At 68.2% G+C, this 49,378-nt stretch carries 41 protein-coding genes (1 of these 41 running past the window's edge); 27 read left to right on the top strand and 14 right to left on the bottom strand.

Annotation, left to right across the window (positions count from 1 at the left end):
• The 20 genes from rseP to EBB59_RS08405 form a co-directional block, all read left to right on the top strand.
• Positions 1–1,042 carry the 3' portion of an RIP metalloprotease RseP gene (rseP, locus tag EBB59_RS08310; RefSeq protein ID WP_122101692.1) on the top strand. The gene continues 311 nt to the left of window position 1, outside the view, so 1,042 of the gene's 1,353 nt are visible here — the last part of the coding sequence; the start codon falls outside the window, past its left edge; the stop codon is at positions 1,040–1,042.
• A gap of 44 nt (positions 1,043–1,086) precedes the next feature.
• The gene (gene bamA / locus EBB59_RS08315) at positions 1,087–3,588 is read left to right on the top strand and encodes an outer membrane protein assembly factor BamA (RefSeq protein WP_122101693.1); all 2,502 of its coding nucleotides are present in this window, start codon (positions 1,087–1,089) and stop codon (positions 3,586–3,588) included.
• A gap of 7 nt (positions 3,589–3,595) precedes the next feature.
• Complete coding sequence (lpxD, locus tag EBB59_RS08320; RefSeq protein WP_122101694.1) at positions 3,596–4,633, top strand: UDP-3-O-(3-hydroxymyristoyl)glucosamine N-acyltransferase; 1,038 nt, start codon at positions 3,596–3,598, stop codon at positions 4,631–4,633.
• Positions 4,630–5,088, top strand: coding sequence for a 3-hydroxyacyl-ACP dehydratase FabZ (gene fabZ / locus EBB59_RS08325; protein WP_122101695.1), 459 nt, complete (start codon positions 4,630–4,632; stop codon positions 5,086–5,088). Before lpxD ends, fabZ begins: the two co-directional genes overlap by 4 nt.
• Positions 5,081–5,869, top strand: a complete 789-nt coding sequence (lpxA, locus tag EBB59_RS08330; RefSeq protein ID WP_122101696.1) for an acyl-ACP--UDP-N-acetylglucosamine O-acyltransferase — start codon at positions 5,081–5,083, stop codon at positions 5,867–5,869. Before fabZ ends, lpxA begins: the two co-directional genes overlap by 8 nt.
• The gene (gene lpxB / locus EBB59_RS08335) at positions 5,866–7,029 is read left to right on the top strand and encodes a lipid-A-disaccharide synthase (RefSeq protein WP_122101697.1); all 1,164 of its coding nucleotides are present in this window, start codon (positions 5,866–5,868) and stop codon (positions 7,027–7,029) included. Before lpxA ends, lpxB begins: the two co-directional genes overlap by 4 nt.
• A gap of 117 nt (positions 7,030–7,146) precedes the next feature.
• Positions 7,147–7,764 carry a ribonuclease HII gene (gene rnhB, locus EBB59_RS08340; RefSeq protein ID WP_211327717.1) on the top strand — a complete coding sequence of 206 codons (618 nt, stop codon included), beginning with the start codon at positions 7,147–7,149 and terminating at the stop codon, positions 7,762–7,764.
• Between the two features lie 80 nt (positions 7,765–7,844).
• Entirely contained in the window at positions 7,845–11,381 is a 3,537-nt protein-coding gene (gene dnaE, locus EBB59_RS08345) for a DNA polymerase III subunit alpha (RefSeq protein ID WP_122101699.1), read from the top strand.
• A 63-nt stretch (positions 11,382–11,444) separates the two neighbouring features.
• Positions 11,445–12,086 carry a YjfI family protein gene (locus tag EBB59_RS08350; RefSeq protein ID WP_122101700.1) on the top strand — a complete coding sequence of 214 codons (642 nt, stop codon included), beginning with the start codon at positions 11,445–11,447 and terminating at the stop codon, positions 12,084–12,086.
• Complete coding sequence (locus tag EBB59_RS08355) at positions 12,083–12,757, top strand: PspA/IM30 family protein (protein ID WP_158601751.1); 675 nt, start codon at positions 12,083–12,085, stop codon at positions 12,755–12,757. The genes EBB59_RS08350 and EBB59_RS08355 overlap by 4 nt, the downstream gene beginning before the upstream one ends.
• Positions 12,754–13,368 carry an OB-fold-containig protein gene (locus EBB59_RS08360; protein ID WP_122101702.1) on the top strand — a complete coding sequence of 205 codons (615 nt, stop codon included), beginning with the start codon at positions 12,754–12,756 and terminating at the stop codon, positions 13,366–13,368. The genes EBB59_RS08355 and EBB59_RS08360 overlap by 4 nt, the downstream gene beginning before the upstream one ends.
• A gap of 58 nt (positions 13,369–13,426) precedes the next feature.
• Positions 13,427–15,370 (top strand): flotillin family protein, encoded by a 1,944-nt coding sequence (locus EBB59_RS08365; protein WP_122101703.1) that lies wholly within the window; start codon positions 13,427–13,429, stop codon positions 15,368–15,370.
• A 72-nt stretch (positions 15,371–15,442) separates the two neighbouring features.
• Positions 15,443–20,725 (top strand): DNA repair ATPase, encoded by a 5,283-nt coding sequence (locus EBB59_RS08370; protein WP_122101704.1) that lies wholly within the window; start codon positions 15,443–15,445, stop codon positions 20,723–20,725.
• Positions 20,722–21,360, top strand: a complete 639-nt coding sequence (locus EBB59_RS08375) for a hypothetical protein (RefSeq protein ID WP_122101705.1) — start codon at positions 20,722–20,724, stop codon at positions 21,358–21,360. The genes EBB59_RS08370 and EBB59_RS08375 overlap by 4 nt, the downstream gene beginning before the upstream one ends.
• Positions 21,357–22,442, top strand: coding sequence for a toxic anion resistance protein (locus EBB59_RS08380; RefSeq protein ID WP_122101706.1), 1,086 nt, complete (start codon positions 21,357–21,359; stop codon positions 22,440–22,442). The genes EBB59_RS08375 and EBB59_RS08380 overlap by 4 nt, the downstream gene beginning before the upstream one ends.
• A 111-nt stretch (positions 22,443–22,553) precedes the next feature.
• Positions 22,554–23,507: an acetyl-CoA carboxylase carboxyltransferase subunit alpha gene (locus EBB59_RS08385; RefSeq protein ID WP_122101707.1), complete on the top strand. Its 954-nt coding sequence runs from the start codon at positions 22,554–22,556 to the stop codon at positions 23,505–23,507.
• A gap of 7 nt (positions 23,508–23,514) precedes the next feature.
• Entirely contained in the window at positions 23,515–24,255 is a 741-nt protein-coding gene (locus EBB59_RS08390; RefSeq protein WP_122101708.1) for a tetratricopeptide repeat protein, read from the top strand.
• 32 nt (positions 24,256–24,287) lie between these two features.
• Positions 24,288–25,553: a tRNA lysidine(34) synthetase TilS gene (gene tilS, locus EBB59_RS08395; protein WP_122101732.1), complete on the top strand. Its 1,266-nt coding sequence runs from the start codon at positions 24,288–24,290 to the stop codon at positions 25,551–25,553.
• A gap of 31 nt (positions 25,554–25,584) precedes the next feature.
• Positions 25,585–25,845 carry an exodeoxyribonuclease VII small subunit gene (locus EBB59_RS08400; protein ID WP_122101709.1) on the top strand — a complete coding sequence of 87 codons (261 nt, stop codon included), beginning with the start codon at positions 25,585–25,587 and terminating at the stop codon, positions 25,843–25,845.
• On the top strand, positions 25,838–26,728 hold the full coding sequence (locus EBB59_RS08405; protein ID WP_122101710.1) for a polyprenyl synthetase family protein: 891 nt from the start codon (positions 25,838–25,840) through the stop codon (positions 26,726–26,728). The genes EBB59_RS08400 and EBB59_RS08405 overlap by 8 nt, the downstream gene beginning before the upstream one ends.
• A gap of 15 nt (positions 26,729–26,743) precedes the next feature.
• Here EBB59_RS08405 and EBB59_RS08410 read toward each other — a convergent pair whose 3' ends face one another.
• The 3 genes from EBB59_RS08410 to pmbA form a co-directional block, all read right to left on the bottom strand.
• Positions 26,744–27,196 carry a DUF4870 domain-containing protein gene (locus tag EBB59_RS08410; RefSeq protein WP_158601752.1) on the bottom strand — a complete coding sequence of 151 codons (453 nt, stop codon included), beginning with the start codon at positions 27,194–27,196 and terminating at the stop codon, positions 26,744–26,746.
• Positions 27,197–27,328: 132 nt separating this feature from the next.
• Positions 27,329–27,694 carry a DUF4870 domain-containing protein gene (locus EBB59_RS08415; protein ID WP_122101712.1) on the bottom strand — a complete coding sequence of 122 codons (366 nt, stop codon included), beginning with the start codon at positions 27,692–27,694 and terminating at the stop codon, positions 27,329–27,331.
• 318 nt (positions 27,695–28,012) lie between these two features.
• Positions 28,013–29,374 (bottom strand): metalloprotease PmbA, encoded by a 1,362-nt coding sequence (gene pmbA / locus EBB59_RS08420; protein ID WP_122101713.1) that lies wholly within the window; start codon positions 29,372–29,374, stop codon positions 28,013–28,015.
• Positions 29,375–29,412: 38 nt separating this feature from the next.
• On the opposite strand from pmbA, the gene yjgA reads away from it, so the two are divergent.
• On the top strand, positions 29,413–29,973 hold the full coding sequence (gene yjgA / locus EBB59_RS08425) for a ribosome biogenesis factor YjgA (RefSeq protein WP_122101714.1): 561 nt from the start codon (positions 29,413–29,415) through the stop codon (positions 29,971–29,973).
• Between the two features lie 106 nt (positions 29,974–30,079).
• Here yjgA and tldD read toward each other — a convergent pair whose 3' ends face one another.
• The 4 genes from tldD to EBB59_RS08445 all read right to left on the bottom strand — a co-directional run bounded on the left by tldD (position 30,080) and on the right by EBB59_RS08445 (position 37,514).
• A complete protein-coding gene (tldD, locus tag EBB59_RS08430) occupies positions 30,080–31,522 on the bottom strand; it encodes a metalloprotease TldD (RefSeq protein WP_122101715.1) in 1,443 nt (480 codons plus the stop codon).
• Between the two features lie 76 nt (positions 31,523–31,598).
• A complete protein-coding gene (locus tag EBB59_RS08435; protein WP_122101716.1) occupies positions 31,599–35,417 on the bottom strand; it encodes a YhdP family protein in 3,819 nt (1,272 codons plus the stop codon).
• Positions 35,418–35,430: 13 nt separating this feature from the next.
• On the bottom strand, positions 35,431–36,948 hold the full coding sequence (gene rng, locus EBB59_RS08440) for a ribonuclease G (protein WP_122101717.1): 1,518 nt from the start codon (positions 36,946–36,948) through the stop codon (positions 35,431–35,433).
• Positions 36,945–37,514: a Maf family protein gene (locus EBB59_RS08445; protein WP_122101718.1), complete on the bottom strand. Its 570-nt coding sequence runs from the start codon at positions 37,512–37,514 to the stop codon at positions 36,945–36,947. Before EBB59_RS08445 ends, rng begins: the two co-directional genes overlap by 4 nt.
• 207 nt (positions 37,515–37,721) lie before the next feature.
• On the opposite strand from EBB59_RS08445, the gene EBB59_RS08450 reads away from it, so the two are divergent.
• Entirely contained in the window at positions 37,722–38,408 is a 687-nt protein-coding gene (locus tag EBB59_RS08450; protein WP_122101733.1) for an SIMPL domain-containing protein, read from the top strand.
• Between the two features lie 316 nt (positions 38,409–38,724).
• Positions 38,725–39,435: an energy transducer TonB gene (locus EBB59_RS08455; protein WP_122101734.1), complete on the top strand. Its 711-nt coding sequence runs from the start codon at positions 38,725–38,727 to the stop codon at positions 39,433–39,435.
• A gap of 142 nt (positions 39,436–39,577) precedes the next feature.
• Here the strand turns inward: EBB59_RS08455 and rlmH are convergent, their stop codons facing one another.
• The 7 genes from rlmH to EBB59_RS08490 form a co-directional block, all read right to left on the bottom strand.
• Entirely contained in the window at positions 39,578–40,048 is a 471-nt protein-coding gene (gene rlmH, locus EBB59_RS08460; RefSeq protein WP_122101719.1) for a 23S rRNA (pseudouridine(1915)-N(3))-methyltransferase RlmH, read from the bottom strand.
• A 75-nt stretch (positions 40,049–40,123) separates the two neighbouring features.
• Positions 40,124–40,519: a ribosome silencing factor gene (gene rsfS, locus EBB59_RS08465; protein ID WP_122101720.1), complete on the bottom strand. Its 396-nt coding sequence runs from the start codon at positions 40,517–40,519 to the stop codon at positions 40,124–40,126.
• A 31-nt stretch (positions 40,520–40,550) separates the two neighbouring features.
• On the bottom strand, positions 40,551–41,228 hold the full coding sequence (nadD, locus tag EBB59_RS08470; protein WP_122101721.1) for a nicotinate-nucleotide adenylyltransferase: 678 nt from the start codon (positions 41,226–41,228) through the stop codon (positions 40,551–40,553).
• The gene (gene holA, locus EBB59_RS08475; RefSeq protein ID WP_122101722.1) at positions 41,225–42,256 is read right to left on the bottom strand and encodes a DNA polymerase III subunit delta; all 1,032 of its coding nucleotides are present in this window, start codon (positions 42,254–42,256) and stop codon (positions 41,225–41,227) included. Before holA ends, nadD begins: the two co-directional genes overlap by 4 nt.
• A gap of 9 nt (positions 42,257–42,265) precedes the next feature.
• On the bottom strand, positions 42,266–42,802 hold the full coding sequence (locus tag EBB59_RS08480) for an LPS-assembly lipoprotein LptE (protein WP_122101723.1): 537 nt from the start codon (positions 42,800–42,802) through the stop codon (positions 42,266–42,268).
• Between the two features lie 72 nt (positions 42,803–42,874).
• Entirely contained in the window at positions 42,875–45,628 is a 2,754-nt protein-coding gene (leuS, locus tag EBB59_RS08485; RefSeq protein ID WP_122101724.1) for a leucine--tRNA ligase, read from the bottom strand.
• Positions 45,629–45,677: 49 nt separating this feature from the next.
• Positions 45,678–46,250, bottom strand: coding sequence for a DUF998 domain-containing protein (locus tag EBB59_RS08490; protein ID WP_122101725.1), 573 nt, complete (start codon positions 46,248–46,250; stop codon positions 45,678–45,680).
• A 77-nt stretch (positions 46,251–46,327) separates the two neighbouring features.
• Here EBB59_RS08490 and trxA point away from each other — a divergent pair, with 77 nt between their 5' ends.
• The 4 genes from trxA to EBB59_RS08510 form a co-directional block, all read left to right on the top strand.
• Positions 46,328–47,212, top strand: a complete 885-nt coding sequence (trxA, locus tag EBB59_RS08495; protein WP_425451816.1) for a thioredoxin — start codon at positions 46,328–46,330, stop codon at positions 47,210–47,212.
• A gap of 111 nt (positions 47,213–47,323) precedes the next feature.
• The gene (locus tag EBB59_RS08500; RefSeq protein WP_122101726.1) at positions 47,324–47,803 is read left to right on the top strand and encodes a DUF4442 domain-containing protein; all 480 of its coding nucleotides are present in this window, start codon (positions 47,324–47,326) and stop codon (positions 47,801–47,803) included.
• Positions 47,804–48,176: 373 nt separating this feature from the next.
• The gene (locus EBB59_RS08505; protein ID WP_122101727.1) at positions 48,177–48,866 is read left to right on the top strand and encodes a DUF502 domain-containing protein; all 690 of its coding nucleotides are present in this window, start codon (positions 48,177–48,179) and stop codon (positions 48,864–48,866) included.
• Positions 48,867–48,972: 106 nt separating this feature from the next.
• A partial coding sequence (locus tag EBB59_RS08510) for a helicase-related protein (RefSeq protein ID WP_245979186.1) occupies positions 48,973–49,378 on the top strand: 406 nt, incomplete at its 3' end.

Here is a 49,378-nt window from a genome sequence, read left to right on the forward strand (position 1 = left end):
CCCGCTGGCCAACCTAGCGCTGTGCGTGACCTTGCTATGGGCGATGTTCGTGGTCGGACGCCCGGATTACGCGCCGGACATCGGCCGCGCACAGGCGCTGGCGGCGGAATCGGGCTTCCGGCCCGGCGAGCGCATCCTATCCATCGACGATCAGCCCACCCCGACCTGGAGCGAAGCCGGCTTCGCCCTGATCGCCTCGGCGCTGGACCGCCAACCGGTGACGGTGCGGGTGCGCGATGCCAGCGGTATCGAGCGCGAACGCACCCTGCACCTGGAACGTCTTCCCGAGGGTGTGCGCGAACGCCAGGCGCTGGCCGCGGTCGGCATCCTCCCGGTGCATGCGCTGGTGCCGGCGGTGGTCGGCGAAGTCGCCGCCGATGGCCCCGCGGCCAGCGTGCTGCGCGCGGGCGAGCGCATCCTCGCCATCGATGGCCGCCCGGTCGATGGCTTCGACGCCCTGCGCGCGCCGATCGGGGCCGCCGGCGAGGCCGGGCGGCCGCTGCGGCTGCGGGTCGAACGCGATGGCGTCAGCCGCACCGTCGAACTGACTCCCGTGCGCATGCGCCACCCCGAGGCCGGCGAATACTGGGGCATCGGCATCGCCGCGGCCGACGTCCAGGCCCCGCGCAGCGCCCTGCTGCGCCACGGCCCGCTGGCGGCCGTGCCGGCGGCATTCGGGGAAACCTGGCGGCTGACCCGCGACTCGCTGGCGATGATGGGCCGGATGCTGCGCGGCGCGGCCTCGATCGAAAACGTCTCCGGGCCGATCACCATCGCCCGCGTCGCCGACCACTCGGCCGGGATGGGAGCGGCCTGGTTCCTGAGCTTCCTGGCCCTGGTCTCACTCAGCCTGGCCATCATCAACCTGCTGCCGATCCCGATCCTGGATGGCGGCCACCTGCTGTATTACCTTATCGAACTGGTCAAAGGCAGCCCGCCGAGCGAGCGCGCCATGATCATCGGCCAGTACTTCGGGCTGGCCATGCTCGCGGGCCTCATGGGGCTGGCGTTCTACAATGACATTCACGGGCTGCTGCGATGACTCTTCGCCGCCGCCCTTCTTTTAGGCAAAACCGGACCTCCGTAATGACGCGAACCCCCCACCGTCGCCGCCTGCTGGCCCTGGCGCTCGCTTCCGCCCTTGCCATGCCCGCCCTGGCGCAGTCGATCGAACCGTTCACCGTCAACGACATCCGCGTCGATGGCCTGCAACGCATCTCGGCCGGCACCGTCTTCACCTACCTGCCGGTGGAGCGTGGCGACCGTCTCGACCATGCCAAGGCCGCCGAGGCGATCCGCGCCCTGTACAAGACCGGCTTCTTCGAGGACATCCGCCTCGACCGCCAGGACGGCATTCTGGTACTCACCGTGAAGGAACGCCCGGCCATCAACAAGCTCAGCGTCAGCGGCAACAAAGACCTGCAAACCGAGCAATTGATGAAGAGTCTGAAGGACATCGGCCTGTCCGAGGGCGAGACTTACGACCGCATGAGCCTGGACCGCGTGCAGCAGGAACTGACCCGCGCCTATCAGAATCGCGGCAAGTACAACGTCGAGATCAAGCCCCAGGTCACTCGGCTCGACCGCAACCGCGTCGACATCGCCATCGAGATCAAGGAGGGCAAGGCGGCCAAGATTCGCCACGTCAACGTGATCGGCAACGCGCTGTTCGCCGACAAGCAACTGCTGGACAACTGGGAATCGCGCCCCACCAACTGGCTCAGCTGGTACCGCCGCGACGACCAGTACTCGAAGGAAAAGCTCTCCGGCGACCTGGAGAAGCTCCAGTCCTACTATCTGGATCGCGGGTACATCGACGCCGCGGTCGGGCCGGACAACACCCAGGTCTCGATCAGCCCCGACAAGCGCGATGTCTACATCACCGCCGGCATCAGCGAGGGCGAGCAGTACAAGATTTCCAGCGTGGCCGTCGGCGGCGACACCGTGCTGCCGAAGGACGAGGTGGAAAAGCGAGTGGCGCTGTTCGTCCAGCCCGATCAGGTCTTCTCGCGCGCGCGCCTTGAAGCGGCGACCGAGAGCATCACCGCTTCGCTCAGCAACATCGGCTACGCCTTCGCCCAGGTCAACCCGGTTCCCGACGTGGACCGCGAGAAGCGTACCGTCGGCATCACCATGCAGGTCGTCCCCGGCCCGCGCGTCAGCGTGCGCCGGATCGTGTTCAAGGACAACAACCGCACTCGCGACGAAGTGCTACGCCGCGAAATGCGCCAGTTCGAAGGGGCCTGGTATTCACAGGCGGCGATCGACCGCTCCAAGATCCGCCTGCAACAACTGGGCTATTTCGAAGCCGTGGACATCGAAAGCGCGCCGGTGCCGGGCAGCAACGATCAGGTCGATCTGGAAGTGAAGGTCAAGGAGACCAACTCCGGCCAGGTCATGCTGTCGCTGGGCTATTCGCAGCTCTCGGGCGTGCAGATCAGCGGCCAGCTCTCGGAAAACAACTTCCTCGGCAGCGGCAACCGGGTCTCGGTGGCGGCGCTGCGCTCCTACTACCAGAAGCGCTACGAATTCTCCTTCCTCAACCCCTACTTCACCGACAGTGGCGTCTCGCTGGGCTACAACCTGTGGTGGAGCGAGTTCAATTTCTCGAACTTCAACGTGGCCCAGTATTCGACCAATGCCGGCGCGGCCCAGGCATTCTTCGGCGTGCCGATCACCGAATACGACACCGTGAGCCTGATGCTCGGCATCGACAGCAAGAAGGTGACAGCGATCAGCGGCTCGACGCCGGAAGTGATCATCGACTACATCAATGCCGTCGGCAATCGTACCTTCCATTCCTGGCGCACCCAGCTGGCCTATGCGCGCGATACCCGCAACGACGCCCTGCGCCCCTCGGCCGGCACCTACCAGCGTGTGTCGCTGGAGGCCACCCTGCCCGGCTCCACCGTGCAGTACTACAAGCTGGACTACCAGTTCTCCAAGTACTGGCCGCTGAGTCCATCGTTCGTGCTCAACACCGGCTTCAACGTGGGTTACGGCGACTCCTACGGACAAAACCTGGAGCGTAACCTCTGCTATACCCCGCCGACGCCGCCTACCACGGCCAATCCCACTCCCCCGCCCCCGCGGCCACCCAGCAACCCCTGCATGATCAACTCCGCGGACTACGTGAAGACCGTGCGCGCCGGCGGCCTGCCGTTCTTCGAGAACTTCTACGCCGGCGGCGTGTCGTCCGCGGGCCGGGTGCGCGGCTTCATGGACAACACCCTCGGCCCGCGCGTGCCTAGCCCCTTTGGCGGCTACATGCAGCCGATCGGCGGCTCGGTGAAGACCATCGGCACGCTGGAGATGTTCTTCCCGAAACTGATCAACAGCCCGGCCGCGCGGGTCTCGGCCTTCGTCGATTTCGGCAATGTGTTCACCGACTGGAAGAGCTGGGACGCCAAGGAACTGCGAGCCTCCACTGGCCTCTCGCTGATGTGGCGCTCTCCGATGGGACCGATCTCGATCAGCTACGCGCTGCCGTTGCGCAAGAAGGACGCCACCTTCGGCCCCAACGGCGCGATGATCGACCCGGGCGACCGCATCGAGCGCTTGCAGTTCACCTTCGCCGGCGCGTTCTGACCACGACATGACGGCTGGCTTCAACGCGGCGGAACTGGCGGAACGTTTCGGGCTGACCCTACGGGGCGATGGCGGCGCCCGGGTGACGGGTGTCGCCACGCTGGCGCGGGCGGACTCGACGCAACTGGCCTTTCTCGCCAATCCACGCTACCGCGCGCAACTGGCCGAGAGCGGCGCCGGCGTCGTGGTCATGCGCGAGGCCGACGCGGAAGGCGCGCCGATGACCGCGCTCGTCGCCCGCGACCCCTACGCCGCCTTCGCCCGCATCGCCGCGCTGTTCGAACCCGCGCCGACGTATCCGCCGGGCATCCACCCGAGCGCGGCGGTCGCGCCGGAGGCGGTGGTCGATCCTTCCGCGCACATCGGCCCGTTCGTCAGCATCGGGGCGCGTTCGCACATCGGCGCCGGCGCGGCGATAGGCCCTGGCTGCGTGATCGGCGAGGATTGCGTGGTCGGCGCCGGCTGCGAGCTGATCGCGCAAGTCACGCTGGTGACGCGCGTCAGGCTGGGCCGGCGCGTGCGCATCCACCCGGGCGCGGTGCTCGGCGCCGACGGTTTCGGCCTGGCGATGGAGCATGGCGGCGAAAGCGGCGGCCGTTGGCTCAAGGTGCCGCAACTCGGCGGCGTGACGGTCGGCGACGATTGCGAGATCGGCGCCAATACCTGCATCGACCGCGGCGCGCTCGACGATACCGTGCTCGAAGACGATGTGCGCCTGGACAATCTGATCCAGATCGGCCACAACGTCCAGATCGGCGCGCACACCGCGATGGCTGGGTGTTCGGCGGTGGCCGGCAGCGCGAAGATCGGTCGCTATTGCCTGATCGGCGGGGCCGCAGGTGTGCTGGGACACCTCGAAATCTGCGATCAAGCCATGATCACCGCGATGAGCCTGGTGACTCACTCCATTCGCGAACCGGGCGAGTATTCTTCCGGCACGCCATTGATGGACAATCGTGCCTGGCGCAAGAGCGCCGCGCGTTTCAAGCAACTCGACAAGCTGTTCCGCGAAGTACGCGACGGCGACGACAAAGGGAAACAATGAGCCAGACCGTGCAACTGCCGCTGGACGTGGAAGCCATCCGCCAACTGCTGCCGCACCGCTATCCGTTCCTGCTGGTCGACCGCGTGGTCGAACTGGACCCCGGCCAGCGCCTGCGCGCCTGGAAGAACGTCAGCGTCAACGAGCCGTTCTTCAACGGCCACTTTCCCGGCCATGCGGTGATGCCGGGCGTGCTGGTGATCGAGGCGATGGCGCAAGCCGGCGGCCTGTTGAGCCACCTCTCGCGCGGCACCCCCGAGGCGGCCGGCAAGCTCTCGTATCTGGTCAAGGTCGATGGCGCCAAGTTCAGCCGCATGGTCGTGCCCGGCGACCGCCTGGAAATGGACGTGTCGATCAAGCGCGAGATTCGCAACATGACGCTCTACGCCGGCACCGCCTGGGTAGACGGCCAGCAGGTGGCCTGCGCGGAGATCCTCTGCGCCGAGGTGGATGGCTGAAGTGGCCCACGTCCATCCCAGCGCCGTGGTCGATCCCGCCGCACGGCTGGCGGAGGATGTCGAAGTCGGCGCTTTCACTTTCATCGGCGCGGAAGTCGAGATCGGCGCCGGCACGGTCATCGGCCCGCATTGCGGCATCCACGGCCCCACCCGCATCGGCGCGCGCAACCGCATCCACGGCCATGCCGCCATCGGCGGCGACCCGCAGGACAAGAAATACTCCGGCGAGCGCGTCACCCTCGACATCGGCGACGACAACACCATCCGCGAATTCGTCACCATCAACCGCGGCACCGGCGATGGCGGCGGCATCACCCGCATCGGCCACGACAACTGGCTGCTGGCCTACGTGCACGTGGCGCACGACTGCATCGTCGGCAACCACTGCGTGTTTTCCAACAACGCCACGCTCGCCGGCCACGTCACGGTGGAAGACCAGGTGATCCTGTCCGGCTTCGCCGGCATCCACCAGTTCTGCCGGATCGGCGCGCACGCCTTCATCGGCATGGGCGCCTTCGTCAATGGCGACGTGCCGCCCTATCTGATGGTGGCGCAGGACAAATACGCGCGCCCGCGCGGCATCAACGCCGAGGGCCTGAAGCGCCGGGGCTTCGACGCCAGCCGCATCGCCGCGATCAAGCGCGCCTACCGCGCGCTGTACATGGGCGACGCCAAGCTCGATGAAGCCAAGGCCGAAATCGCCGAGATCGCCGCCGGCAGCGACGACGTACGCGCCCTCCTCGACTTCATCGAGGCCGGCGAACGCCCGCTGCTGCGATGACCCCGCGCCGGCCCCGGATCGCCCTGTGCGCCGGCGAAGCCTCCGGCGACCTGCTCGGCGCGGGGCTCATCGAACAACTGCGGGCGCGCTTCCCCGACGCGGAGTTCGCCGGCATCGGTGGGCCCGGGATGCGCGCCGCCGGTCTCGACGCCTGGCACGACGCGCGGGAACTGGCGGTGATGGGCCTGGCCGAGGTGCTGGCGCACTTGCCGCGCCTTTTGAAACTGCGCACGGACTTCCGGCGACGCGCGCTGAACTGGCAACCGGACGTGTTCATCGGCATCGATGCGCCGGATTTCAATCTCGGCGTGGAGAAATGGCTGAAGCGGCGCGGCATCCGCACCGTGCATTACGTCAGCCCCAGCGTCTGGGCCTGGCGCGAATCGCGCGCGGCGAAGATCGGCCAATCCGCCGACCGCGTGCTTTGCCTGTTTCCCATGGAGCCGCCGATCTACGCCGGCTACGGTGTCGATGCGGTCTTCGTCGGCCACCCGATGGCCGATGCGATCGCATTGCGGCCCGACCGCACCGCCGCGCGCCAAGCGCTTGGCCTCCCCGACACGGCGTCGGTGCTGGCCGTCCTGCCCGGCTCGCGTCAGGGCGAGATCGAACGGATGCTGCCGGCCTTTCTCGACGCCGCGCGGCAGGTGCGCGAACGCATCCCCTCACTGCGCCTGCTGGTGCCCGCCGCCAACCCCGAGGCGCGCGAACGGATCGAAACGATGCTGGCCGGGCAATCCTTCCCCGCCGATGCCATCCGCCTGCTCGACGGCCGGGCGCAGACGGCGATGATCGCCGCCGACGGCGTGCTGCTCGCTTCCGGCACCGCCGCGCTCGAAGCCATGCTATGCAAGCGGCCGATGGTCGTCGGCCATCGCGTCTCGGCGCTGACGCATCGCATCGTCAAGACCTTCGGCCTGCTGAAGTCCGCCCACGTCAGCCTGCCGAACGTCCTGGCCGGTGAAGCGCTGGTACCAGAACTGTTGCAAGACGAATGCACCCCCGGGAATCTCGCCAGCGCCGTACTGCATGGGTTCGAGAACGCCGCCGCCCGCCAGGCGTTGATCCCGCGCTTCGAAGCGATCCACCGCCAACTGCGCCAGGATGCCTCGCGCCGCGCCGCCGATGCCGTGGCGGAGCTGCTCGCGCCCCGGCCCTGACCGCCATCGCGGGCGGCGCTTCTCCCCTCGCGCATCCGGCCCGGGCAAGGCCGCGGTTGCCAGCGCCCCTGGCAGGATGAAACGATGGCCACCCATGTTCGCCGCCCCCATTCCTCAATGCTGACCAAGGCCGACGACCTGTTCGCCAACGCCGCGCGAAGCGGCCTGGTCGCCGGCGTGGACGAAGCCGGGCGCGGCCCGCTGGCCGGGCCGGTGGCGGTGGCGGCGGTGATCCTCGACCCGATGCGCCCGATCGCCGGGCTTGACGACTCCAAGAAACTGACCGAAGCCCGCCGCGAGGCGTTGGCGCCGCTGATCCGCGAGCGCGCGCTGGCGTGGCGCGTGGAATTCGTCGAAGCCGCCGAGATCGACGCCCTCAACATCCTGCAAGCCACCCTGACCGGCATGGCGCGCGCCCTGGCCGGGCTGTCGCCGGCGCCCGGCTTCGCCCGCATCGACGGCAACCGCTTGCCGGCCGAGCTGTGCTGCCCGGCCGAGGCGCTGATCGGCGGCGATGCCATCGACCCGGCGATCATGGCCGCCTCGATCCTGGCCAAGACCGCCCGCGACGCCCGCCTGCGCGCACTCGACCTCGAATTTCCGCACTACGGCTTCGCCCGGCACAAAGGCTATCCCAGCCCCGCGCACCTGGCCGCGCTGCACGCGCACGGCCCCTGCCCGGCGCATCGGCGCAACTTCGCGCCGGTACGTCGGGCACTGGAAAAACACCGCTGAGCCGCAAGTCAAGCCTTGCCCCCACCGCTCCCCATCCCTACCCTGACGCCCTGTCCCGCGCACCGCGCCCACGGGAACGCATGTCCGCCCGCTTCGCCCATCTGCAACTGCACAGCGAATACTCGCTCGCCGACTCCACCGTCCGCATCAAGGAAGTGGTGGGCGCGGCGGCGAAGCGCGACATCCCCGCGCTGGCGATCACCGATCGCAACAACCTGTTCGCGCTGGTCAAGTTCTTCAAGGCCGCCGAGAGCGCCGGCGTCAAGCCGATCGCCGGCGCCGATCTCGCCGTCGGCCTGCCCGGCGAACCGGCCAGTTGGCTGACCCTGCTCTGCCGCGACAACGCCGGCTACAAGGCGCTGTCGCGGTTGATCTCGCGGGCCTGGATGGAAGGTCATCGCAACGAGGGCGTGGCCATCCACCCGCACTGGCTGGACGAGGAAAACCTCGACGGGCTGATCGCCATCGCCGGACGCGCCTCCGAAGCCGGCCAGCTCGCGGCGATGAACCGCCACGATCATGCCGAAGCCCACCTGCGCGACCTGCTGGCGCGCTTCGGCGACCGCCTCAACCTTTCGGTCTCGCGCACCGGCCGCGAGGGCGAGGAAGCCTTCAACGGCTTCGCCATGGCGATGTCCTCGCGCCTCGGCATTCCCCTGGTCGCCGGCAACGACGTGCGCTTCCTCGACAGCGACGGCTTCGACGCCCACGAGGCGCGCGTGTGCATCGCCTCCGGCCGCGTGCTCGACGACCCCAAGCGCCCGCGCGACTACACCGACCAGCAATACCTGAAATCCGCCGGGGAAATGGCCGCCGCGTTCGCCGATGCGCCCGATGCCATCGATAACAGCCTGCGGCTGGCCGAACGCTGCAACGTCAGCCTCAACCTCGGCACCTATTACCTGCCGGATTTCCCAGTACCCGACGAGCACACGCTGGAAACCTGGATCCGCCGGCAGGCGGCCGACGGCTTGCGGACGCGGCTGGAAAAACAGCCGCTCGCCCCCGGCAAGACCCGCGCCGACTACGACGAACGCCTGACCCGCGAGCTGGACGTCATCGTCAAGATGGGCTTTCCCGGCTACTTCCTGATCGTGGCCGACTTCATCAACTGGGGCAAACAGCACGGCATTCCGGTCGGGCCGGGACGCGGCTCCGGCGCCGGCTCGCTGGTGGCCTGGGCACTCGGCATCACCGACCTCGACCCGCTGCCCTACGACCTCCTGTTCGAGCGCTTCCTCAACCCCGAGCGCGTGTCGATGCCGGACTTCGACATCGACTTCTGCATGGATCGCCGCGACGAGGTGATCGACTACGTCGCCCGAAAATACGGCCGCGAGCGCGTCAGCCAGATCATCACCTACGGCACGATGGCGGCGAAGGCGGTGGTGCGCGATACCGGCCGCGTGCTGGGCCACCCCTATGGCCTGGTCGACGGGGTGGCGAAACTCGTCCCGATGACGCTCGGCATCGGCCTAGAGGACGCGCTCGGCCGCACCGAGAAATCGCGGACGGACGATGCCTGGCGCAGCGACGAACTGATCGCCCGCTACAACGAGGACGAAGACGTCCGCGACCTGCTCGACCTCGCCCTGCGGCTGGAAGACCTCACCCGCAACGCCGGCAAGCACGCCGGCGGCGTGGTGATCGCGCCCGAGCCGCTGGCCGAGTTCTGCCCGCTGTTCGCCGAACACGACGCCGAGGGACGCGGCAAGAACCCGGTGACGCAGTTCGACAAGGACGACGTGGAAGCGATCGGCCTGGTCAAGTTCGACTTCCTCGGCCTGCGCACGCTGACCATCATCGACTGGGCGGTGAAGGCCATCAACGCGCGCCGCCGCCGCGGCGGCGCGGCGGCGGACGAAAACGAACCGCTCGACATCGCCGCCCTGCCGCTGGACGACGCCCCAACCTACGAACTCTTCGCCCGCGGCGATACCGTGGCGGTGTTCCAGTTCGAATCACGCGGCATGCGCGAGCTGCTGAAGCGGGCGATGCCCGACCGCTTCGAAGACCTCATCGCCCTGGTCTCGCTCTACCGCCCCGGCCCGATGGACCTGATCCCCGACTTCATCGAGCGCAAACACGGCCGCGCCGAAGTGGTCTATCCGCATGCGCTGCTGGAGCCGGTGCTCTCGCCCACCTACGGCGTGGTGGTGTACCAGGAACAGGTGATGCAGACCGCGCAGATCCTGGCCGGCTACTCGCTGGGCGGCGCCGACCTGCTGCGCCGCGCGATGGGCAAGAAGAAAGTCGAGGAAATGGCAAAGGAACGCGCCAAGTTCGAAGCCGGCGCGCTGGAGACGCACGCCATCGCGCCGAAAATCTCCGGCCCGATCTTCGACCTGCTGGAAAAATTCGCCGGCTACGGCTTCAACAAATCGCACGCCGCCGCCTATGCCCTGGTGAGCTACCAGACCGCCTGGCTGAAGGCGCACTATCCGGCCGAGTTCATGGCCGCGGTGCTGTCCTCGGACATGGACAACACCGACAAGGTGGTCGGCTTCCTCGACGAAGCGCGGGCGATGACGCTGACCGTGCTGCCACCCGACGTCAACGCCTCGGCCTACATGTTCGAGGCGGTCGATCCCAAGACCCTGCGCTACGGACTCGGCGCGGTGAAGGGCGTCGGACGTGGCGCCTGCGAAGCGGTGATCGAAGCGCGCGAACGCGACGGCGTGTTCACCGACCTGCTGGATTTCTGCCAGCGGGTGGAATCGAACAAGCTCAACCGGCGCACGCTGGAGGCATTGATCCATGCCGGGGCGCTGGACGCGCTGGGCGTGAATCGCCCCTCGCTGCTCAAGCAGGTGCCCGAAGCGATGAAAGCCTGCGAGCAGATGGCGCGCGAACGCGATGCCGGCCAGGTCTCGCTGTTTGGCACGGTGGAGTCGAGCACCCCCGCACTCGCCATCGAACTGCCGGAAACCCACGACTGGCCGCTGGCCGAAAAGCTCAAACACGAGCGCGACACGCTGGGCTTCTACCTCTCCGGCCACCCGATGGATCCCTACCGCGACGACCTGCGCGAAATGGTCGGCTTCCACCTCGGCGAACTGGAGCGGGTCTGGAGCGAACGGCCGGACGACAAGAAAGGCGGCTGGCGCAGCGAAAAAACCGTGGTGCTGGCCGGGCAGATCACCGGGCTTCGGCGCAAGGGCGAATCGCAAGCCTTCGTGCAGCTCGAAGACGGGCGCGGCCGTATCGAATGCGCTTTCTTCGCCGAGACCTTCGACGAGTACGCCGCCCTCCTCGCACGCGAACGCATCCTGATCATCGAAGGCGGCCTGCGCGAGGACGAGTTCTCCGGCGGCTTCAGCCTGCGCGCGCGGCGCTGCTGGGACTGGGCCCAGGTCTGCGCCACCCTGGCGCAACGCCTCGCCCTGCGCCTCGACCTGCGCGTACCCGGCGCGCTGGAGGCGGTCGACGCCCTGCTCGACGCCCACCGCCCCGGCCCCACCCCGATCCGCTTCGAATTGCTGCGCGAAGGCGCCGCCGGCCAGCTCGACCTCAACGGCGCGCGCGGCGTGCGCATCGGCCAGGATCTCGCCGCCAGCCTGCGCGCCACGCCCGGCGTGCGCACCGTCAGGCTGGCGCTGGGCAAGCCCTGGGCCTGACCCGCCCCGGATGCCGCCCACCCACGCTTGACACCCTTTCATGTAAGCCATAACTTCGCTTACATGAAAGCCTCCCGGACCCCCAGCCCCTCCACCCTGCACCAGCGCGCCTACCGCGAGCGGATGCGCCAGGCCGGGCTGGTGAAGAAGGATGTCTGGATCCGCCCGGAATACGCCGGGGAACTCACGGCCATCGAAAAACGCATGCGCGAATCCGGCCCCGAGACCGCCGCGCCCGGCCCGTGGACGGACGACGGCAACCGCTGGAGCCTTTCATCGATCCACCATGCCCTCGGCCAGACCAGCGCCGCCGGCGATGGCCTGATCGGGCTGGAATGGGTCGCGGGCCTCGACCCCGGCCTGCATCTCACCCTGCACGAATACGGCGGCCTGTCGATGTTCATCGCCATCGGCGGCGAACAAGTGATCGCCGAATGCTGGCTGTGGCCGCTCTCGGCGGTGGCCGATCCGGCCGCCTTCAATGCCCACGTCCTGGCCACCCACAAACTACTGCCACTATCGGCCGTCGGCATCGAGACCGTCGGAGGCGTGGCCGGCTACACCATGTTCGGCGCACTGGACGTGCGTTCCAGCCTGGCCAGCCTGATGTTCGAAATCGAAGCGCTGGCCGGCAACGTGATCGAGGCGAGCGAAGCCTGGCTCGGCTACCTGAAACCCGAACATGCCGCCGGGGACGCATCGTGAGCCCGCTGCGCGAGTTGTTCGAACGCTTGCAGGCCGAAGTCGACCAGATCGAGAAAACCCTGCGCGGCCAGGCCGCCGAACGCATGCTGGACGAGGAAATCCGCGAAATCGACACAGCCCTGCGCGACTGGCGAAACGAAGCCGCGGCCACCAAGGCGCGCATCCTCACCACCGCCGAACGCGAGAAATCGCTATCGGCCGAGATCCGCGTGCTGGAGAGCGAGGCGATCGCCGCACTGCAAGCGCGACGCAAGCGCGACGCCACCGAAATCGCCGGCGACATCGCCCGGCGCGAAGCCGCCCGCGACGACGAGCGGCAGGCGCTCAGGCAACTGCGCCAGCACCAGCGCGCCATGCTGCGCGTCATCGAACAGGGCGAACACAAGCAGCGCCGGCTGAAACATCAATTCGATACCCTGCGCGCCAGCGAAATCCTGCAACGCGCGCAAGCTGCGGTGGCGCGCCGCCAGCCCGGTGACGCGCCGCACCCGGAAAGCGCGGTAGCCTCGGTCAAACGCGCCCGCGCGGCCAAGCAAGAGGGGACGAAAACGCCACGCAAGCCCGCCACGACACACACCAGCGCCGCCGACGCCGTGCTGGCGCGCCTACGCGCCCGCGCCGACGCCGCCCCCGCAAGCCCCGCCCGCAAGCCCACCGGGAAACACCCATGAACGCCTTTCTACAAACCACGCTGACCTTCCCCACCGTGCTGTGGAGCGTGCTGTTCGCGTTCTGCGCGATCTACTGGCTGCTGGCCGCCTTCGGCATCCTCGACCTGGATTTCGGCGATGCCGAACCGCCCGATTCCACCGCCGCCACCGGCGTGCTGGCGCGCTTCGGGCTGGGCGGCGTGCCGCTGATGGTGGCACTGGCGCTGGTGACGTTCTTCGGCTGGATCATCAGTTACTTCGTGCAACTGCTGCTGCTCGGCCAGTTGTCCGGCGCGCTGCGGCTGGCCGGCGGCATCGTCACCGCCGTACTGGCCCTGGCCCCGGCGGTACTGGCAAGCTCGCTACTGCTGCGCCCGCTGCGAAAATTCATCGCCCGGCTGCGTCCCGCCGTCCCGCCCTCGCTGCTTGGCCGCGTCGGCACCGTCACCACCCCGCGAGTGGACGAAAAAGACGGCATGGCCAAGTTCGACGACGGCGGCGCCGGCCTGCGCCTGCAAGTACGCGCCAGGGCGCCCGACACGTTCAAGCGCGGAGACCGCGTGGTGCTGCTGGAATACCGCGACGCCGACAACACCTGGCGGGTGATTTCCGAGGCCCGCTTCAACCGCTGACCGATTCGTTCCTCCCCCTCACCGGATGCCCCGCATCCGCCTTCAAGGAGTTGTGCAAATGACACTGGAAATGATCCTTCCGTTCCTGGTCGGGCTTGGCGTCCTGATCATCCTGATATTCGGCCTGATCGTCATCTTCAAGGCGTTCTATCTCAAGGTCGAGCAAGGCACCGCGCTGATCGTCAACGACATGAGCGCCAAGCCCAAGGTGCATTTCACCGGCGCGCTGATCATCCCGGTGCTCTACAAGGCCGAAGTGATGCGGATCAGCCTCATCACCCTCCAGGTCGACCGCCGCGGCAAGGAGGGCCTGATCTGCCGCGACAACATGCGCGCCGATATCACCGTGGCCTATTACCTGCGCGTCAACGAAACCACCGAGGACGTGCTGAAGGTGGCCAAGGCCGTCGGCGTCGACCGCGCCTCCGACCGCCATGCGGTGGACGAACTCTTCAACGCCAAGTTCTCCGAAGCGCTGAAAACCGTCGGCAAGAAGTTCGAGTTCATCGAACTGTTCGAGAAACGCGACGAATTCCGCGACGAGATCGTCAAGGTCATCGGCAAGGACCTGAACGGCTACGTGCTGGAGGATGTCGCCATCGACTACCTGGAACAGACGCCGAAGAACCTGCTCGACCCGAGCAACATCCTCGATGCCGAAGGCATCCGCAAGATCACCGAGCTGACCGCGACGCAGAACATCATCACCAACGAACTGGCGCAGAACGAACGCCTGGCGATCACCAAGAAGAACGTCGAGACCCGCGAAGCCACCCTGGCGCTGGAACGCCAGCAGGCCGAGGCCGAAGCACGCCAGAAACGCGAGATCGAAACCATCCAGGCCCGCGAGTCCGCCGAAACCGAGAAGGTCAAGGAAGAACAGCGGCTGTTGGCCGAACAGGCGCGACTCGAAGCCGAGGAGAAGATCCAGATCCGCGACCAGGAGCTGCAACGCCAGGTGGAAGTGGCCGAGCAGAACCGCCGCCGCGCGGTGGGTATCGAAGCCGAGCGCGTCACCCGCGCGACCAAAATGGAAGCCGTCACCACCGACCGCGAAGTCAAGTTGCAGGAAGTCGAACGCGACAAGGCGGTCGAGCAGGGCGTGATGGACGTGGCCAACATCACCCGCGAGCGCATCGCCATCGACAAGACCGTGGCGATGGAGGAAGAGCGCATCAACGAAGTGCGCGAAGTCTCCGCCGCCGACCGCGCCAAACAAGTGCGCGTGCTGGAAGCCGAAGCCTCCGCGCAGGAAGCGCTGGTGCGCGAGATCAAGGCCGCCGAGGCCGGCGAAACCGCCGCCAAGCACCGCGCGGTGGAAATGACCACGCTGGCGCAGGCCGAATTCGACGCCGCCACCCGCCAGGCCGACGCCAAGAAAGCGCTGGCCGAGGGCGTCAAGGCCGAGCGGGCCGCGCCGGGCCTGGCCGAAGCATTGGTCAAGGAAGCCGGCGCCACCGCCATCGAGAAGGTCGGCGCGGCCGAGGCGCGTGTGATCGAGGCCAAGGCCGAGGCCCAATACAAGCAAGGCAACGCCGATGCCCGCGTGCTGGCCGAGCGCATGGCCGCCGAGGCCGAGGGCGCCTCGAAGATGGGCGATGCCCAGGCGCACGCCACCGCGCGCAAGATGGCGGCGGAGGCCGAAGGGCTGGTCGCCAAGTTCGAAGCGATGGGCAAGATGAGCGACGAGGCGCGCAGCCACGAGGAATACCGCATGGCGCTGCAAACCAGCCTGGAGCAGGCGCTGGCGCAGATCGAGGCCGGCAAGGAAATCTCGCGAGAGAACGCCGAGGTCATCGCCACCGCGCTGCGCAACGCGCGCATCGACCTGGTGGGTGGCGAGGGCGGCATGTTCGACTCGCTCTCGCGCGCCATCTCGCTGGGCAAGTCGGTGGAAGGCTTCGCCGCCAAAAGCCCGCTGGTGCAAGAGCTGATGCAGCGCTACCTCGGCGTCAGGCACGACGCCGAGTCCGCGCCGCTGGCGATGGCGCGGAAGGAATAAATCGCGCCCCCGGCCCGTCCCCCGCACGGTGGACGGGCCACCCATCCAAGCCAGCACACACAGGCCAAGCCGATGACCGATTTCCCCGCCGAACACGCGCCAACCCCCACCGTCGATCAGGCCGTCGCCGAGGGCGGCGCCTACGAGGTGCTGAAAAAACGCCTCGAAACCCAGGGCGAACGCCTGCGGCAGACCGCGGAAACGCTCAACCAGGAGCGTCTGGCCGAGTTCGGTGACAGCCGCATGGCGCTAGCCGGGCGCTTCCGCATCCGCAGCGAGAACAACTGCGTGGGCCGCGACATCGTGCAGGTCGGCGACCTGCTGCTGTTCGGCTTCAACGTCTTCATCGGCCTCAAGACCGCCACCACGCTGCACGACGTTTTCGGCCTCTACCGGCTGGTGGACACCGACCAGGGCCACGACGTCGAACCGGTGGATTTCGCCGGCACCTTCCTCTCCGAGCCGACCTTCGTCCGCGATTTCGACGAGTTGTACGCCTACTACAAACACGCCCGCCTGCTGCAACTGGTGGTGCGCGAAGGCAAGCTCCTGGCCGCCTTCCAGATCGGCGAGCGCAGCACCGACATGCGGGTGTTCCGCTGGTCGATCGCCGCCAGCGGCGAGGTGAGCTACATCGACGCGCGCGGCGAGCGCGACATCGCCCTGCCCGCGCCGTTCGATTTCGAGTGGCGGCGCGCCGGCCGCGAGATGGAGGTCAGCGGGCGCTTCCCGCACCTCAACATCCTCGACACGCTGTTCGTCGACACCACCGGCGGCGACCTCACCATCAAGATCGAGAACAACACCGAAACCGGCAAGGGCATCTTCGCCGAGCCGGTGGAGGACACCACCCAATCGATCGACGACGCCCGCATCGAGTTCGCCCACGTCGGCTCGCTGATCCTGCTGAAGGTGCTGCCATACCGCGAAAGCGAATGGCGCGGGCTGGTCTACAACACCCTGACCCGCAAGGTGACGCGCATCGACGCCATCGTGCAAGCCTGCGTACAGTTGCCCGAAGACCACGGCATCATCTTCCCCGGCGGCTCCTACCTGCAAAACGGCGAATACAAGGCGTTCGACGCCACCATGCGCGGCATGCAGTTCAAGCGCGCGATCCGCTCGCCCAACGGCGAGGACGTGCTCTATGTCTTCTACGAACGCGAAAGCGGACTGGCCGCGCTGTTCGTCTACAACCTGATCCAGCGCGGCCTGCAAAACCCGGTCTTCGCCCACGGCTACGCGCGGCTGCCCGATGGCCGCATGGTGCTGTTCCACGCCGAGAACAACGAGCCGACCCGCGTCCACCAGATGCAGCTCTGGCTGACGCCCTTCGCCAGCGACGAATACGCCGCCGCCACGCCCCCCGGCAACAGCTTCATGGGCCGGCTCGGCAATGCCGAACTGGTGCGCGGCATCTCCAACCTCTACGACCTGGCCCGCGCCATCGATGCCCCCGAGGTCTCCGCCCAGCGCTACCTGCTGCTGACCGAACAGACCCGGCGGCTGTTCGACCAACACCACTGGATCGACGACACTCACTGCCACGGCCTGTCCAGCCTGCTGCACGAGATCAGCGCGACCGGCGAATCGGTGCTGGACGAATTCGAGAAAGTCGAATCGATCCGCGCCCAGTCCGATGCGGCGATGAGCGAAGCGCACGCCGAACAGCGCCGGCTGCTGGGCCGCTTGCAGCCGGACTCGTGGAGCCGCGTCGAGGAATTCGTCGAAGCGCTGAATGCGATCACCACCCAGCGCGGCCACCTGCTCACCATCCGCGAATACCGCTACATCGATACCGCCGCCATCGACCGGATGGCCGGCGAATTGCGCGAGGCGCATGCCCGCATCGGCACGGCCACCGGCGAATTCCTCGCCGGCGACAAAGCCCTGGCCCCGCTCAACGACCGCCTCCAGCAGCTCGACGCCGCCGCGCAAAAGGCCGACACCGCGCGCCTGCTCGGCGAGGAAGTGCAGGCGATGAACGCGATGTCCACCGATCTCAACATGCTCTCCGAGCTGATGGCGAGCCTCAAGGTGGATGACGCCAACCAACGCGCCCGCGTGGTAGAGGCGATCTCCGGCCTCTATGCCCGGCTCAACCAGGCCCGCGCGCGCGCCGAACAAAAACACCGCACGCTCGGCGCCAGCGAGGCGGTCGCGCAATTCGGCGCGCAATTCGCGCTGTTCGGCCAATCCATCGCCAGCGCGCTCGGCATGGCCAACTCCCCGGAACGCGCCGACGAACAGCTCTCGCGGCTCATGGTGCAGTTGGAGGAACTGGAAGGCCAGTTCGGCGAACACGAGCAGTTTCTCGGTGACATCCTCGCCAAGCGCGAGGAATTGCTGGAAACCTTCGAGACGCACAAACAGGCCCTGCTGGACGAACGCCAACGCAAGGCGCAATCGGTGCTGGACGCCGCCAACCGCATCCTCGACGGGCTGGCCAAACGCACCGAACGCTTCGACGCCCCGGACGCGCTCAACGCCTTTTTCGCCACCGACCCGCTGGTGCTGAAGCTGCGCGAGCTATCCGAGCGCCTGCGCGAATTAAAAGACCCGGTCAAGGCCGATGACGTTGAAGCCCGGCTCAAGTCCACCCGCGACCAAGCGGTACGCGTACTGCGCGACCGCAACGACCTGTTCGAGGACGGCGGCAACGTCATCCGCATGGGCCGCCACCGTTTCAACGTCAACCCCCAGCCGCTCGACCTCACCGTGCTGCCGCGCGGCGAGCACCTCGCCGTACACCTCACCGGCACCGATTACATGCAGCCGCTTGAGGACGATGCGCTCGACGCGCTCCGCCCGTTCTGGCACGTCACGCTGGATTCGGAATCGCCCGAGGTCTATCGCGGCGAATACCTGGCCGCCGAGATCATGGCGGCGGCCCGCGCGGGCCGCGATGGCCTGGATGACGAACGCCTGCTGCAAGCCGCCGCCGCCCCGGACGAACTCGCCGCCCTGGTGCGCGAATTCGCCGCGCCACGCTACCGGGAAGGCTACGAAAAGGGCATCCACGACCACGATGCCGCACGCATCCTCGGCGCCCTGCTGCCCCTTGAGCGCGGCGCGGGCACACTGATCCACCCGCCGCTGGCGCGTGCGTTGGGCGCCTTGTTCTGGCACCACATCGGCGGCGGCCAGCAGCTCTGGCGCGAGCGCATCGTCAATGCGGCGGCGATGCGCCGATTGTTCGGCCGCGATGACGGCTTCAACGAAGCCATCGACCAGTTGGCCGGCGAAATCGCCGCATTCCTCGACGACCACGGCATCGAACACCAGACAGGCAGCACCCGCCAGAGCGCCGGCTGGCTGGCCGACGAACTGGCCGATGGCGAAACCCACCTCGGCTTCAGCCGGCAGTCCGAACAACTCGCGCGGGCATTGACCGCACGCTTGGACAACGCCGGCTCGCTGGCCGCCTTCCGCCAATCGCTGGCCACACTGGAGAACCCGGGCGAACGCTGGCGGCTGATGCTGCACTGGCTGAACGCCCTCGCCGCGCAGGACGAACACGCCACGCTGGCGCGCTTCGCACCGGAAGCCGCCGCGCTGAAACTGATCGGCGAGAGCGTGCCCCACCGTATCCACGACGCCGCACTGGAAGCCGAGATCGACGGCCTGCTCGGGGAACACCCGCGCATCGGCGAAGGCCGGCTGCGTTTGTCCATCGACGAATTCCGCCAGCGCCTCGGCCATCATCGTGAAGCGTTCGTGCCCGCCTTCCACCGCTACCAGAAACTGCGGCAACAGGTCATCGCCGATCAACGCGAACGCCTGCGTCTGTCCGAATACCAGGCCCGCCCGCTGACGTCGTTCGTGCGCAACCGGCTGATCAACGACATCTACCTGCCGATCATCGGCGACAACCTGGCCAAGCAGATGGGCACGGCCGGCGAGTCCAAGCGCAGCGACCTGATGGGACTGCTGATGCTGATCTCGCCGCCCGGCTACGGCAAGACCACGCTGATGGAATACGTCGCCAACCGTCTGGGCCTGGTCTTCATGAAGATCAACGGCCCGGCGCTGGGGCACGAGGTGCGCTCGCTCGACCCCGCGCAAGCGCCGGACGCCACCTCACGGCGGGAACTGGAAAAACTCAACTTGGCGCTGGAAATGGGCAACAACGTGATGTTGTACGTCGACGACATCCAGCACACCCATCCCGAATTCCTACAGAAATTCATCTCGCTCACCGACGGCACTCGCCGCATCGAGGGCGTCTGGCGGGGTCGCACCCGTACCTACGACATGCGCGGGCGCAAGTTCGCGGTGGTGATGGCCGGCAACCCCTATACCGAATCCGGCGAAGTGTTCCGCATCCCCGACATGCTGGCCAACCGCGCCGACATCTACAACCTGGGCGACGTGCTGGACGGCATGGAGGACGCCTTCCTGTCGAGCTATGTCGAAAACAGCCTGACCTCCAACCCCGTGCTGGCCCCGCTCGCCACCCGCGACCTCAAGGACCTCCACGTACTTGTGGACAAGGCGCTGGGCAAGGAGGTTTCCACCAGCACGCTTTCCCACGCCTATGGCGCGGCCGAGATCAACGACATCACCGCCACGCTGGAAAAGCTGATCGCGGTGCGGCAGGTGATCTACCGGGTCAACCAGCAATACATCGCCAGCGCCGCGCAGGCCGACCAATACCGCACCGAACCCCCGTTCAAGTTGCAGGGCAGCTACCGCAACATGAACAAGCTGGCCGAGAAAATCGCCCCGGTGATGAACGACGCCGAGTTGCAGCAACTCATCTCCGACCACTACCTCGGCGAATCGCAATTGCTCACCACCGGCGCGGAAGAAAACCTGCTGAAACTGGGCGAACTGCGCGGCACCCTGGATGCCGGAGAAACCGCGCGCTGGGCGCAGATCAAGGCCGACTTCCTCCGCAACAAGGCGATGGGCGCGGACGATGCCGACATCGGCGGCCGCGTGGTGGCGCAACTGGCCGACATCGCCGGCGGGCTGCAAACGCTGAAACCCACATCGCCCGTGCAGACCGAAGCCGCGCCCTGGGCCGAACTGCTCGCCAGCCTGCACGCCATCGGCCAGCGCGGCGCATCGGACGAGGCCCGGCTCGCCGACCTGCCCGACGCGCTCGCCCGGCGCATCGACCCGCTGCTGTCCAGCGTGGCCGATGCGCAGACGCGGCAAACCCAGCTCAACGAATCCCTGCTGCGCCTGGCCGACGCCCTGCGCGAAGGGCTGCTGCGCCCGCCCACCGCCGCACGCCCCGGGAAACCGGCGCCACGCGCCAAGAACCCCGCGCTGGAAAAACTCGACCGCGAACTCGGCAAGGTGAACTTCCAACGCCACCGCCCCGCGGACAAACCCGACCCGGCATGACCACCGCCCAGGCCGAATCGCTGCTCGAACGCGCCCGCCAAGTGCGAGCCGCCCAGGCCGCGTTCATCGCCGGGCCGTCGCCGACGGCGCGCATCATCGCCCTGTTCGACGACATCCGGCTGGCCTTCATCGCCACCGACAAAGTGGCGCTCGGCCGCCGCGCCGGCTGGCTGGGCAGGCTGCTCGGGCGCGACATCGACATCCAGGCCGAAGCCGAACTGCTGCGTGCGCAGGGGCCGCTGCTGGTGCATCGTGCCGACGAACTGGCGCGGGAATGGGACTCGCACTTGTCCCGGCTGGAAGCGCAATGCGATGCCGTGACCGCCATGCAAAGCGAGCTGGACACCGCCCTGGGCCAGACGCAAACCGCCGCCGCCGACGCCATCCGGCAACGCCTGCAACAAATGCGCCTGCTGTTCGACCTGAGCGCCGCGCAAAACACCGCCCTGCGCGCGCGGCACCGACAACTCGGCCGCCGCTTCGCCGCCATCCGCGCCGGCCTGTTGCCCATGCTGGCGCAAACCGGCATTGTGGACGCCGCCCACCGCGACCAGCGCCTGTATGCCGATGCCAACGACGCACTCCAATCGCTGGAACGACGCCTCACCGACACCGCCAACGGGAACACGCCATGAACCAGGGACAAGACCTCGCCACCTTGCCAGACCATAAGTCGCTGAAGCAACTGGGCCTCACCGAAGCCGACCTGCCACGCATCGCCGAAGCCGCCAAGCCCCTGGCCGACATCAGGCCCGCCAACCTGCACCGCTACGGCGGCGAAGCGGCCACCCGCACCACCGGTTTCTCCACCCGCTTGCTCGACAAGGTGCGCAACACCGATCTGGACGCCTCCGGCGACAAGCTGGGCGAAGTGGTCAAGATCGCCCGCGGCCTGAACCTGGACGCCTTCGCCAACCGCTCCAAACTCCCGATCATCGGCCCCCTGATCGACAAGCTGAAGGCCAGCCGAGACGATCTGATCCAGAAATACAGCACCACCAACGCGCAGATCGACCAACTGATGCGCGAGGTCGGCCAGACCCAGGCAAGGCAGTCGGAACGCGTGCGCGAATACGAGCAGATGCACGAGATCGTCCGCGAGGAGCACCGCGAACTTGGCATCCACGTCGCCGCCGGCCGCCAACGGCTGACGGAACTCCATGCCGAACTCTCGGCCCTCGACGGACAGGACGACCCCGAATCGCGGATGCGCCGCGGCGAGCTTGATACCGCCCTGCGCGTGCTGGACAAGCGCGTCTCCGACCTGCATCTGCTACAGCACGCCACCGAACAAACCCTGCCGATGATCCGGCTGATCCAGGCCAACGCCCTCCAGTTGATCGAGAAATTCGGCGCGGTGCGCGACATCACCCTACCGATGTGGCGCAACCAGTTCGCCATCCAGCTATCGCTGGCCGACCAGAAGAACGCCGTGCGACTGGCCGACGCCATCGACGAAGCCAGCAACGAGCTGATGCGCCGCAATGCCGAACTGATGCACCAGACCTCGGTGGACACGGCCCGCGCCAACCAGCGCGGCGTGCTCGACATCGAAACATTGCGCATGGTCAACGACAAGCTGATCCAGACCGTGGAGGAAGTCCGCCAGATCCACCGCGAGGGCATGGCCCAGCGCCGCCAGGCCAGCGAAGAGATCGACCGCATGCGCGAGGACGTGCAAAAACGCCTGGCCGCCACCGCCGCCGATCCGGCCTGAGCGCGGCCGCCGGCCCGGCATGGCGGCACGTCCCGCCTCCGCCGTATGGGGGCGTCGCCCCCCATCCGCTAAAATCCATCCTCACTCCAAGCGCCGCAGGTTCCATCGCGCATGAACCCCAATTACCTCGACTTCGAGCAGCCGATCGCCGAGCTCGAAAACAAGCTCATGGAGCTGCGCCAGGCCAGCGACGGCCATTCGGTCGACATCGATGCCGAGGTCAAGGCCCTGCAAGGCAAGCTGCGCCAACGCACCGCGGTGATCTTCCGCGACCTCTCGCCGTGGCAGGTCTCGCAAATGTCGCGGCATCCACTGCGGCCCTACACCAACGATTACATCAAGCTGATGACCAGCGAGTTCCAGGAACTCGCCGGCGACCGCGCCTATGCCGACGATGCCGCCATCGTCGGCGGTCTCGGCCGCATCGACGGCCGCAGCGTGATGATCATCGGCCACCAGAAGGGCCGCGATACCAAATCCAAGTTGCGCCGCAACTTCGGCATGCCGCGCCCCGAGGGCTACCGCAAGGCGCTGCGGCTCATGAAGATGGCCGAACGCTTCCAGCTGCCGGTCATCACCTTCATCGACACCATGGGCGCCTATCCCGGCGTCGGCGCCGAGGAGCGCGGCCAGAGCGAGGCGATCGCCCGCAACCTGCTAGAGATGGCCGAACTGCGGGTGCCGATCATCTGCAACGTGGTGGGCGAAGGCGGCTCCGGCGGCGCGCTGGCCATCGGCGTTGGCGACCTCACCAACATGCTGGAATACGCGACCTATTCGGTCATCACCCCGGAAGGCTGCGCCTCGATCCTGTGGAAAACCGCCGACAAGGCCAAGGATGCCGCCGAACAACTCGGCCTGACCGCGAAGAAATTGAAAGACCTCGGCCTGATCGACAAAGTCGTGCGCGAGCCGATTGGCGGCGCGCATCGCAACCCACGGCAGATGGGCAAACGGCTGAAAGCCGTGATCAAGAACGAACTGGCCGAGCTCGAACGGCTGCCGGTGGACGAACTGCTCGAGCGCCGCTACCGCCGCCTGCGCGGCTACGGCGCCTACGCCTGAGGCGCGCATGTCACCGTTCATCATCTTCTCGCTGCTGCTGCAAATCGCCTGCGCGGTGCATGTGGTGCGCAGCGGACGGCCGCTGTACTGGATCTTCATCATCCTGATCGGCTCCTTTATCGGCATGGCGATCTATTTCCTGGCCGAAGTACTGCCGGAACTGCGCGACACCCGCGGCGGCCAGCGGACGATCAGGCGCGTCAGGGACCGCATCGACCCCGACCGCCACAAGCGCCAGGCGAGCCGGCAATTGGACCTGGCCGACACCCCCGCCAACCGCAAACGGCTGGCCGAAGAAAGCCTGGCCCGTGGCGACTTCCTCATGGCCGAAAGCCAATTTCGCACCGCCATGCAGGGGCTGTACCAGACCGATCCCGACCTGATGCTGGGCCTGGCCCAGGCGCAATTCGGGCTTGACCAGCCGCGCGCCGCGCGCGAAACGCTGGATCGGCTGATCACCGCCAACCCCGATTTCCGCTCGCACGAAGGGCATCTGCTTTACGCCCGCGCGGTGGAAGCCTGTGGCGAGCACACCGCCGCCCTGCACGAATACGAAGCCCTGGTGCAAGGCTTCCCCGGCGAGGAAGCACGCATCCGCCAAGCCCAACTGCTGGAAAAGATGGGCCACGACGCCCAGGCACAAGCGCTCTATGCCGAAACCCTAAAACGCGCCGACCTGCTGCCCGCCTATTACCGGCGCGAACAGAAACCGTGGATCGCCATCGCCCGGCAACGCCACGAGGGGTGAGGCGGCGCACCGCCAACGCCCTCGACGCGGCCATCGCCGCGCTGCCCGGCGCGCCCGCCGGCCTGTTGGTAGGCTTCAGCGGCGGGCTGGATTCCAACGTGCTGCTGCACGCGCTGGCGCGCACGTACAAGGAAGCGGTGCGCGCGATCCACGTCCACCACGGATTGCAGCCGGAAGCCGATGCCTGGGCCGCCCATTGCCAGCGCATATGCGCCGAGCTGAAAGTGCCCTTGGTCGTCGCCCGCGTCCAAGTGAACGATCACGGCCACGGCCCGGAGGCCGCCGCGCGCCATGCGCGCCACAGCGCCTTTACCGCCCATCTGCGCCCCGGCGAGACACTGGCCCTGGCGCACCACCGCGACGACCAGGCCGAAACCTTCATGCTCCGCGCCCTGCGCGGCTCCGGGCCGGACGGGCTTGCCGCGATGCGCGAATGGCGAAACTTTCACCACGGCCACCTGTGGCGACCGCTGCTACCGCTTCCCCGCGCATGGCTGCTGGAATATGCCCACGCGCATGGCCTGCGCTGGATCGAAGACCCGAGCAACGCCCACACCGACCTCGACCGCAACTGGCTGCGCCACGAAGTGATGCCGAAACTCGCCGCGCGCTGGCCGCAAGCGGCCGCCGGCTTCGCTCGCGCCGCCGCCCTGCAAGCCGAAGCCGTGACCATGCTTCAAGCCGACGAAACCGAAGCCGGTTTCACCCCCGGCGCGCCTCTCGCGCTGGCGCCCCTTCGCGTATTACCGGTGGGCCGGGACGCGCGCCGCTTCCGTACCTGGTGCGAAGCGAACGGCCTACCGCCGCCACCGGCGCGCGGCATCGACTGGCTGCGGGCCGAGCTGGCGAAACCCACCGACGATGGCGCCGCCGAGCTGCACTGGGGCGGCGCGTGTATTCGGCGTTGGCGCGATGGCCTGTGGGTCGATGCCGGCCTCGCCGCCCTGCCGCAAGGCTTCAGCATCGATTGGGATGGCCATGCGCCACTGGCATTGCCCAACGGCATCGTCTGGCGGCTGCACGGCGTCCCCGGCTTCGACGCCCCGCTGCGCGCCGCCGCGCGCAGCGGCGGCGAGCGCATCCACCTGCCGCGCCGCGCGCACCGCCACCAGCTCAAGCACGTGCTGCAAGAAGCCGGCATGCCGCCATGGCGGCGGCGCGCGCTGCCCTTGCTATGGAATACGGCCGGCGAACTGCTGGCCGCCGGCGACGTCCATTCCGCCCCCCTGGCCACATGGCTGGCCCAGAACCACGCCCGGTTGCAACTGGAATGGCCCGTCCCCCCGGCCCGCAATTGACCCTGCCGTCCCCGCCGCGCACACTTCGCCCATGGCACGCAAAGCATCCGAAAAGCCACCGGCCTCCCCGGTCGCCGATTTCGAACACTCGCTGGACGAACTCGAACAACTGGTCGAGCGAATGGAGACCGGCGAGCTGTCGCTGGAAGAATCGCTCACCGCCTACGAGCGCGGCGTCGGCCTGTACCGGAAATGCCAAAGCGCCCTGGAAGAGGCCGAACTACGCGTGCGACTGCTCTCCGACCCGCAAGACCCCGCCAGCGCCGAAACCTTCCAAGACACCGATGAGTGAGCCTGCCGATGTCCACGCCCGCCTCGCCGGCTGGCGTGCGCGGGCCGAGGCCGCGCTCGAACGCATCCTGCCCTCGCCCGACGATTCGCCGCAACGCCTGCATGCCGCCATGCGCCATGCCGCGCTCAATGGCGGCAAGCGTATCCGGCCGCTGCTGGCCTACGCCACCGGCCACGCGCTCGGCGTCAACGACGACGCCCTCGACGATGCCGCGCTCGCGGTCGAACTGATCCACTGTTATTCGCTGGTCCACGACGACCTGCCGGCCATGGACGACGACACCCTACGCCGTGGCCAGCCCACCGTGCACGTCGCCTACGACGAGGCCACCGCGATCCTCGCCGGCGATGCGCTGCAAGCATTGGCCTTCGCCCGCATCGCCGAGGCGCCGCTCGCCGCCGATGTCCGCATCGCCATGCTGCGCGCGCTGGCCCACGCCAGCGGCCACGCCGGCATGTGCGGCGGCCAGGCGCTGGACATCGACGCCACCGGCCAGCGCATCGACATCGGACAACTGCAAGACCTGCACGCACGCAAGACCGGCGCGCTGCTACGCGCCTCGGTGCGGCTGGGCGCGCTGGCCGCGAACGCCAGCCCGGCGCAAACGAACGCGCTCGAACGCTACGCCCGCGCGCTCGGCCTGGCCTTCCAGATCAAGGACGACCTGCTCGATATCGAAGGCGACAGCGCCACGCTCGGCAAGACCCCCGGCAAGGACATCCAGCAGGACAAGGCGACCTTCCCCGCGTTGATCGGCGTCGAGGCATCGCGACGGCGGCTGGACGAACTGACGCGGGCGATGCGCGCCGCCCTGGCCGAACTCGACGCCGATACCCGCCTGCTGGCCGAACTGGCGCGGCAAGTGGTGGAACGCGACCGCTGAGCGCGGCCGCGCGTCTCACCTCAACAGACGGATACTCAGCGGATAACGGTAGCTTTCGCCTTCCCAGGCCTTGAGCGCGGCGATCACCGTGAACACCAGCCAGGCCACCGCCAGGGCCACCATCACCCACAAAAGCAACAGCCCGGCCGACAACGTCACCAACGCGCCGAACCCGAGCGTGATGACCGTACCGCCAATCGACAGGAAGCCGGTCAGCACCGCCGCGCCGGCGTACAAGCACATGCTGAGATTGAAGTTGAACGCCTCTTTGGCATGCGCGCTGGCGAAAGACCAACGCTCGCGCACCAGGAACCAGACCAGCAGCGCCGCCGCCGCGCCGGCGACGCCGGCAAACCAACTGGTGGCGAAAGCCGCGATCAACGCGCCGACGTGCGCGCCCAGCGCCCACAGACGCGCTTCCTGGCTCGGTGGCGAGCCGGTGGCGGCGCTGTTTTCGAACGTATCCATGCGACGACTCCGAATGACGGGCCCATGAATATCGGAGCCATCACCCCCCATCGCAAGTGAACTGAAATCATGCCGCGAGGTGCCGTGGACGCCCGGCGAAAGCCGCCAGGCGCCACGGCGAACGCTCCGGGCTTACTTGATGAGCCGCAGCGTGAAGGGGTAGCGATAGCTCACTCCCTCGCTGGCCTTGATGCCGGCAATGACGGTGAATACCAACGCCACCACGCCAACGACCGGCAGCAGGAAAAAACCGATGCCCACGAACAACAACAGGAAGGAAACGGCCAGGGCGATCACCACGGTGATCTGGAAATTGAGCGACTCCCTGCCCTGGTCATCGACGAACGGCATGGTGTCCTTCTTGGCCTGCCACACCACCAACGGGCCGATCACGTTACCGACGACAGGAATCAATAGGCCGGCGAGCGCGGCCAAGTGGGCGAACATGCCCCACTGACGCGCTTCCTGGTCGATGGCTGGGATCATGGGGTCGTTCATGGCTTCACTTCGTCGAAAGTTGGTGATGCTCGCGACTCTATCGCGAACGCATGACATCCGACACCCATGCGCCCACGTCCGGCACACCGGGACGATGACGGCGAAACACCTACCCTCTCATCCGCCAGCGCGATCGATAAGCTTCAGCACACGACCACCGTCATCGCACCCACCAGAATCGACGGCCGCGAAGCGCCTACCCTCTCAATCCGCCGGCGCGATCGATAAGCTTCAGCGCCCGGCCACCGTCATCCCATCCACCAGGATCGACGGCCGCGAAGCGCCCGCCATCTCACCCGCCAGCGCGATCGATAAGCTTCAGCGCCCGGCCACCGTCATCCCGCCCACCAGGATCGACCCGGTACGCACGTGCGAGCGTGGATCGACGTCGGTGCCGACCGCCTCGATCGCGCCGAACATCGCGCGCAGGTTGCCGGCGATGGTGACGCCATCGACCGGATAGGCGATTTCGCCGTTCTCGATCATGAAGCCGGCCGCGCCGCGCGAGTAATCGCCGGTAATCGAGTTGACGCCCTGCCCCATCAGTTCGGTGACATAGAGCGCGCGGGATTGGCCGCGGATGATCGAAGCGAGATCGCCCGCATTCGCCAGCACGTCGAGATTGTGGATGCCGCCGGCATTGGCCGTGGTTTCCAGGCCGAGCTTGCGCGCCGAATAGCTGCCCAGCACGTAGCGGCGCACGATGCCGCCCTCGACCAGGTGCGAACGCCGGGTCGCCACGCCCTCGCCATCGAACGAAGCGGAGCGGAAACCGCGCGGCAGGAACGGATTTTCCTCGATGGCGAACCAATCGGGAAACAGCCGCTGGCCAACCGAATCGCAAAGGAAACTAGCACGCCGGTACAGCGCGCCGCCGGATACCGCGCCGATGTAATGGCCGATCAGGCCACGCGCGACTTCGGCATCGAAGATCACCGGCAACGCGCCGGTCGGCAGGCCGCGAGGCGCCAGCCGCGACAGCGCGCGCTGGGCGGCACAGCGACCGACCGATGCGGCGTCTTCCACCGCATCCAGCGACAGCGCCGTGCTGTACCAACCATCGCGCTGCATGGCCTCGCCCCGCCCCGCGATCAACGCGCAGCCCAGCGTGTAGCGGGTGTCGCGCTCGCGCCCGACGAAACCGTGCGAATTGGCGTACACCGACAGGGACTGCCCGCCACCGAACGAAGCGCCATCGGAATTGCCGATGCGCGGATCGAGTTCGCGGCCGGCCGTCTCGGCGGCGAGCGCGCGCTCCACCGCCTCGTCCGCGCTCAGCGGGGCGGGATGCCAGGCATCGAATTCGCGCGGGTCTTTCGCCATCAGCGCGGCATCGGCGAGGCCGGCGGCTTCGTCCTCCTCGGTATGGCGGGCGATGGCGCAGGCTTGTTCCACCGTGGCCGCGAGGCTTTCCTCGCGCACGTCGCCGGTACTGGCGCTGCCCTTCTTCCTTCCGAAATAAACGGTGACGGCGATGCCGCGATCCTGGGTGGATTCGACGGTTTCCACCTCGCCCATGCGCACGCCGACGTTCAGGCCCTTCGCGTCGCTGCAACTGACTTCCGCCTGGCTCGCGCCATGGCGGCGGGCGAGGTCGAGCAGGCGCCCGGCGCTGGCTTCCAGGCGATCCAGACGCGCGAGGCTGTCGTCGTGGGCAAGTTCGGTGGTGGTGGTGGTCATGACTTATCCTGTGGCGAAACTTTCAGAAGGTGGCAACGATGCGCGGACGCGATGAAGAAACCGGTGAATTCATATCGCCCAGCCGCAGCGAGCAGCGCCGCGCCGCGCTCGACGTGCTGGCGCTGGCGCACGTACTGGTGGAAAAAACCGCAACCGAGCTGAAAAAGCTGCCGATGGACGACACCCTGCGCGGCCACGCGCTGGATGCCCGGCGCATCACCGCGCCAATCGCGCGGAAGCGGGCGGTGGCCTTCCTCGCCAAGCAGATGCGCAAGGAAGAGGACGAAACGCTCGACGCCATCCGCGATGCGCTGGACGCCAACAGCGAGGGCTCGCGCCGACAGGTGGCCGCGATGCACCGCGCCGAGCACTGGCGGACGCGCCTGTTGGAGGACGGCGATGCGGCGTTGACCGCCTTCATCGACGAGCACCCGCAAGCCGACCGGCAACGGCTGCGCCAACTGGTGCGCAATGCGCAGGAAGAGGCGAAGCGCGGCAAGCCGCCGCGCGCGTTCCGCGAGCTGTACCGGGAAGTGCTGGCGGCGGCGGGGGCCGGAAGCCCTGGCTCGGAGATCGAGGAAGCGCCGGGCATCGAATAGACGCCGGGAGCCGCGCCATCCATCAAGCCACGCCAGCCTTCACACGCTCCAATGGTCGTCGCTTTTCCCTGGCCCCCGGCCTCCGATCGCCAACCTCCGCCAACCATCAAGCCCGCGTCCCGCCCACCGTCAGCTCGCTGATCTTCAGCGAGGGCTGACCAACGCCGACCGGCACCGATTGCCCGTCCTTGCCGCAAACGCCGACGCCATCGTCTAGCGCCAGATCGTGGCCGATCATCGTCACCCGCTGCATGGTCTCCGGGCCGTTGCCGATCAGCGTCGCGCCCTTCACCGGCGCGGTCACCTTGCCGTCTTCGATGAGGTAAGCCTCGGTGGCCGAAAATACGTACTTGCCACTGGTGATGTCCACCTGGCCGCCACCGAAATTGACCGCGTACAGCCCGCGCTTGACCGACTTGATCATGTCCGCCGGGTCGTCCTGCCCCGCCAGCATGTAGGTATTGGTCATGCGCGGCATCACCAGGTGCGCAAAGGATTCGCGGCGGCCGTTGCCGGTGGGCGCCATGCCCATCAGCCGGGCGTTGAGCGTGTCCTGCATGTAGCCGGTGAGGACGCCATCCTCGATCAGCGTGGTCGATTGCGTCGGCGTGCCTTCGTCATCGCAATTGAGCGAGCCGCGCCGGGCCGCCAGCGTGGCGTCATCGACGATGGTGACGCCGGGCGAAGCCACGCGCTGGCCCATCCGCCCGGCATAGGTCGACGTGCCCTTGCGGTTGAAATCGCCTTCCAGCCCGTGGCCGACCGCTTCGTGCAGCAGCACGCCGGTCCAGCCGTTGCCGAGCACCACCGGCATCACCCCGGCCGGGGCGTCGATAGCTTCGAGGTTCAACAATGCCTGGCGCAATGCCTCGCGGGCGAATTTCTCCGGCTGGCCGTCGCCCAGCAGCCGCGCATAGGAATAGCGCCCGCCAAAGCCGGCATAGCCGGATTCGCGCCGGCCGTCCTGTTCGACGATCACCTGCACGTTCATCCGTACCAATGGGCGCACGTCGGCGGCCAGCACGCCGTCGCTACGCGCCACCAGCACCGTATCGAGCGCGGCCGACAGGCTCACCATCACCTGCCGGACGCGCGGGTCGAGGCTGCGCAAGAGCGCATCCACGCGGCGCAACGCCTCCACTTTCGCTTCGTTGCCGAGCGCGTCGATCGGGTCCTCGGCGCCGTAAAGCGCACGCACCCGCCGCGGCGCCAACGCCTGCGCGTCCGATGCCCCGCCGGCCCGGGCGATGGCGCGAGCGGAACCGGCGGCGGCCAGCAGCGCGGCGGCGTCGATCTCGCCGGAATAGGCGAAGCCGGTCTTCTCGCCGCTGATCGCGCGAACGCCGACGCCCTGCTCAATTGAATGCGCGCCCTCCTTGACGATACCGTCCTCCATCGACCAGCTTTCGCGCCGCGCGTGCTGGAAATACAGATCGCCGAAGTCGGCGCCGGAGGCCAGCAGGCGGGAAAAGGCATGGTCGAGGTCGGCCAACGCGAGGCCGGCGGGCGCAAGCAGTCGGGATTCGGCAAGAGTCAGGGCCTGGGTCATCGGGATGCACGTTACGGGAGTGGAGTGGATATGGGGATGGCGGCGCGATTTGCCAGCCAGGCGGTTGCCGACCGGCTCACGGCGGCGGGCTGGCGGCGTGCTGCGCGCGCGGCTTCGCCAGCACCTCCACCTTGGGCTCGCCCCACGGGCCGGTGACGCGATAGGTCTTGGCGCCGACCTCGCTCAAAGGCTTCTTCAACACCGCGTTGGCCACCGCGCCCACCGCCGCGCCCACCGGCCCACCGGCCAGCGCGCCGGCGACGGTCAGCAGGTTGCCGGTGCGCGGCTTGACCTCGATGGTCTGGTCGAAACGTTGCGCGCGCAGGTCGGCGCTGCCAGCGATGCCGATCTGCGCCGCCGGCCCCTCGATCACGATGCCCTCGCTGCGGGCATGGCCTTCGCCGAATCGGACCCGGCCCTCGATCCGGTCGAAAGCGAAGCCCTTATCGAAGAAATCGCGGAAATCCAGCGTCAGGCGATGCGGCAGACGGGCCACGCTGAGCAGGCCGAGCACGCGCCCGGCCCCCGGCTCCAGCTCGCTCAACTGCCCATCCTTGATCAACGCCGCCAGACTGCCCTCGATCCGCGCCGGATCGAAATCCGACGGCGCGCCCGGCCAAGCCAGCGACAACGCCGCGTTGCCCTGCCCCTTCCTCATTTGACCGGACAGGCCGAAAGCGCCCAGCAGGCCGCCGAAATCCTCGCTGCGAAGCTGCGCATCGAAGCGGCTGCGGGCGGCCACGCCGCGTCCGTTCCAACTGCCGCTGACGTCGATCCGCTGCCTCGGCGCGCGCAGTTCCAACGCTTCGACCTGCATCCCGGCGGTGCTGGGCCGGCTGCGGAAGGCAAGCTGGCCGAACGCGCTGCCGTTGAGGCGGAAATCCTGCACGGCGATATCCAGCGGCGGCACGCCGGCCGGATCGATGTCGCCGCCGGCGGCGGTCTGGACGACGCCATTGGCCGTGGCCAACGGCGTGCCGATGGCGAAATCGACGCGCTGGAAACGGCCATTCACCGTTGCGCCCTCGGCATGCGGAATGGCGAGACTGCCGGCGATGCCGACGCCTTCGAGCCGCGCCCGGGTGGCATTGCCGGCGGTCTCCACCTGCATGCGCGTCTCGGCGAAGCGCTGCCCCAGCAGCAGCAGCAGCCGCGCGGCGCGCACGTCGATCCGCACCGGACCGAGCGCATTTCCCGATACGCCACCGCCCAGGCCGCCCACGAATCCGGCCCAGGCCAGCGCATCCACCTCGCCCGCGCGGCCATCGACCACCAGCCCCTGCGCCGGCGGCGCGCCCGCGGCATTGGCGCGCCCCAGCGTGGCGCGGATGCCGGTACGGCCGCCACGGTGCCGCGCACGCAGGCCCAGCCGCTGGCCCAGGCTCACGTCCACCTCGCCGTTGTCGACCGGCATCGGGATGCGCACGGTGGCCGCCAGTGGCTCGCCGGCCGGTTTGCCAAGCGGCGGCGGCAGGTCGATGGCGGTGCCGACCAGGTTGGAACTCAACGTCACCCGGCTTGGCAACGCGTTGGCGGCCGCGCCGCCGGCCGGCAACGCCACCGCGACGTTCCACGCCGAGCGGCCATGCAGCCAGGGCTTCAACCAAGCCATGTCCGGGGCGCGGTCGAGCAGGGCGGCGGCGGTGAGACTGCCGGCCAGATCGGCCTCGAACACGTTGCGCCGGTCCTCGACGTGCGGCGTGCCGGCGCGCAGCGACAAACGCCCCGGCCGGCCCTCCTGCGTGACCGCCAGCGCATCGGCGCGGAAGCCGTGACCGTCGTAACGCGCCCGGCCGCGCACGTCACGGAAGGTCAGTTTCAGCTCGCGTTCGCTGAGCGAGGCGCCCTGCAAATCGACGGTACCGGCGATGCGCTGCGGCGGGCCGCCGCCGTGGAGCGGCTGGAACAACGAAAAAGTGGCGCGCGCCGGCCCGCTGGCAGCCACCCGGGCGAACGTATCGGCCAGGGTTTTGTCGAGCGGGCTTCCGCGTAGCACCGCGAGGAAGCCCGCGGCATCGCCACGGCCGCGGGCCTCGATGCTCAGCTCGGCCCGGTCGAAATTCGGAATTTCGGCGCTGATCGCCTCGATTTGCACGCCCCCCAACTGACCGCCGCCCTCGACCTTCATCCCAGGGCCGATGAAAGCGGCCTTGAGCGAAGCCGACTGGATCGGCGGCCAGTCCGGCTGGAAACGCAACTGGCCGTTCTCGATCTGGGCCAGCGCCTCGAAACGGCCGTTGTGGCGGCTGAAGGGCCAGTCGTCGAGATCGCCGCTGACGATCGCCCGGGCATGCCTGAGCCTGCCGCCGACCAGCGCCATGTCCAGCCACTGCACGGCTTCCTTCGGCATGAGATGGCGAATCCAGAATTTTTTCGCCACCGGCACTTCCGCGCCGTCGATGTTGGCGGCGAGGTCGATCCACGGCCGACTGCCGTCGTTCTGGAACCACAGCCCGCCCCGGGCATCACCGCGATAGCCCTCGCCCTCGACGCGCAGATGGCCGGTGCCCAAGCGCACGCCCTTGCCCTCGCGCCACAGCGCCACCGTGCCGCGCGCGCTAATCGGGTGCTTGACCCCGAAACCGCGCGGCCAGTCGAAGACCATCCGCGCCCGTGGATCGAGCGCCAGCGCCACGCCATCGCCATCGCCGTTCACCCGCCCGCCGACGCCGGACAGGCCCGGCGCGTCGCCCACCGGCAGGAAGCCCAGGCCCTCAGTGTCGGCCTCGACCCAGTCGAGCCGGCCCGCCTCGCCGCGCATGGACAGCCCGCGCACCTCGCCGCTGGGACGGGCGCGTCCGATCCAATGACGCAAACCGGTCGGCAGCGCATCGCTCAGATCGACCAGCGCCAGCAGCGGCTCCAGCGAGACCTGCGGCGCGTCGATGGCCCAACGGTCCTGGCGGCGGGCGATCGCCAGCCCGTCCATGCGGGTCTCGCGGCCCTGCCGGCGCAGCGCCAACTGCGGCAGATCGAAGCGCCAGCCAGCTTCCTCGCGCACGAAGCGGGCGCGCTGCCGCAACCGCTCGAAACGCAGCTCGGGCAACGCCCCGGGGGCGGGGTCGGCCGGCGCCAGCACCACGTCGGACAGGTCGGCAACACTGCTCACCGATGCCACACGGTGTCCCTTCAGCGCCAGCCAGGTCTGGGCGCGGCCATGGCCGGCCACCAGCATCAGGCCCCGCCAGCGCAGCAGTTCCGACCAACCGGCCAGATCCAGTCGGCGTGCGCCGGCGAAGAAACGACCATCACCGCTTTCACGGTTGAAATCGAGACTGCCGGTCAAGGGCGACTGCCCGGCGCGCGGCCAGGCGCGCACGCCGGCCCTGACCCGCGCGCCGCCGACCTGCACCCGCAGATCGATACGCGGAATCTCGACATCGATGCCGCTGGCCGGCGCCAGCACCCGCAGCCGGCCGCCGACCACTTGCAGTTCGCCAAGGTCCTGCAAGCTGTCGAGCGGGTCGCGACGACCGCTCTGCCCCGGCATACCGCGCACATGCCATTCGCCGGCGACGTTGCGCTCCAGCGTCAACGCCAGTCCATGCAGGCGCAGTTCGGTCATCCGCCGCCCCGGCAGCCAACCGGTATAGGGCGCCAGCAACACTTCGGCTTGGCCTATCGGGATGGCATCGGCCCCGGGGCCGACGCGCAGGCCGGAGAGCCGCAGCAACGGCCCGCGCCGGGTCCATTCGGCCTCAAGCCCGGAAAACGCGACCGGCTGCGACGCCTTCGCCGAAAGCCAGCCGGCGACCCGCGCCGGATTGGCCTCCAGCCAGTTCAGGCTTTGGATCGCCGCGCCAAACGCCAGCGCCAGCGACAACGCCACCAGCGCGAAGACATACCAGACCGACTTGCCGGCGAAACGCAAACCACGGCGCAACGGCGAGGGCATCGCTCAGCGCGCCTCAAAGCAGGACGACATCGTATTGCTCCTGCTGGTACTGCTCATCGGCCTGGAAACGGATGCTCTTGCCGAGGAACTCCTCCAGTTCGGCCACCGCCACCGATTCCTCGTCGGTGATGCGGTTGACCACGCCCGGCGAGGCGATCACCAGAAGACGCTCGGCCTCGAACTGGCGCACCGCACGGGTGATCTCGCGGAAAATCTCGTAGGTCACGGTCTCGGTGGTCTTGATGGTGCCGCGCCCGCCGCACTGGCCGCAGGGTTCGGACAACTGCCGCTCCAGGCTCTCGACCGTACGCTTGCGGGTCATTTCAACCAGGCCCAGCGGCGAGAAGTCGTACACCGTGGTCTTGGCATGGTCCTTCGCCAGCGATTTCTCCAGCGTGCGCAGCACTTGCCGGCGGTGCTCGGCATCGTGCATGTCGATGAAGTCGATGATGATGATCCCCCCCAGATTGCGCAGGCGCAGTTGACGCGCCACCGCCTGCGCCGCCTCCAGGTTGGTGCGGTAAACCGTTTCCTCCAGCGTGCGCTGGCCGAGGAAGCTACCGGTGTTCACGTCCACCGTGGCCATCGCCTCGGTCTGGTCGATTACCAAATAGCCCCCCGATTTCAACGGCACCTGCTTTTGCAGCGCGCGCTGGAGTTCGTCCTCGACCCCGTACAGGTCGAAGATCGGGCGCGTGCCGGAATAGTGCTCGATCTTGTCGGCCAGGCCGCCGTCCTCTCCGGTTTCGTTCTGGCCGGGCATGTACTGGGCGGCGAACACCCGCAGCTTCTCGAAGGTCTCGCGCGAATCCACCCGCACTTTTTCCACGTCTCGGCGGATCAGGTCGCGCACCGCGCGCAGCGGCAGGCTGAGATCCTCGTACACGCATTCGCCGAGCGCCGACTCGCGCGAGCGCCGCTCGATGAGCGACCACATCCGGCTCAGATAACCGATGTCTTCGGCCAGCGCCTCGGACGGCTGGCCTTCGGCATTGGTGCGGATGATGTAACCGGCGGCGGAGGGCATCGACAACTCCCCGACCAACGCCTTCAGCCGCGCGCGCTCGGCCTCGTCCTCGATCCGCGCCGAGACGCCCACCACCCGCGACTGCGGCAGCAGCACCAGGTAGCGCGAGGGGATGCTGATCTGGGTGGTGAGCCGCGCGCCCTTGCTGCCGATCGGGTCTTTCAGCACCTGCACCACGATGTCCTGGCCGTCGCGCAGCAGTTCGGTGATCGGCCGCGCCGGCGCATGCGTCGGCGGCTCTTCCAGGTGGCGCTCGTCGTTGCCGACCACCTCGCTGGGACGGTGGATGTCATTGGCATGCAGGAAGGCCGCCCGCTCCAGGCCGATGTCGACGAAGGCCGCCTGCATCCCCGGCATGACCCGCTGCACCCGACCCTTGTAGAGGTTGCCCACCACGCCGCGATGCCCGCCGCGTTCGATGTGCAGCTCTTGCAGCATGCCGTTTTCGACCACCGCCACGCGGGTCTCGCGCGGGGTGACGTTGACCAGGATCTCCTCGCTCATACCGCCACCCCAAACCCGCGCAACAGCCCGGCGGTCTCGAACAACGGCAGGCCCATCACCCCGGAATGACTGCCTGAAAGATGGGCGATGAACGCCTGCGCCGCGCCCTGGACGGCATACCCGCCGGCCTTGCCCCGCCATTCTCCGCCCGCGACGTAACGGGCGATGCGCGCTTCGTCGAGGCGCCCGAAGCTCACTTCGGAAACCGACTCCGCATGCGCCTCGCGCCCGGCCGACAGCAGCCAGACCGACGTCGCCACCACATGCGCGCGGCCCGACAGACGGCGCAGCATGGTGGCAGCATCCGCCGCGTCGGCGGGTTTGCCGAACACTTCGTCGTCGAGGATCACTTCGGTATCAGCCCCCAGCACCAGCGCGTCCGGCACCGCCACCACCCGCAACAGGCCGGCGCCGGCCTTCTCTCGGGCCACGCGGCTCACGTATGCGCGCGCGGGTTCGTCCGCGCCGCGATGCTCGGGGATATCCAGTTCCAGGATGCCGAAATCCAGCCCAAGGCGGGCCAGCAGTTCGGCGCGGCGGGGAGAGCGCGAGGCGAGGTGCAACATCCGGGCAGAATAACCCGTCGAAGCTGCACCGATGGTCACTTGCGAAGCCTGCATGAACCTCCGCCAACCCCGCCCCGCGCCGCCAGCCCCGCCCCTTGTCACGGCCCGTTAACTCCCGCGGCACCACCCTCTTCCCCATACGAACAGGAGCTTTCCGTGAAACTTCGCCCCCTGATCCTCGCCCTGGCCCTCGCCACCGGAGCCGCCATGAACACCGCCAATGCCCAGAGCGCCCTCGCGCCACCCACCGTCGCCAGCAGCGATGGCACCCTCCTCTCCGTGAGCGCCGAGGCCAGCAGCACCCGCGTGCCCGACATCGCCATGATCTCCACCGGGGTAGTCAGCCGCGCCGCCGACACCGCGACCGCCATGCGCCAGAACGCCGAGCAGATGGCCAAGGTGATGGCCGCGCTGAAGCAGGCCGGAATCGCCGAGCGCGACATCCAGACCAGCGGCATCAACCTCAACCCGCAATACCACTACCAGCAAAACGAAACCCCGAAGATCACCGGCTACGAGGCGCGCAACACCGTCAGCGTGAAGGTGCGCGACCTGTCGAAGCTCGGCAAGACCATGGACACCCTGGTGGCCCAAGGCGCCAACGAGTTGAACGGCCCCAACTTCCAGGTCGACAAGCCTGACGAAGCCTATGACGAGGCCCGCCGCGGCGCGCTGGAAAAAGCGCAGGCGCGCGCCGGGATGTACGCCAAGACACTCGGCCTGCGCGTGCGCCGGATCGTCAGCATCGACGAGACCGGCGGCTATCGCCCGCCGGTACCGATGATGCGCGCCATGGCGATGGACGCGAAAAACGCCGGCGCCGAAACCGCCGTCGCACCGGGCGAAAGCACGCTCTCGGTCAACCTCAACATCGTGTTCGAGCTCGGGCGCTGAGCTTTCCTTCACGTTCTCCACCGCGGGCCTGGCGACAGGCCCGCTTTTTTTGGCCTTTCGAACGCCAGCGGCCAGGAAACCGCGCCCGCCTCATGACTCGCGGCAATGCATGCCGCAGCGCTCAGCCGTGGGCTGCCCCGCCCAGCCCCGAATCCCGCCCCTCAAGCGGATGCGTAATCCCCATGGGGGATATTCGAAGGGCCGACCCGGGGAAATCGCAGCGCCCCGCTGAAATCCCAAAAGTTTCTTCGCCCGCGCAACCCCGCGCCAAGGCTTCGCACGTTGTCCCCGATGCCCTTCCTTCGAGGACATGCAAATGGCCAAGTCGATCCCCGCGTCTTTTTCTTCCCCCGCCTCCCACCCGCTGGACCCGGCGCGCATCTCCGGCATCAGCGCGGCACTGGCGGTGCATCTGGTCGCCCTCGGCCTGCTGGCGATGCCAACCCGCCCCGCGCCGGCGCCAGCGCCGACCGCATCGCCCGACGAGCGCGTGCCATTTGTCTTCCACGTAGCCCTACCGCCGCCGCCCATGGTACCGACGCCCATCATGGAAATAACGCGACGGCCGCCATCGCGCACCCAGCCCCCGACGCTCATCACGCCGCCACCGCCAAGCACGCTGCATGTAGCGAACCTCGACATGTCCAGCGATGCGCCGGTCATCGCCGATCGCGGCGAAGCGATCCCCCTGCCCAGCGCCGAACCATCGCCACCTCTCCCGCCCGGCTCCGGCGACGGCCCGCCAGCCAGCGGCATCGCCCTGCAATATCGTCTGAACCCGCCACCGGCTTACCCGCGCGAAGCCCTGCGCGACGGCCTGCAAGGCACGGTGATGCTGCGCGTGCTGGTGGATGAAGCCGGCAACCCGCTGGAAGTGAGCATCGAGCGCGGCAGCGGCCACCGCCTGCTCGACCGCGCCGCGCGCGAACAGGTGCTGAAACATTGGAAATTCGTGCCGGCAACCAAAGACGGCCACCCGATACGGGCAATCGGCCATGTACCGGTGGATTTCGTGATCGGCGGCTAGCCGTGATCTTTTCCACGGCCTGTGCCCACGCTCGGCCGGAGACCGCCGTCCACGGCCCCGCCTGGGCTACAAGCCGACGATCTCCCGCATCACGATGAACAGCATGCGAGGTTTACGCAGCCAGGCCGCCGCCGCGCACGGCTCAGGCGCGGTGGTAGGGGTGGTTGGACAGCATCGACTGCGCGCGATACAACTGTTCGGCCAGCAGCAGCCTCACCAGCATATGCGGCAGGGTCAACGGGCCGAGCGACCAAGCTTCGTCGGCGCGGGCGATCACCTCCGGGGCGTGGCCTTCCGGCCCGCCGATCAGGAAGGCGAGATCGCGGCCCTGCCCGCGCCAGTGCTCCAGGCGCGCGGCCAGCGTTTCCGAACACCACGGCTTGCCGCCGCCGTCCATCGCCACCACCCAGGCCCCTTTCGGAATGGCCGCCAGCACGCGCTCACCTTCCTCGCTCATCGCCCGTGCGGGATCGCGGCCCTTGCCACGCACGCCGGGCGCGATTTCCACCAGTTGCAGCGGCAGCCCGTGCGAAAGGCGCTTCCGGTATTCGGCGAAACCCTCGGCCACCCAACCGGGCGGGCGCTCACCGACGGCGATCAGGCTGGCTTTCATGAGGACGCGCGGGTGCTGGCCGGGGCGGGCGCCGATACGGCACCGAGCACTGGCGAACGCCGCTTTCACCCATCGTCAATCGTGGCTTTCCGGCGGTTCGTCGCCCACCGTCCACAGCCGCTCCAGCGCATAGAACTCGCGCACGCGCGGCAGCATGACATGGACGATCACATCACCCAGATCGACCAGTACCCATTCCGCCTCCCGTTCGCCCTCCACGCCCAGCGGCTGGTAATCGAGCTGCTTGGCGAAACGCACCACTTCGTCGGCGATCGACTTGACGTGCCGGGTCGAAGTGCCGCTGACCACCACCATGTAATCGCAGACGCTGCTCTTGCCGCGCACGTCCAGCTCGACAATCTCCTGCGCCTTGAGGTTGTTGACCGCTTCGTGCACGGTCTTGAGCAATACGTCGACCGGCGGCGGCGGGGTTGGCACGCTGGTCTTGATGACTTGGGCTTGGTTGGTCAAGAAAGGGTTTCCTGTCGAAGTTGCGCGGATTCTAGCGCGGGCGGATGAACGAGGCGTCCCGGCCGGCGCCGTACAGACGGTGGCGGACGATGTAATCGGCAACCGCCGGCGGCACCCACTCGCGCCAGCGCGGGTCGTGTCCGGCGATGCGCCGGCGCAGCTCGCTGGAGGACTCCGGGCGCAACGGCAGGGCCAGCCGGTACAGCAGGCCCGTGGGCGTCCGCGCCAGTTCGCCGGCCGCGGCCGCCCAGCGCCCGGCCGCGAACGCCGCCAGTTCCGGCGGCAACGCGGCGGGATCGAAGCCGCTGCCGGGGCGTTCGGCGATCACCAGATGGGCGAAGCCGGCCAGTTCATACCAACGCCGCCAACCGGGCAGCGCGAGGAAACTGTCGGCGCCGACGAGTATCGCCAGCGGAGCATCGGTACCGAGCCCGGCACGCAATTCGATGAGGGTGTCGATGGTGTACGAAGGCCCTTCGCGGCGCAGTTCGCGCTCATCGACCGCCAGCCCCGGCTCGCCGGCGACGGCCAGCGCAAGCATCTCCCGGCGCCGCGCGGCATCGACGGCGGTCGGCCCCTTGTGCGGCGGATCGCCCGCCGGCATCAGCCAGACTCCGGCGGCCAGCGCATCGCGGGCCGCGCGCGCCACCGCCAGATGGCCTTCATGCACCGGGTCGAAACTGCCGCCGTACTGGATGCGCAGGCTCATCGCGCCAGCAATTTCATCGCCCTGGGTTCGGCCACGGCCACCAAGAGCCGTTCCAGCGCCAGCCACGGGTCGCCTTGGGCGCGGCCCTTGGCGATGCGGTCGATACGCCCGACCTCGGCCAGGAACACCGGCCAGCGCGCGGCTTCGTGACGCTTCAGCGCGCGCAGATACAGCGCCTGCTTGGCGTCCCAGATTCGCTGCGCCTTGAATTCGGCATTGAGGTTGCCGCCGCGCGCCTGCACTTGCGCCAGCCGCTCGCTGGTTTGCAGTTCGCGCACCACCATGCCGAGCAGGGCCGGCACCGCCTCGCCCTCGGCCCGCAGGCCGGCCAGCACGCGGGAGACCTGGGCCGGCTGGCCGTTCAAGGCCGCGTCGGTGAGGCGGAACACGTCGAAGCGGGCGGCATCGGCGACCAGCGACTGCATCGTCGCCACATCCAGCACGCGGCCCTCGGCCAGCAACGCCAGCTTGTCCACCTCCTGCGCGGCCGCCAGCAGATTGCCCTCGACACGCGCGGCCAGTTGCGCCACGGCTTCACGGTCGGCGCGCACGCCGTGGCTGCGTAACCGGCGCTCGACCCAATCGAGCAGTTCGTGCGGCTTCACCGCCCAGGCAATGGCGACGTGACCGACGCGGGCAACCGCCTCGCTCCACTTGCCGGCGTGGGCCTTGCTCCAATCGTTGGCGATGACGAGCAGCGTGATGCCGGCGGGCGGGTCGGCGCAAAAGCCGGCAATCACCGCAGCGCCTTCCTTGCCCGGCTTGCCGCTTGGCAGGCGCACTTCGATCAGGCGCTGGCTGCTGAACAGGCCCAGGCTGGCAAACGCCGTTTGCAGTTCGTTCCAATCGAAGTCGCGGCCGTCGGCATCGAACACCTCACGCTCGTCGCAGCCGGCGGCGCGGGCCTGGGCGCGGACGGCATCGGCGGCCTCCAGCACCCGCAGCGGCTCCACCCCGGCCACCAAATAGGCCGGGCGCAACGGCTCATGCGCGAGTTGGGCGACCAGGCGTTCGGTATTGAGTTCCACCGCCGGGGATCAGTGCTTCGGTTCGGTGGAGAAATCCTCGGGCGGCGGCTGCGGCGTCCGGGTGGCGACCGCGACCCGGCGCAGGATCGCCGTGGTCATCTCGCGGCGCATTTCCTTCGACAGCAGTTCGCGCTCGCTGGCCTTGCCGATGGCATCGGCGGCCGGGGCCACGTAGTCGCGCGAGAGTTCCACCGCCTGCTGCGGCACCACGTCCCTGCCGTTGCCATCGCGCAGGGCGAAGATCACCGCATAGCGCAAGCTGAATTCCTGCGCGCGTCCGTACTGGTCGAGCGAATTGGGGGTATCGCCCCAGCGCTCGGAAACGATTTCCAGCCGCGCCACGCCCTGGGTCTCGTCGGGGTCGGCCGGCGCCGTCGCCCCGGCGCGCGCCAGCGCCAACGCCAGCGACTCGGCCAGCGGGCTGTACGGGTCGGGCGAGACCACCCGCACCGGGCCAAGGTCCATCGGCAAATCGAGCGGGCGGCGCAGGTGGAATCCGCAGCCGGCGAGGAACAGGACGAAGGTGGCGAGGACGAGTTTCTTCATGCGCGAAGTCTGGACGATGCCGCGACCGCCGGCAATGGCGCAGGCTGAACGAAGGCCGGCGCCGCCGGTCGATCAACCGGCGACGATATTGACGATCCGTCCCGGCACCACGATGACCTTCTTCACCGTCTGCCCGGCCAGGAAAGCGGCGACGTTCGGCTCGGCCAGCGCCATTGCCTCGATCGACTCGCGCGCGGCATCCGGCGCGACTTCGATCTGTCCACGCAGCTTGCCGTTGACCTGCACCGCCAGCGTCAGCGCATCGCGCACCAGCGCCCGCGGATCGGCGGCGGGAAACGGCACATCCTCCAGCACGGTTTCCGGGTGCCCCAGCACCTGCCACAGGGCATGGCTGATGTGCGGGGTGATCGGGTTGAGCATCAGCACCAGCGCCTCGAAGGCTTCGTGACGCACGGCGCGGCCCTGCGCGCTCACGTCCCCGAACTTGCCGACATGGTTCAGCAGCTCCATGCAGGCGGCGATGGCGGTGTTGAAGCTGTGGCGGCGGCCATAATCGTCGGCGACCTTCTGGAGGGTCTCGTGGGTCTGGCGGCGCAGCGTCTTCTGCCCGGCATCCAGGCCGTCGGGCGCGAGGGCCGGATGATCCGGCGCCGCCGCATGCGCATGCACATCGCGCCACAGGCGGCGCAGGAAGCGGCTCATGCCCTCGACGCCGGCCTCGTTCCACTCCAGCGATTGCTCCGGCGGCGCGGCGAACATCGAGAACAGGCGCACGGTATCGGCGCCGTACTTGTCCACCATCGCCTGCGGATCGACGCCGTTGTTCTTCGACTTCGACATCTTCTCGATGCCGCCAATCGATACCGGCCGGCCGTCGGACTTCAATGCCGCGCCGACGATCCTGCCCTTGTCGTCGCGTTCGATCTCGACATCGGCGGGATTGAACCATTCCCTGCCGCCGTTGGCGGTTTCCCGGTAATAGGTATCGGCGATCACCATGCCCTGGGTCAGCAGCCGATGCGCGGGTTCGTCGCTCGTCACCATGCCGGCGTCGCGCAGCAGCTTGTGATAGAAGCGGAAATACATGAGGTGCAGGATGGCGTGCTCGATACCGCCGATGTACTGATCGACCGGCAGCCAGTGGTTGGCGCGGCCATCCACCATGTCGGCCGCGCCCGGCGAGGTGTAGCGGGCGTAGTACCAGCTCGATTCCATGAAGGTATCGAAGGTGTCGGTTTCGCGCTCGGCGGGCTTGCCGCAGTTCGGGCAGATGGTCTTGCGCCATTCGGGATCGGCCTTGATCGGGCTGACCACCGCGCCGGGGGTCGAGAACGCCGCCTCCACGTCCTCCGGCAACACCACCGGCAACTGGTCTTCCGGCACCGGCAGCGTGCCGCAATCGGCGCAGTGGATGACCGGGATCGGGCAGCCCCAGTAACGCTGGCGCGACACGCCCCAGTCGCGCAGGCGGTAATTGACCACGCGACGGCCCGCGCCCTCGCGCTCGAACTTCTCCGCCAGCGCGTCGAAAGCGCCCTGGTAATCCAGCCCGTTGAACTCGCCGGAATTGATCAGCCAGCCACGCTCGGTATACGCGGCATCGTCGTTGACCGTGCGCAGGAACTCGCGCACCACCTCGACCGCGGCCTCGGTGTCGTACACGTCCAGCGCCCGCTGGCGGCCCAGCGCGGCCTGCATCGGGTCGGCGTGGGCGGCGATGTCGTCGGAAATGTCCATCAACGCATCGCGCACTTCCGCCGGCGCGATCACCGGCTTGATCGGTAGGCCGTACTTGATGGCGAACTCGCGGTCGCGCGCGTCGTGGCCGGGCACCGCCATCACCGCGCCGGTGCCGTAGCCCATCAGCACGAAATTGGCGACGTAGACCGGCACGTCCTCGCCAGTCACCGGGTGAATGGCCCACTGGCCGGTGGCCATGCCGCGCTTTTCCTGGGTTTCCAGTTCGGCCTCGCTGACGCCGCCCTGCTTCATGTCGGCGATGAAAGCCGCCAGTTCGGGATTGCCGGCGGCGGCCTTCCGCGCCAGCGGGTGCTCGCCGGCGACCGAAATGAAGGTCACGCCCATCAGCGTGTCAGGGCGGGTGGTGAAGACGGTCAGCGGGGTATCCTCGCCATCGACTTTGAACTGGATTTCCAGCCCTTCGCTGCGGCCGATCCAGTTGCGCTGCATGGTCTTGACCGATTCCGGCCAGCCCTCCAGCGTGTCCAGCCCGTCCAGCAGTTCCTGGGCGTAATCGGTGATGCGCAGGAACCATTGCGGAATCTCGCGCTTCTCCACCAGCGCGCCGCTGCGCCAGCCGCGGCCGTCAATGACCTGCTCGTTGGCCAGCACGGTCTGGTCGACCGGGTCCCAGTTCACCACCGAGTTCCTGCGGTAGGCCAGCCCCTGCTTCATCAGCCGCACGAACATGCGCTGCTCGTGGGCATAGTAATCGGGCGAACAGGTGGCGAACTCGCGCGTCCAGTCGATGGCGTAGCCCAGCGACTTGAGCTGCCCGCGCATGTGATCGATGTTGGCGTAGGTCCACTTCGCGGGGGCGGTGCCATGCTTGATCGCGGCGTTCTCGGCCGGCAGACCGAAGGCGTCCCAGCCCATCGGTTGCAGCACGTTGTGGCCGGTCATGCGCTTGTGGCGCGAGATCACGTCGCCGATGGTGTAGTTGCGGACGTGGCCCATGTGCAGCGCGCCGGAGGGATACGGCAGCATGGAGAGGCAGAAATACTTGGGCTTGCCGCCGTCCTCGCTCGCTTCGTAGGCGCGGACGTCGTCCCAATGGCGCTGGGCGGCGGCCTCGACGGCGGCGGGATCGTAGGGTTGCGGTTGGGCGGGCACTTCCTGGGACATGTCGGCGGCTGTAAGGAATCGGACTGCGCAGACTACCGCAGCGCGCCCGTCATTGGGCACCGGGCCGCGAAGCCAGCCGCCAGTTCCAAAACAGCCAAAGCGCCACCAGCAGGCGCTGCGCGGCCCCGGCCAAGCCGAATGCCGGCCCCAGTACCAACAGCGAGGGAATCGCCAAGGCCAGCAACGCCGCCATCATGCGTGGGACATCGGCACCGGCCACGGCCATGCACACGGTCGACAACGCGAAACACAGCGACCACAGCAGCCAGACCAGCGCGTGCAGACGGTTGCCGCCCTCATCCGGCAACCGTGTCGGGTCGAGCGCGAACACGCCCTGCAAGACGAACGCCAGCGCCGCCAGCAAGGCCATTTGCAACGCCAGCCGATGCGCCCAGCCCGCCGCCGCCGGCAAGCGGCCACGCGCATGCCAGGCCAGCCCCGCCATCAACCCGCCCGGCAGCAGGTAGAGCAAGCCGTTGGCGAGGTGCCAGCCCGGCATCCCCACCGCGCCGAGCGCCGCCAGCGACTGGCGTGGATGGCCGTATTCCGGCCGCAGCGCGCCGAAGACCAGCGCTGCGAGCAGGACCGAAGCCGCCGCCAGCGTCACCGGCCAGCGCCTCACCCGTTGCCTCCACGGTTGTAAAACGCCGCCTCTGGCATCATCTGAACGCTTGTTCCCGAACTTTCGAAACGGACGCCATGATGACCGATTCCACGCCTCAAGCCGCCCTTGCGCACATCTTCGACGCCACCACCACCGGCTTCGAGAACGACGTCATCCGCGCCTCGCTGGAAACGCCGGTGCTGGTCGATTTCTGGGCGACCTGGTGCGGCCCCTGCAAGACCCTCGGCCCGCTCCTCGAAAAACTGGCCGCCGATTACCACGGCGCGTTCCGGCTGGCCAAGGTCGACGTCGACCGGGAGCAACAACTGGCCGCCGCCTTCCAGATCCGTTCGGTGCCGACGGTCATGCTGGTCAAGGGTGGGCAACTGGTCGATGGTTTTCCGGGCGTGCTGACCGAGGGCGAACTGCGCCAATTCCTCTCCAGCCATGGCATCGAACCGCGGGCCGCCGCCGAAGTGGCCGAGGCCCTCCCCGCCGCCCCGCTCGATCCACACCAGGAGGTGCTGCGCCTGCGGCAACTGGCGGACAGCGAGCCTGACAAGGCCGAGCACAAACTCGATCTCGCCCTCGCCCTGCTCGCCACCGGCGCCGCCACCGAGGCCGGGCAACTGCTCGACGCCCTGCCCGCCAACCTCGCCACCGACGACCGCGCCATCAAGGCCCACGCCCGCCTCGGCTTCGCCGGCCTGCTCAAGGACGCGCCGCCGCGCGAGGTGCTGGCTGCCGCCATCGCCGCCAACCCGGACGACCTCACCGCCCGCCACCTGCTGGGCGTCCACGAACTGGTTTCGGGCGATGCGGCTTCCGGCCTGGAACAACTCATGGAGATGCTGCGGCGCGACCGCCAGTTCCAGGACGGCCTGCCGCGCAAGGCGCTGATCGATGCCTTCCGCATCCTCGACGACGATGCGCTGGTGGCGAAGTACCGCCGCCAGATGTCGGCGCTGCTGCTGAGCTGACACCCGGCGCGATGGCAGTGGCCGGCACCTCCACGGGGGTTGTCCGGCCCCGGCTTGTCCACGGACATTCGTATCCGTATCGTCTACCCCCCGATTCGCCCGGCCCGCCCGATGAAGCTCACCCCACGCCTGCTCCGGTACGGCCTGAATATCTGGCCGCCATTCCTGTTCACGGGCATTCACGTCACCCATTTGAGCGAGGATTGGCGCCACGCGCGGGTGGAGCTGCGGCTGCGGCCCTGGAACCGCAACTACATCGGCACCCAGTTCGGCGGCAGCCTGTTCTCGATGACCGACCCGTTCTGGATGTTGCTGATGCTGCATGCGCTGCCACGCGATTACATCGTCTGGGACAAGGCTGGCGAGATCGAGTTCGTCAAGCCCGGCCGCGGCACCGTTTACGCCGAATTCCGGCTCGACGACGCCCAGGTGACGGAGGTCATGGCGGCGGCGGCCGGCGGCGAGAAGGTGCTGCGCTGGTTCCAGACCGACGTGATCGATGCCAAGGGCGAGATCATCGCCCGGGTGCGCAAGCAGTTGTACGTGCGCTTGAAGCGCGAAATCGCTCCCGCTCCCACGGCGGGCGGATAAATGCGAACGCCTTCGCCTTCCGCGCGGATGACGACCGATCGGCGTTGTAAAGCGAATCTCGACGATCCCCTTTGCCTTTCGCACCCGCATGACGAGCGATGACACGCGCTCATCCGCGCCGGCCTGAGAAGCCCGGTATTTTTCGCCCACGCGTATGGCCAGGCGCAGCACGCGCGGTATCCGGAACCTGACCTTGGTTTTTTCGCCCGCACGCATGGCCGGGCGCTCATCGCCCGGCACTGAAGGCGGCCGGAGCGGAATCGCTCTTCGCCCGCACACACGTCCGGGCGGTGAACCAAACCGTGTAGCGCAACGCCGATCTGGTCGCTTTTTCGCCCGCGCGCATGGCCAAGCGTGCATCTAGAATGCGCGCATGTCCGCCAAGCCGCCCAAATCCCGCTTCGCCAGGCTGTTCCTGACCGGCCTGCTCACCCTGCTGCCACTATGGCTGACCTGGGTGGTGGTGCGCTTCGTTTTCGTACTGATGTCGGACATCAGCCGGCCGTGGGTCGGCCCATTGCTGGACGGCATCGCCACCGGCTCGCCACACACGCTGGGCTGGGCGGACGACGAATGGGTCAAAGCGGCGGTGGCGCTGGCCGGCACCGTGGTGCTGATCCTGCTGGTGGGCGTGATGGCCAGGCAAGTGATTGGCCAGCGCCTGCTTGGCTGGTTCGAAGCCTTCATCGCCCGGGTCCCCCTGGCCAACACCGTCTACGGTGGGGCGCGCAAACTGCTGGACATCCTGCAAACCTCGCCCGATGGCACCCAGCGCGTGGTGCTGATCGATTTCCCGACCCCGGAAATGAAGGCGGTCGGTTTCGTCACCAAGGTGATGCGCGAAACCGGCACCCAGCGCGAACTGGCCGCGGTCTACGTTCCGACCACGCCCAACCCGACCTCGGGCTACCTGGAAATCGTGCCGGTGGAAAAGATCACGCCCACCGACTGGACGGTGGACGAGGCGATGAGCTTCATCATCTCCGGTGGTGCGGTTTCGCGTTCGGACATCCCGTTCTCCCCGCCGGGGCGCACGCCAACACCCGACGAACGCACGGCCTGACGCTTCCGGCAAGCCCCCGCAAGTCCACCGCATTCGACCGCCCGCGCACCGCCCCACCGAAAGCGCGACCCGGGCCACCACCGAGGCCGAACGCCATGCCGGGCGCGTGTTGGTATTCGGCAAGCCCCCGCAAAGCCGCCCCACTCGACCGCCCGCGCACCGACCCACCGAAAGCGCGACCCGGGCCATCGCCGAGGCCGAACGCCATACCGAGCGCGTGCTGCTATTCGGCAAGCCCCCGCAAAGCCGCCCCGCTCGACCGCCCGCGCACCGACCCGCCGAAAGCGCGACCCGGGCCACCACCGAGGCCGAACGCCATACCGAGCGCGTGCTGCTATTCGGCAAGACCAAGCACGGCTGCAACCGGCTGGCCGAGCAACTGGAGAAGGCCGGGTTGCCGGCGCTGGCGATCCACGGCAACAAGAGCCAGTCGGCGCGGCAGAAGGCGCTGGATGCGTTCAAGTCCGGGCGCACCCGCATCCTGGTCGCCACCGACGTCGCCGCGCGCGGGC

This window comes from Solilutibacter pythonis, from assembly GCF_003697345.1.
In the GTDB taxonomy this organism is placed as follows: domain Bacteria; phylum Pseudomonadota; class Gammaproteobacteria; order Xanthomonadales; family Xanthomonadaceae; genus Solilutibacter; species Solilutibacter pythonis.

What these genes read in the sequence shown, in the direction of transcription:
- bamA (WP_122101693.1), top strand. Translation starts at nt 1,087, where the DNA reads ATGACGCGAACCCCCCACCGTCGCCGCCTGCTGGCCCTGGCGCTCGCT.
- lpxD (WP_122101694.1), top strand. Translation starts at nt 3,596, where the DNA reads ATGACGGCTGGCTTCAACGCGGCGGAACTGGCGGAACGTTTCGGGCTG.
- fabZ (WP_122101695.1), top strand. Translation starts at nt 4,630, where the DNA reads ATGAGCCAGACCGTGCAACTGCCGCTGGACGTGGAAGCCATCCGCCAA.
- lpxA (WP_122101696.1), top strand. Translation starts at nt 5,081, where the DNA reads ATGGCTGAAGTGGCCCACGTCCATCCCAGCGCCGTGGTCGATCCCGCC.
- lpxB (WP_122101697.1), top strand. Translation starts at nt 5,866, where the DNA reads ATGACCCCGCGCCGGCCCCGGATCGCCCTGTGCGCCGGCGAAGCCTCC.
- rnhB (WP_211327717.1), top strand. Translation starts at nt 7,147, where the DNA reads ATGCTGACCAAGGCCGACGACCTGTTCGCCAACGCCGCGCGAAGCGGC.
- dnaE (WP_122101699.1), top strand. Translation starts at nt 7,845, where the DNA reads ATGTCCGCCCGCTTCGCCCATCTGCAACTGCACAGCGAATACTCGCTC.
- EBB59_RS08350 (WP_122101700.1), top strand. Translation starts at nt 11,445, where the DNA reads ATGAAAGCCTCCCGGACCCCCAGCCCCTCCACCCTGCACCAGCGCGCC.
- EBB59_RS08360 (WP_122101702.1), top strand. Translation starts at nt 12,754, where the DNA reads ATGAACGCCTTTCTACAAACCACGCTGACCTTCCCCACCGTGCTGTGG.
- EBB59_RS08365 (WP_122101703.1), top strand. Translation starts at nt 13,427, where the DNA reads ATGACACTGGAAATGATCCTTCCGTTCCTGGTCGGGCTTGGCGTCCTG.
- EBB59_RS08370 (WP_122101704.1), top strand. Translation starts at nt 15,443, where the DNA reads ATGACCGATTTCCCCGCCGAACACGCGCCAACCCCCACCGTCGATCAG.
- EBB59_RS08375 (WP_122101705.1), top strand. Translation starts at nt 20,722, where the DNA reads ATGACCACCGCCCAGGCCGAATCGCTGCTCGAACGCGCCCGCCAAGTG.
- EBB59_RS08380 (WP_122101706.1), top strand. Translation starts at nt 21,357, where the DNA reads ATGAACCAGGGACAAGACCTCGCCACCTTGCCAGACCATAAGTCGCTG.
- EBB59_RS08385 (WP_122101707.1), top strand. Translation starts at nt 22,554, where the DNA reads ATGAACCCCAATTACCTCGACTTCGAGCAGCCGATCGCCGAGCTCGAA.
- EBB59_RS08390 (WP_122101708.1), top strand. Translation starts at nt 23,515, where the DNA reads ATGTCACCGTTCATCATCTTCTCGCTGCTGCTGCAAATCGCCTGCGCG.
- EBB59_RS08400 (WP_122101709.1), top strand. Translation starts at nt 25,585, where the DNA reads ATGGCACGCAAAGCATCCGAAAAGCCACCGGCCTCCCCGGTCGCCGAT.
- EBB59_RS08405 (WP_122101710.1), top strand. Translation starts at nt 25,838, where the DNA reads ATGAGTGAGCCTGCCGATGTCCACGCCCGCCTCGCCGGCTGGCGTGCG.
- EBB59_RS08410 (WP_158601752.1), bottom strand. Translation starts at nt 27,196, where the DNA reads ATGGATACGTTCGAAAACAGCGCCGCCACCGGCTCGCCACCGAGCCAG.
- EBB59_RS08415 (WP_122101712.1), bottom strand. Translation starts at nt 27,694, where the DNA reads ATGAACGACCCCATGATCCCAGCCATCGACCAGGAAGCGCGTCAGTGG.
- pmbA (WP_122101713.1), bottom strand. Translation starts at nt 29,374, where the DNA reads ATGACCACCACCACCACCGAACTTGCCCACGACGACAGCCTCGCGCGT.
- yjgA (WP_122101714.1), top strand. Translation starts at nt 29,413, where the DNA reads ATGCGCGGACGCGATGAAGAAACCGGTGAATTCATATCGCCCAGCCGC.
- tldD (WP_122101715.1), bottom strand. Translation starts at nt 31,522, where the DNA reads ATGACCCAGGCCCTGACTCTTGCCGAATCCCGACTGCTTGCGCCCGCC.
- EBB59_RS08435 (WP_122101716.1), bottom strand. Translation starts at nt 35,417, where the DNA reads ATGCCCTCGCCGTTGCGCCGTGGTTTGCGTTTCGCCGGCAAGTCGGTC.
- rng (WP_122101717.1), bottom strand. Translation starts at nt 36,948, where the DNA reads ATGAGCGAGGAGATCCTGGTCAACGTCACCCCGCGCGAGACCCGCGTG.
- EBB59_RS08445 (WP_122101718.1), bottom strand. Translation starts at nt 37,514, where the DNA reads ATGTTGCACCTCGCCTCGCGCTCTCCCCGCCGCGCCGAACTGCTGGCC.
- EBB59_RS08450 (WP_122101733.1), top strand. Translation starts at nt 37,722, where the DNA reads ATGAACACCGCCAATGCCCAGAGCGCCCTCGCGCCACCCACCGTCGCC.
- EBB59_RS08455 (WP_122101734.1), top strand. Translation starts at nt 38,725, where the DNA reads ATGGCCAAGTCGATCCCCGCGTCTTTTTCTTCCCCCGCCTCCCACCCG.
- rlmH (WP_122101719.1), bottom strand. Translation starts at nt 40,048, where the DNA reads ATGAAAGCCAGCCTGATCGCCGTCGGTGAGCGCCCGCCCGGTTGGGTG.
- nadD (WP_122101721.1), bottom strand. Translation starts at nt 41,228, where the DNA reads ATGAGCCTGCGCATCCAGTACGGCGGCAGTTTCGACCCGGTGCATGAA.
- EBB59_RS08480 (WP_122101723.1), bottom strand. Translation starts at nt 42,802, where the DNA reads ATGAAGAAACTCGTCCTCGCCACCTTCGTCCTGTTCCTCGCCGGCTGC.
- leuS (WP_122101724.1), bottom strand. Translation starts at nt 45,628, where the DNA reads ATGTCCCAGGAAGTGCCCGCCCAACCGCAACCCTACGATCCCGCCGCC.
- trxA (WP_425451816.1), top strand. Translation starts at nt 46,328, where the DNA reads ATGATGACCGATTCCACGCCTCAAGCCGCCCTTGCGCACATCTTCGAC.
- EBB59_RS08500 (WP_122101726.1), top strand. Translation starts at nt 47,324, where the DNA reads ATGAAGCTCACCCCACGCCTGCTCCGGTACGGCCTGAATATCTGGCCG.
- EBB59_RS08505 (WP_122101727.1), top strand. Translation starts at nt 48,177, where the DNA reads ATGTCCGCCAAGCCGCCCAAATCCCGCTTCGCCAGGCTGTTCCTGACC.